The sequence below is a fragment of the Ensifer sp. Root31 genome (genome assembly GCF_001424825.1).
Lineage (GTDB): Bacteria > Pseudomonadota > Alphaproteobacteria > Rhizobiales > Rhizobiaceae > Ensifer > Ensifer canadensis.
Window position 1 is genome coordinate 1 of record NZ_LMCO01000036.1, and the last position, 56,021, is coordinate 56,021.

The 56,021-nt window shown below is 61.7% G+C and carries 49 protein-coding genes, 1 tRNA gene and 9 pseudogenes (1 of these 59 running past the window's edge); 27 read left to right on the plus strand and 32 right to left on the minus strand.

Features of this window, described 5'->3' with window-relative positions:
- Window positions 1-461 precede the first annotated feature (461 nt).
- The gene (locus ASD00_RS26885; protein ID WP_025428210.1) at window positions 462-2,417 is read left to right on the plus strand and encodes a M23 family metallopeptidase; all 1,956 of its coding nucleotides are present in this window, start codon (window positions 462-464) and stop codon (window positions 2,415-2,417) included.
- 131 nt (window positions 2,418-2,548) lie between these two features.
- On the opposite strand, the gene clpB is transcribed toward ASD00_RS26885, so the two are convergent.
- Both clpB and ASD00_RS26895 read right to left on the minus strand, forming a co-directional pair.
- A complete protein-coding gene (gene clpB / locus ASD00_RS26890) occupies window positions 2,549-5,155 on the minus strand; it encodes an ATP-dependent chaperone ClpB (protein ID WP_057210218.1) in 2,607 nt (868 codons plus the stop codon).
- Between the two features lie 302 nt (window positions 5,156-5,457).
- Window positions 5,458-6,465 (minus strand): saccharopine dehydrogenase, encoded by a 1,008-nt coding sequence (locus ASD00_RS26895; protein ID WP_025428212.1) that lies wholly within the window; start codon window positions 6,463-6,465, stop codon window positions 5,458-5,460.
- Between the two features lie 248 nt (window positions 6,466-6,713).
- Between ASD00_RS26895 and ASD00_RS26900 the strand changes: the two genes are divergently transcribed.
- The gene (locus ASD00_RS26900; RefSeq protein WP_057210220.1) at window positions 6,714-7,295 is read left to right on the plus strand and encodes a TetR/AcrR family transcriptional regulator; all 582 of its coding nucleotides are present in this window, start codon (window positions 6,714-6,716) and stop codon (window positions 7,293-7,295) included.
- A 293-nt stretch (window positions 7,296-7,588) separates the two neighbouring features.
- Here the strand turns inward: ASD00_RS26900 and ASD00_RS26905 are convergent, their stop codons facing one another.
- From ASD00_RS26905 to ASD00_RS26925, 5 genes are all read right to left on the minus strand, one after another.
- Window positions 7,589-8,251, minus strand: coding sequence for a DUF4167 domain-containing protein (locus ASD00_RS26905; protein ID WP_057210222.1), 663 nt, complete (start codon window positions 8,249-8,251; stop codon window positions 7,589-7,591).
- A gap of 332 nt (window positions 8,252-8,583) precedes the next feature.
- Window positions 8,584-9,453, minus strand: coding sequence for a peptide chain release factor N(5)-glutamine methyltransferase (prmC, locus tag ASD00_RS26910; protein ID WP_025424537.1), 870 nt, complete (start codon window positions 9,451-9,453; stop codon window positions 8,584-8,586).
- 5 nt (window positions 9,454-9,458) lie between these two features.
- Window positions 9,459-10,541, minus strand: a complete 1,083-nt coding sequence (gene prfA, locus ASD00_RS26915; RefSeq protein ID WP_025424538.1) for a peptide chain release factor 1 — start codon at window positions 10,539-10,541, stop codon at window positions 9,459-9,461.
- A gap of 71 nt (window positions 10,542-10,612) precedes the next feature.
- Complete coding sequence (ptsP, locus tag ASD00_RS26920) at window positions 10,613-12,880, minus strand: phosphoenolpyruvate--protein phosphotransferase (RefSeq protein ID WP_025424539.1); 2,268 nt, start codon at window positions 12,878-12,880, stop codon at window positions 10,613-10,615.
- A gap of 90 nt (window positions 12,881-12,970) precedes the next feature.
- The gene (locus ASD00_RS26925; protein WP_025424540.1) at window positions 12,971-14,245 is read right to left on the minus strand and encodes an aspartate kinase; all 1,275 of its coding nucleotides are present in this window, start codon (window positions 14,243-14,245) and stop codon (window positions 12,971-12,973) included.
- A 704-nt stretch (window positions 14,246-14,949) separates the two neighbouring features.
- On the opposite strand from ASD00_RS26925, the gene ASD00_RS26930 reads away from it, so the two are divergent.
- Both ASD00_RS26930 and ASD00_RS26935 read left to right on the plus strand, forming a co-directional pair.
- The gene (locus tag ASD00_RS26930) at window positions 14,950-16,482 is read left to right on the plus strand and encodes an ABC-F family ATP-binding cassette domain-containing protein (RefSeq protein WP_057210224.1); all 1,533 of its coding nucleotides are present in this window, start codon (window positions 14,950-14,952) and stop codon (window positions 16,480-16,482) included.
- A gap of 91 nt (window positions 16,483-16,573) precedes the next feature.
- Window positions 16,574-16,782, plus strand: a pseudogene (locus ASD00_RS26935) (molybdopterin-binding protein).
- 4 nt (window positions 16,783-16,786) lie between these two features.
- On the opposite strand, the pseudogene tsaA reads toward ASD00_RS26935, so the two are convergent.
- The 4 genes and pseudogenes from tsaA to ASD00_RS26955 all read right to left on the minus strand — a co-directional run bounded on the left by tsaA (window position 16,787) and on the right by ASD00_RS26955 (window position 20,159).
- Window positions 16,787-17,309, minus strand: a pseudogene (tsaA, locus tag ASD00_RS26940) (tRNA (N6-threonylcarbamoyladenosine(37)-N6)-methyltransferase TrmO).
- A 14-nt stretch (window positions 17,310-17,323) separates the two neighbouring features.
- Window positions 17,324-18,100, minus strand: coding sequence for an ABC transporter ATP-binding protein (locus ASD00_RS26945; protein WP_057210226.1), 777 nt, complete (start codon window positions 18,098-18,100; stop codon window positions 17,324-17,326).
- The gene (locus ASD00_RS26950; RefSeq protein WP_025424544.1) at window positions 18,097-19,125 is read right to left on the minus strand and encodes an iron ABC transporter permease; all 1,029 of its coding nucleotides are present in this window, start codon (window positions 19,123-19,125) and stop codon (window positions 18,097-18,099) included. Before ASD00_RS26950 ends, ASD00_RS26945 begins: the two co-directional genes overlap by 4 nt.
- Window positions 19,122-20,159, minus strand: coding sequence for an iron ABC transporter substrate-binding protein (locus tag ASD00_RS26955; RefSeq protein WP_057210228.1), 1,038 nt, complete (start codon window positions 20,157-20,159; stop codon window positions 19,122-19,124). Before ASD00_RS26955 ends, ASD00_RS26950 begins: the two co-directional genes overlap by 4 nt.
- 339 nt (window positions 20,160-20,498) lie before the next feature.
- Here ASD00_RS26955 and ASD00_RS26960 point away from each other — a divergent pair, with 339 nt between their 5' ends.
- Window positions 20,499-21,227: a class I SAM-dependent methyltransferase gene (locus ASD00_RS26960; protein WP_025424546.1), complete on the plus strand. Its 729-nt coding sequence runs from the start codon at window positions 20,499-20,501 to the stop codon at window positions 21,225-21,227.
- 59 nt (window positions 21,228-21,286) lie between these two features.
- Here ASD00_RS26960 and ASD00_RS26965 read toward each other — a convergent pair whose 3' ends face one another.
- Window positions 21,287-21,790 carry a methyltransferase gene (locus tag ASD00_RS26965; RefSeq protein WP_158071745.1) on the minus strand — a complete coding sequence of 168 codons (504 nt, stop codon included), beginning with the start codon at window positions 21,788-21,790 and terminating at the stop codon, window positions 21,287-21,289.
- A 217-nt stretch (window positions 21,791-22,007) separates the two neighbouring features.
- Here ASD00_RS26965 and ASD00_RS26970 point away from each other — a divergent pair, with 217 nt between their 5' ends.
- Both ASD00_RS26970 and ubiG read left to right on the plus strand, forming a co-directional pair.
- Complete coding sequence (locus tag ASD00_RS26970) at window positions 22,008-22,556, plus strand: dihydrofolate reductase family protein (RefSeq protein ID WP_025424548.1); 549 nt, start codon at window positions 22,008-22,010, stop codon at window positions 22,554-22,556.
- Between the two features lie 113 nt (window positions 22,557-22,669).
- Window positions 22,670-23,416, plus strand: coding sequence for a bifunctional 2-polyprenyl-6-hydroxyphenol methylase/3-demethylubiquinol 3-O-methyltransferase UbiG (gene ubiG / locus ASD00_RS26975; RefSeq protein WP_025424549.1), 747 nt, complete (start codon window positions 22,670-22,672; stop codon window positions 23,414-23,416).
- A 196-nt stretch (window positions 23,417-23,612) separates the two neighbouring features.
- Here the strand turns inward: ubiG and ASD00_RS26980 are convergent, their stop codons facing one another.
- The 5 genes from ASD00_RS26980 to ASD00_RS27000 form a co-directional block, all read right to left on the minus strand.
- Window positions 23,613-24,179, minus strand: a complete 567-nt coding sequence (locus ASD00_RS26980; RefSeq protein ID WP_025424550.1) for a GNAT family N-acetyltransferase — start codon at window positions 24,177-24,179, stop codon at window positions 23,613-23,615.
- 129 nt (window positions 24,180-24,308) lie between these two features.
- Window positions 24,309-24,737 carry a DUF1178 family protein gene (locus ASD00_RS26985; RefSeq protein WP_057210230.1) on the minus strand — a complete coding sequence of 143 codons (429 nt, stop codon included), beginning with the start codon at window positions 24,735-24,737 and terminating at the stop codon, window positions 24,309-24,311.
- A complete protein-coding gene (locus tag ASD00_RS26990; RefSeq protein ID WP_025424552.1) occupies window positions 24,734-25,591 on the minus strand; it encodes a carbon-nitrogen hydrolase family protein in 858 nt (285 codons plus the stop codon). Before ASD00_RS26990 ends, ASD00_RS26985 begins: the two co-directional genes overlap by 4 nt.
- 114 nt (window positions 25,592-25,705) lie before the next feature.
- A complete protein-coding gene (gene grxC, locus ASD00_RS26995; RefSeq protein WP_038575627.1) occupies window positions 25,706-25,963 on the minus strand; it encodes a glutaredoxin 3 in 258 nt (85 codons plus the stop codon).
- Window positions 25,964-26,010: 47 nt separating this feature from the next.
- On the minus strand, window positions 26,011-26,787 hold the full coding sequence (locus tag ASD00_RS27000; protein WP_025424554.1) for a ComF family protein: 777 nt from the start codon (window positions 26,785-26,787) through the stop codon (window positions 26,011-26,013).
- A 124-nt stretch (window positions 26,788-26,911) separates the two neighbouring features.
- On the opposite strand from ASD00_RS27000, the gene ASD00_RS27005 reads away from it, so the two are divergent.
- Window positions 26,912-27,790 (plus strand): SAM-dependent methyltransferase, encoded by an 879-nt coding sequence (locus ASD00_RS27005; RefSeq protein ID WP_025424555.1) that lies wholly within the window; start codon window positions 26,912-26,914, stop codon window positions 27,788-27,790.
- A 120-nt stretch (window positions 27,791-27,910) separates the two neighbouring features.
- Here the strand turns inward: ASD00_RS27005 and ASD00_RS38150 are convergent, their stop codons facing one another.
- The 6 genes from ASD00_RS38150 to ASD00_RS27030 all read right to left on the minus strand — a co-directional run bounded on the left by ASD00_RS38150 (window position 27,911) and on the right by ASD00_RS27030 (window position 32,236).
- Complete coding sequence (locus ASD00_RS38150; protein ID WP_063963353.1) at window positions 27,911-28,084, minus strand: Flp family type IVb pilin; 174 nt, start codon at window positions 28,082-28,084, stop codon at window positions 27,911-27,913.
- A 74-nt stretch (window positions 28,085-28,158) separates the two neighbouring features.
- Window positions 28,159-28,479, minus strand: a complete 321-nt coding sequence (locus tag ASD00_RS27010; RefSeq protein ID WP_057210232.1) for a hypothetical protein — start codon at window positions 28,477-28,479, stop codon at window positions 28,159-28,161.
- A 180-nt stretch (window positions 28,480-28,659) separates the two neighbouring features.
- Window positions 28,660-29,073 carry an 8-oxo-dGTP diphosphatase MutT gene (mutT, locus tag ASD00_RS27015; protein ID WP_025424557.1) on the minus strand — a complete coding sequence of 138 codons (414 nt, stop codon included), beginning with the start codon at window positions 29,071-29,073 and terminating at the stop codon, window positions 28,660-28,662.
- 3 nt (window positions 29,074-29,076) lie between these two features.
- Window positions 29,077-29,832: a GNAT family N-acetyltransferase gene (locus ASD00_RS27020; RefSeq protein WP_107028038.1), complete on the minus strand. Its 756-nt coding sequence runs from the start codon at window positions 29,830-29,832 to the stop codon at window positions 29,077-29,079.
- 172 nt (window positions 29,833-30,004) lie between these two features.
- Window positions 30,005-31,246, minus strand: coding sequence for a bifunctional glutamate N-acetyltransferase/amino-acid acetyltransferase ArgJ (argJ, locus tag ASD00_RS27025; protein WP_025424559.1), 1,242 nt, complete (start codon window positions 31,244-31,246; stop codon window positions 30,005-30,007).
- Between the two features lie 132 nt (window positions 31,247-31,378).
- Window positions 31,379-32,236, minus strand: a complete 858-nt coding sequence (locus ASD00_RS27030; RefSeq protein WP_025424560.1) for a peptidylprolyl isomerase — start codon at window positions 32,234-32,236, stop codon at window positions 31,379-31,381.
- Window positions 32,237-32,480: 244 nt separating this feature from the next.
- Between ASD00_RS27030 and secA the strand changes: the two genes are divergently transcribed.
- From secA to ASD00_RS27045, 3 genes are all read left to right on the plus strand, one after another.
- Window positions 32,481-35,195: a preprotein translocase subunit SecA gene (secA, locus tag ASD00_RS27035; protein WP_057210237.1), complete on the plus strand. Its 2,715-nt coding sequence runs from the start codon at window positions 32,481-32,483 to the stop codon at window positions 35,193-35,195.
- A 241-nt stretch (window positions 35,196-35,436) separates the two neighbouring features.
- Window positions 35,437-36,858, plus strand: a complete 1,422-nt coding sequence (locus ASD00_RS27040) for a lipopolysaccharide biosynthesis protein (RefSeq protein ID WP_038575631.1) — start codon at window positions 35,437-35,439, stop codon at window positions 36,856-36,858.
- Window positions 36,855-38,129 (plus strand): GNAT family N-acetyltransferase, encoded by a 1,275-nt coding sequence (locus tag ASD00_RS27045; protein ID WP_025424563.1) that lies wholly within the window; start codon window positions 36,855-36,857, stop codon window positions 38,127-38,129. The genes ASD00_RS27040 and ASD00_RS27045 overlap by 4 nt, the downstream gene beginning before the upstream one ends.
- Window positions 38,130-38,135: 6 nt before the next feature.
- Here ASD00_RS27045 and ASD00_RS27050 read toward each other — a convergent pair whose 3' ends face one another.
- Window positions 38,136-39,785 carry an AMP-binding protein gene (locus tag ASD00_RS27050; RefSeq protein WP_057210239.1) on the minus strand — a complete coding sequence of 550 codons (1,650 nt, stop codon included), beginning with the start codon at window positions 39,783-39,785 and terminating at the stop codon, window positions 38,136-38,138.
- Between the two features lie 254 nt (window positions 39,786-40,039).
- Window positions 40,040-40,124 (minus strand) — tRNA-Leu (locus ASD00_RS27055).
- A 324-nt stretch (window positions 40,125-40,448) separates the two neighbouring features.
- Between ASD00_RS27055 and ASD00_RS27060 the strand changes: the two genes are divergently transcribed.
- Window positions 40,449-40,958: a disulfide bond formation protein B gene (locus ASD00_RS27060; RefSeq protein ID WP_057210240.1), complete on the plus strand. Its 510-nt coding sequence runs from the start codon at window positions 40,449-40,451 to the stop codon at window positions 40,956-40,958.
- Between the two features lie 117 nt (window positions 40,959-41,075).
- Here ASD00_RS27060 and ASD00_RS27065 read toward each other — a convergent pair whose 3' ends face one another.
- Together ASD00_RS27065 and ASD00_RS27070 are read right to left on the minus strand one after the other, a co-directional pair.
- Window positions 41,076-41,633 (minus strand): HNH endonuclease, encoded by a 558-nt coding sequence (locus tag ASD00_RS27065; protein ID WP_025424621.1) that lies wholly within the window; start codon window positions 41,631-41,633, stop codon window positions 41,076-41,078.
- Between the two features lie 107 nt (window positions 41,634-41,740).
- Window positions 41,741-42,388 (minus strand): DNA-3-methyladenine glycosylase, encoded by a 648-nt coding sequence (locus tag ASD00_RS27070; protein ID WP_025424622.1) that lies wholly within the window; start codon window positions 42,386-42,388, stop codon window positions 41,741-41,743.
- Window positions 42,389-42,442: 54 nt separating this feature from the next.
- Between ASD00_RS27070 and gluQRS the strand changes: the two genes are divergently transcribed.
- On the plus strand, window positions 42,443-43,333 hold the full coding sequence (gluQRS, locus tag ASD00_RS27075; protein ID WP_025424623.1) for a tRNA glutamyl-Q(34) synthetase GluQRS: 891 nt from the start codon (window positions 42,443-42,445) through the stop codon (window positions 43,331-43,333).
- Between the two features lie 6 nt (window positions 43,334-43,339).
- Here the strand turns inward: gluQRS and ASD00_RS27080 are convergent, their stop codons facing one another.
- Window positions 43,340-44,221, minus strand: coding sequence for a YihY/virulence factor BrkB family protein (locus tag ASD00_RS27080; protein WP_025424624.1), 882 nt, complete (start codon window positions 44,219-44,221; stop codon window positions 43,340-43,342).
- 183 nt (window positions 44,222-44,404) lie between these two features.
- Here ASD00_RS27080 and ASD00_RS27085 point away from each other — a divergent pair, with 183 nt between their 5' ends.
- From ASD00_RS27085 to ASD00_RS42005, 8 genes and pseudogenes are all read left to right on the plus strand, one after another.
- Window positions 44,405-45,238: an SDR family oxidoreductase gene (locus ASD00_RS27085; RefSeq protein ID WP_025424625.1), complete on the plus strand. Its 834-nt coding sequence runs from the start codon at window positions 44,405-44,407 to the stop codon at window positions 45,236-45,238.
- 23 nt (window positions 45,239-45,261) lie between these two features.
- Window positions 45,262-45,465, plus strand: coding sequence for a twin transmembrane helix small protein (locus ASD00_RS27090; RefSeq protein ID WP_025424626.1), 204 nt, complete (start codon window positions 45,262-45,264; stop codon window positions 45,463-45,465).
- Window positions 45,466-45,481: 16 nt separating this feature from the next.
- The gene (locus ASD00_RS27095) at window positions 45,482-46,060 is read left to right on the plus strand and encodes a cob(I)yrinic acid a,c-diamide adenosyltransferase (RefSeq protein WP_057210242.1); all 579 of its coding nucleotides are present in this window, start codon (window positions 45,482-45,484) and stop codon (window positions 46,058-46,060) included.
- Between the two features lie 137 nt (window positions 46,061-46,197).
- The gene (locus ASD00_RS27100) at window positions 46,198-46,992 is read left to right on the plus strand and encodes a rhomboid family intramembrane serine protease (protein ID WP_025424628.1); all 795 of its coding nucleotides are present in this window, start codon (window positions 46,198-46,200) and stop codon (window positions 46,990-46,992) included.
- Between the two features lie 288 nt (window positions 46,993-47,280).
- A pseudogene (locus tag ASD00_RS27105) lies at window positions 47,281-48,022 on the plus strand (electron transfer flavoprotein subunit beta/FixA family protein).
- Between the two features lie 24 nt (window positions 48,023-48,046).
- Window positions 48,047-48,319: pseudogene (locus ASD00_RS41995) on the plus strand (electron transfer flavoprotein subunit alpha/FixB family protein); the annotation flags it as partial.
- A gap of 18 nt (window positions 48,320-48,337) precedes the next feature.
- Window positions 48,338-48,628: pseudogene (locus ASD00_RS42000) on the plus strand (electron transfer flavoprotein subunit alpha/FixB family protein); the annotation flags it as partial.
- 66 nt (window positions 48,629-48,694) lie between these two features.
- A pseudogene (locus ASD00_RS42005) lies at window positions 48,695-49,074 on the plus strand (FAD-binding protein); the annotation flags it as partial.
- Here the strand turns inward: ASD00_RS42005 and ASD00_RS39285 are convergent.
- Window positions 49,075-49,224 (minus strand): annotated as a pseudogene (locus ASD00_RS39285) (transposase); the annotation flags it as partial.
- A gap of 41 nt (window positions 49,225-49,265) precedes the next feature.
- Between ASD00_RS39285 and ASD00_RS27115 the strand changes: the two are divergent.
- A complete protein-coding gene (locus ASD00_RS27115) occupies window positions 49,266-49,880 on the plus strand; it encodes a GNAT family N-acetyltransferase (RefSeq protein ID WP_244496139.1) in 615 nt (204 codons plus the stop codon).
- Window positions 49,881-50,518: 638 nt separating this feature from the next.
- On the opposite strand, the gene ASD00_RS27120 is transcribed toward ASD00_RS27115, so the two are convergent.
- Window positions 50,519-50,956, minus strand: a complete 438-nt coding sequence (locus ASD00_RS27120; protein WP_057210243.1) for an acetyltransferase — start codon at window positions 50,954-50,956, stop codon at window positions 50,519-50,521.
- Window positions 50,957-51,084: 128 nt separating this feature from the next.
- Here ASD00_RS27120 and ASD00_RS39295 point away from each other — a divergent pair.
- Window positions 51,085-51,226, plus strand: a pseudogene (locus ASD00_RS39295) (transposase); the annotation flags it as partial.
- 18 nt (window positions 51,227-51,244) lie between these two features.
- Here ASD00_RS39295 and ASD00_RS42010 read toward each other — a convergent pair.
- Together ASD00_RS42010 and ASD00_RS27130 are read right to left on the minus strand one after the other, a co-directional pair.
- A pseudogene (locus ASD00_RS42010) lies at window positions 51,245-51,593 on the minus strand (conjugal transfer protein TraG); the annotation flags it as partial.
- A gap of 103 nt (window positions 51,594-51,696) precedes the next feature.
- Window positions 51,697-52,692: a GlxA family transcriptional regulator gene (locus ASD00_RS27130; protein WP_057210264.1), complete on the minus strand. Its 996-nt coding sequence runs from the start codon at window positions 52,690-52,692 to the stop codon at window positions 51,697-51,699.
- A gap of 43 nt (window positions 52,693-52,735) precedes the next feature.
- Between ASD00_RS27130 and ASD00_RS27135 the strand changes: the two genes are divergently transcribed.
- From ASD00_RS27135 to ASD00_RS27150, 4 genes are all read left to right on the plus strand, one after another.
- A complete protein-coding gene (locus ASD00_RS27135) occupies window positions 52,736-53,413 on the plus strand; it encodes a DJ-1/PfpI family protein (RefSeq protein WP_057210247.1) in 678 nt (225 codons plus the stop codon).
- A gap of 229 nt (window positions 53,414-53,642) precedes the next feature.
- Window positions 53,643-54,266 (plus strand): TetR/AcrR family transcriptional regulator, encoded by a 624-nt coding sequence (locus ASD00_RS27140; protein ID WP_244496140.1) that lies wholly within the window; start codon window positions 53,643-53,645, stop codon window positions 54,264-54,266.
- A gap of 268 nt (window positions 54,267-54,534) precedes the next feature.
- Entirely contained in the window at window positions 54,535-55,788 is a 1,254-nt protein-coding gene (locus ASD00_RS27145) for a sarcosine oxidase subunit beta family protein (protein ID WP_057210249.1), read from the plus strand.
- 9 nt (window positions 55,789-55,797) lie between these two features.
- Window positions 55,798-56,021, plus strand: the 5' portion of a protein-coding gene (locus ASD00_RS27150; RefSeq protein WP_057210251.1) for a sarcosine oxidase subunit delta. It continues 61 nt past the right edge of the window; only the first 224 of its 285 coding nucleotides appear in the window; it begins with the start codon at window positions 55,798-55,800; its stop codon lies beyond the right edge, outside the window.

The window sequence follows — 56,021 nt, forward strand, 5'->3', positions numbered from 1 at the left end:
CCCGCCGAAACTCGCGTCCCGACCAATCAGCATCCGCCAATCAAGGAAACCTTAAAACGAAGGACATCGTCGCCAGCAGCGCCGCCGCCCTCGTTCAGTGATCGGGCTTATAGACCCCACACATCGAACACGTCAACAGGCAATTTCAAAATAAATGACAGTTTTCTGACAAAGCCCGGAAATGCGGGCTTTTCACTCCGAAAAAACTTTCGGACGCCTCCGAACGGCCTGTGGAGACACATTTTGGCCCTTACTTCTTCACAATCCACCGATCTAAGCGAAATTATCGGTGCGTCACGCGGGGGCGCCTGGGGAACGCGGATGCACATATTATAGGGTGTGCACCCCCTCACCTGTCCTCCCCTCATGGATTTGACTCCCGTGTGCGAAAGATGCACATCTTCGCGCAACGTATCGCCTGCAAGAATACGGCAAGACAAATCAGGGGCCCCCAGCTCGGAATGATCACCGACAAGAAAATGGTCCGGTCGCTCGGCGACCAACCGCCGATCCTTGCGGACGGCCGGCGCGCACCGGACAGACGCGAGATTTCGTTGCGCTGGCTTTCCGGCACCTTCCTGACCGGCATCACCTCCAGCCTTCTTATGGGCGTCGCGCTTTTTGCAGCGCTTGACGGTCGCCAGCAGCTGGCAATCCCGGCCGAAGCCTACGCAGCACTCGACGCATCGAACGGCGGCAACGCCCCAGTCAATGCCAAGCGCGGCAGCCGCATCCTTTCGCCCAACATCGTTGCCAAGCCGGCTGACAAGACCGTCATGGAAGTCTCGACGATGATCCATGACGGCGAGAAGGAAGTGGTGCGCAAACAGCCCTTCGTTCACGTCAAGATGGCGCTTGCCGCCAACCACCAGGTTTCCGACAGCTATCCGGACTTCGATCCGCTGGCGATCTTCTCCACCGACGACGCCGATGCCGAACCGCAGGTCGCGCGTACCGGCACGCTCTACGGCTCCAACGTCGATTCCGAAGTGGCGCTGAAAACGGTCGATTTTCCGATCAAAGGCTCCAGCCTGACCTTCGACAACTCGATGTCTCTCGACGAGGTCGAGGAGAATGTTCGCACCAACGGTTCGGTCCTGACCGAGGGCAGCACCCAGGTCGCTTCGCTCTTCTATGTTGACCCGCAGCGTTTCGCCTCCGATAGCGACGGTCTCGATCTTCTCCAGGGCCTGACCGCACGCATCGTCGAGCAAAACAAGAGCGATGCGGCTTACGAGAGCATCAACGAACAAAGCACTGAGTATGCCGACGACATCATTCCGGTGCGCCGCAAGACCGACATCGCGACCGCCATGGTCAATGCCGGCTACGCCAAGGCGCAGGCCGAAGATGCTGCCGGCTATATCGGCGAAGCGCTCGGCGCCAAGGAACTCAACGACGGCGACGTCCTGCGCATCGGCATCATCCAGAAGGGCGAAGAAGCCCGCATCGTCCGCGCCACCATCTATTCGCGCAACCGCCATGTGCTGACGATGGCCGTCGACGACAACGGCCGCTTCGTTCCCGGCGCCGAACCGCCCAAGCTCGACGCGGTCGCGACCGCCTTCGACGACAACGGCACGCCGACGATCACCAGCACCCACGATTTGCCGCGCGTCTATGACGGTATCTATCGCGCCGCGCTCTCCTACGGCATGAACGCCGACATGGTCGGGCTCGTCGTCAAGCTGCTCGCCAGCAATGTCGACTTCCAGGCGCAGCTGAAGCCGACGGATTCGCTCGAAGCCTTCTTCTCGGTCACCGACGATCGCGGCTTGGCGACGGCGGATTCCGAACTGCTTTACGTCAAGGCGAAGTTCGGCGATGCCGAGACGACCTTCTACCGTTTCCAGGATCCGGACGACAATTCGATCGACTACTTCAACGGCGAAGGCAAGAGCATCCGCCAGTTCCTGCTGCGCAACCCCGTGCCGAACGGCCACTTCCGCTCCGGCTTCGGCATGCGCCGCCACCCGATCCTCGGCTTCTCGCGTATGCACACCGGCGTCGATTGGGCGGCCCCCCGCGGCACGCCGATCATCGCCGCCGGCAACGGCACGGTGGAGAAGGCTGGCTGGGATTCCGGCGGATACGGCAACCAAACGCTGATCCGCCACGCCAACGGTTACGTCTCCTCCTACAATCACCAGAGCGCGATCGCCAAGACCGTCAAGGCCGGGGCGAAAGTGGTTCAGGGCCAGGTGATCGGCTGGGTCGGCACGACAGGTCTTTCGACCGGTCCGCATCTGCACTACGAGCTGATCGTCAACGGCAACAAGGTCGATCCGCTGCGCATCCGCCTGCCGGGCGGCAAATCACTGGGTGGTGACGCGCTTGCGAAGTTCGAGAAGGAACGCGACCGCATCGACGAGTTGCTGAACAAGGACGGCAACGGCAGCGAAGTGGCCAGCAAGTAGCCAGTGAGATCCCCCCTTCGTCGACGGCTAACGCTTCGAGAGGCGGTCACCGCGATCCCCACAGCAACAGAATTCCTAGGCATGAACGAAAAAGGCCGCCCCGAAGGGCGGCCTTTTCAAGTTTCTGCGGTTTAGGCGGCTTCTCTTTCCGAGCCGGCGCCACGCTTGAAGTTCAGGCGGTCGGAGCCGGCAAGAACCTTGATAGTGGATCCATCCGGGAACTCGCCCTGAAGGATCTTCTCGGCCAGCGGATCCTGAAGATACCTCTGGATCGTCCGCTTCAGGGGCCGAGCGCCATAGGCGGGATCGTAGCCCTTTTCGGCCAGGAACGTCCGGGCGTCATCTTCCAGTTCCAGCGTGATCTTGCGCTCGGCAAGCAGCTTGAGCAGCCGTGCGAGCTGGATATCGACGATCGCGCCCATTTCCGAGCGACGCAGCCTGTGGAACAGGATGATCTCGTCGACGCGGTTCAGGAACTCCGGCCGGAAGGCCGACTTGACGACGTCCATCACCTGGTCGCGAACGACATCGCTGTCCTCGTCTTCGCCAAGGCCGGTCAGATATTCCGCACCCAGGTTCGAGGTCATGATGATCATCGTGTTGCGGAAGTCGACGGTGCGACCCTGACCATCGGTCAGGCGGCCGTCGTCGAGCACCTGCAGCAGCACGTTGAAGACATCCGGATGCGCCTTCTCAATTTCGTCGAACAGCACGACCTGATAGGGCCGGCGGCGGACGGATTCGGTCAGCGCTCCGCCTTCCTCGTAACCGACATAGCCGGGAGGTGCGCCGATCAGCCGGGCAACGGAGTGCTTCTCCATGTATTCCGACATGTCGACACGCAGCAGCGCGCTCTCGTCGTCGAACAGAAAGCGGGCGAGCGCCTTGGTCAGCTCGGTCTTGCCCACCCCGGTCGGGCCGAGGAAGATGAACGAGCCGATCGGCCGGTTCGGATCCTGCAGGCCGGCACGGGCACGGCGAACGGCACGCGATACCGCCTGGACGGCATCGCCCTGGCCGACGACCCATTTCGCCAGTTCGTCTTCCATCCGCAGCAGCTTGTCGCGTTCGCCTTCCAGCATCTTGTCAACCGGGATACCGGTCCAACGCGAAACCACATGGGCGATGTTGTCGGGGGTGACGACCTCCTGCACCATCGGATTGGCGTTGGCGTTCTCCTGGCTTTCGGCGTCGGAAAGCTCTTTCTCGAGCTTGGGGATGACGCCATAGGTCAGCTCTCCGGCGCGCTGGAACTCACCCTTGCGCTGGACGATCGCCAGTTCGTTACGGGCTTCATCGAGCTGCTTCTTAAGGTCGGCGGCGCGGCCAAGCTTCTGCTTTTCCGCCTGCCAACGGGCCGTCAGCGCCGATGCCTGCTCTTCGAGCGAGACCAGATCGAGCTCGAGCTTTTCCAGCCGGTCCTTCGACGAGGTGTCGGTTTCCTTCTTCAGCGCTTCGCGCTCGATCTTCAGCTGCATGATGCGGCGATCGAGTTCGTCGAGCTCTTCAGGCTTGGAATCCACCTGCATGCGCAGACGCGAGGCCGCCTCGTCCATCAGGTCGATCGCCTTGTCCGGCAGATACCGGTCGGTGATGTAGCGGTTGGACAGCGTAGCGGCGGCAACCAGCGCGGAATCGGAAATCCGCACCTTGTGGTGCTGCTCGTATTTTTCCTTCAGGCCACGCAGGATCGAGATCGTGTCCTCGACTGTCGGCTCCTCGACCATCACTGGCTGGAAGCGGCGGGCAAGGGCTGCGTCCTTCTCGACGTGCTTGCGGTATTCGTCGAGCGTGGTCGCGCCGACGCAATGCAGCTCGCCGCGCGCAAGCGCAGGCTTCAGCAAGTTGGAGGCATCCATCGCCCCTTCCGCCTTGCCGGCACCGACCAGCGTGTGCATTTCGTCGATGAACAGGATGATCTCGCCGTTTTCCGCCTGCACTTCGTTGAGCACGGCCTTCAGCCGCTCTTCGAACTCGCCGCGGAACTTCGCGCCTGCGATCAACGCGCCCATGTCGAGCGCCATCAGCCGCTTGTCCTTCAGGCTCTCCGGGACGTCGCCATTGACGATGCGCAGGGCGAGGCCCTCGGCAATCGCCGTCTTGCCGACGCCGGGCTCACCGATCAGGACCGGATTGTTCTTGGTCCGGCGCGACAGCACCTGAATCGTGCGACGGATTTCGTCGTCACGGCCGATCACCGGGTCGAGCTTGCCTTCGCGCGCATCGGCCGTCAGGTCACGGGCATATTTCTTCAGGCTGTCGAACCCCTGCTCGGCATTGGAACTGTCGGCGGTGCGGCCCTTGCGAATATCGTTGATGACTTGGTTGAGCTTGGTCGGCGTCACGCCGGCCTTCTTCAGGACGTCGGCCGTGGCAGCAGAGCTTTCGATCGCCAAGGCCACCAGCAGGCGTTCAACGGTGACGAAGCTGTCGCCGGCTTTCTTGGCCGCTTCTTCCGCACTCGAAAAGACGCGAGCGAGCGGCTGCGACAGATAGACGGAACCGTTGCCGCCGGAAACCTTCGGCAGTTTGGCGAGTGCAGCATCATTGCCGGCGCGCGCTTCGCGCGCGTCGCCGCCAGCCCGCTCGATCAGCGAAGCGGCCATGCCCTGGTCGTCGTCGAGCAGCACTTTCAGCACATGCTCGGGCGTGAACTGCTGATGTCCCTGCGCCAGCGCATAGGTCTGCGCCGATTGCAGGAAACCGCGCACGCGTTCGGAATATTTCTCGATATTCATACTTTACCTCCATAGCCCACCAGGCCCGTCACGCGGCACCCGCTGGTGTTTCAGGATCAGGTTCCCGCATTCGGCGAACCTGTCATCGGGCGTCGATCCACACCTTGCGCGGGATCAACACGTCCGAAGCGAATATGGGGCAGCGAATTTCGAAATTAAAGGGCTGATTGCATGTCGCAATTAGGAAATCTTGCGAAGGACGAAAACGGCCACGCGTCTTTACGATGCGCGGCCGTCGGCTTTTGGATGCAGGGCATTGCCGTGCCGCGTCGGGCGAACGCGCTGCGGCTGCGGCCCTGAGATCAGCGATCGGCAAACGACGTGCCGAACTCCTTCATGCGGGAGACGTAGTAAGCGGGCTCGATCAAAACTTCCGGCAGGTAGAGACCGGCCTTTGGCGCTTCGCCCCCGGACAGACCGAGCATGCGCTCGACCGCAAGCGCGACGCCGAGCGCTGTCAGCGGGGCCTGGCCCTGCGGATGCACGATCTCATGCCGGCGCGAGACCCACTCTCCGTCTTTCGACTGCCCCTCGATCTCGAGCGTGATCTCCGTCGAAAATGGCTCGCCGCGCCGCCGACTGGCAGAGACGCTGTAGGCAAGATCCAGCCGGATCTCCCTGGCGCCGGTACGTGTGGCCAGCGCCATGACGTCGAAGGGCGAATAGGCGGCAGCATCAAGCTCGACACCATCGACACTTTTGTAGCGCGCGCTTGCTTCCTGCCCGCTCGCCCAATGCAGCTTGCCGTCCTTGACCGTCAGCGATGCCGGCGCGTTGCCGGTGATGCGGTTGTAATCGGCAAGTGCCGCTGGCCCGCCCATGTCCTCCTCATCGAGCAGGACGCCGATACGGATCGCGTCAACTGTCTCGTAGGACGAAAGCGCTTCGAGCACCGGGAAGATCGCAGCCCCGGCAAGCCAATGGCTGGCGAGCAGGATCGGCGCCTTGTCCGGTGCATGGATATACTGGGCAACCTCGGGCCCGATCTCGAACGTTCCGCTGGAGAGGCTGATATACGGTATTCCCCTGCCCTGCGCATATCGCATTGAGGTCAGCCTTTCGTCCTTGACGAAGATCACCACGGCGCTGAAGGCGTCCTTGTCGTCAAGACCGAGATCGGCGCGGTCGAGATCAACACGCACACCGGTCGCTCCACCGACCTCGCTCGCGACGGCCTGCGCCCGGGAAAGATCACGACCGCCGATTGCCAGCGGCAGATCGGGATGCAGCCTGCGGATCGCCTTCGCCGCCTGCGACCCGACGACGCCCGAGCCGCCGATGATCAGCACGGGTGAGAACTTGCTCGACATGTTCATATCTCCTAGACGGAAAGAAGGTGGCATTTTGCCAACCTACGATTAGTAAGTTACCATCGGTAGATAAGTAGCAAACGCGCCCCGTCAAGGGATTGGGATATTTTATCGCCTAGAGCGCCGCGCGTCTTATTAGACGCGCAAAGGTCGCTGTAGCACTTTGAACTGCTGCATGTTTTTATCCTTAAATCGAATAGGATTTAAGGAAACATGCGGCAGTGTGGACGACCCGAGGAGAGCAGCCGATGGAGAAAACGGCGATCAGGAAACTAGCCAAGCCCGAACGGCGTGCCCAGCTCATCGAAACCTCCAAGGAAATTTTGCGGGAATGCGGCGCGGACGCCCTCACCCTCGGCCACCTGGCCGAGCGCGCCGGCGTCAGCAAGCCGATCGCCTATGAGCACTTCGGAACCCGCGAGGGGCTGCTGATCGCGCTTTCGCGCGAGATCGAGGAGCGCCATACCGATAAGCTGAAGAAAGCGCTGCTGGACGCCCCGGCCGATCTTGCATCCGTCGCCGGCATCATCAGCGCCGTCTACATCGGATGTGCCGTCGAAAGCGGTTCGGAATGGCAGGCGATGTCAGGCGCCCTGCGTGGCAATGCCGAGATGGACCGCGTGCAGCAGGAACTCGCCGATGACTATGTCGCGCTCATCGGCGCAGCCATCGCACCTTTCTCCACCCTCACCGAAGATGATCTGCGCCTGCGTTGCGCGGGCATTGCCGGTGCTGCGGAGGCGATTGCCCGGGAGTTCGTCCGGGGGCGAACGACCGAGGACGATGCGGCCACCAATCTCGCAGCCTTGATTGTCAAAGCTGTCGGCTGATGGACAACGCCAGAAGCCGGCTATCAATGGAGCGTGCGGCACGGGACGATCGCCAGCCCTAGCGATTATGGTGCGCTTCAGCGTCCGCAGTCTTCCGAGCAAAATTCCGGCAACAAAAAACCCGGCCGCAGAGCGGACCGGGCTTTTGATGTTCGCTTCTGCCGCGCCGCATACGCCGCCCAACTGCATGTTTCCTTAAATCCTATTCGATTTAACGATCAAAACATGCAGCCATTCAAAGTGCTACAGCGACCTTTGCGCATCCAATAAGACGCGCGGCGCTGTAGGAAGACTTACTCGGACTCAGCCAGTGCCGGCGCTTCCGGAGGCGCGTCGCCTGACGCTTCGCCTTCATCGGCTGCAGTGCGGCGCGGACGGCGCGGGCGCGGCGCGCTGCGGCGACGCGAGGCCGCACGGCCGGAAGCCGCTGGCGTTTCTTCTTCCATAGCCACTTCGGCCGGCGTGCCTTCGATGACGGGCTGCGGGCCCGAACCGTCGATCACCGGCTGCTGCTCGATAACGACAGGAGCGGGAGCGGCTACAACGTGGACCGGCGCTTCGTCGGCGTAGCCCTGATCCAGATCGTCCTGATCCTGATCCTGATCGTTGGCGTCCTGCCCGCGGAAATCCTGGCGTTCTTCGCGCTGGAAGCGATCCTGCATCTGCGCCTGTGCGGCTGCAATGATGCGGTTGTAATGCTCGGCATGCTGAAGGTAGTTTTCAGCGATGACACGGTCGCCGGAGCTCTGCGCATCACGAGCAAGTGCCGAGTATTTCTCGGCGATATGCTGCGCGGTACCGCGAATCTTCACGTCCGGACCAGAACTATCATAGGTCCGCGTCAGGGGATTTGATCCCTTGCGGTTATGATTGTTGTTATTTCCACTGTTGTTATTGTTGTTGTTATTGTTGTTATTCCGCCCGCGGCCGCGCTTGTTTTGCTGTCCTGGCCTCATAGTACATTCACCCGAATTCTCTTGATAATGATGATCATGTGGTTTCGTCTTCCGGCCGGATCTGTCCGCGCCCGACAGAGCGTGCGCCGGTGAGCCCGCACATTGGCGGCTTCGGCGCCGACTGGCGTCAAATTAACAGGTACCTGCACAAGGCACTGTTGAACCCTAGCAACTCTTTCTTGAGAGCAATCCCCGTGGCCAGGTCATACCGGAACGAATCTTAGGTCCATGACCATCTGCCCAGTGCGCGGGCAAACTAGCCCGCTTCCTCTGGGATTCCAAGCCCTTTCTTTGCGTCAGCAAGAAAGAAGATGCGCCAGTGCAGCATTTTTTCAACGGTCGAAGCTACGCTCAAAGATCAGAACCCGGTCGTTGCCGCCCAAATCCTTGGCTTCTTCGCGCAAACGGAAGTTCTCGGCACTAAACAATGCCGCAACCGCCTCTTTCTGATCGAAACCGATTTCCAAGCCTATCACGCCGTTTGTCTCAAGATGATGACCGGCCTGAAGGGCGATGGCACGATAGGCATCAAGGCCGTCGTCTCCGCCATCGAGCGCCGCGGCAGGATCGTGCAATCGCACCTCCGGCTCAAGCTCTGCGACGACATTGGACGGTATATAAGGCGGATTTGAGACGATGGCGTCGAAGCGACCCTCCACCTTGTCGAACCAGTTGCTGCGCACAGCCTCGAAACGACCCGAAAGGCCAAGCGCCTCGGCATTTGCGCTCGCCGTCGCCAACGCGTCCTCAGATATATCGGTAGCCGTTCCGCGCGCTTCAAGAACCGTGGCAAGCAACGCCAGGCAGATCGCCCCGGTGCCCGTGCCGAGATCGACGAGCCGGCAGCTGCCCTTCGTTGCAACGGTGCGGCGCAGATACGGGATCATGCGATCGACGAGCGTTTCCGTATCCGGCCTCGGCTCCAGCGTTTCACGCGACAGCTTGAGCGGCAGGCCAAAGAACTCCCGCTCGCCGAGAATGCGGTAGACGGGTTCGCGCGCGCTCCGCCGCTCGACGGCAGCCCTCACCCTGGCAACGTCGGCCTCCGTGACCAGGTCCCTGCCGCGCGTCACGACATCGGTCAACGAAAGCCCGAGCACGCCCGAAACCAGATGACGCGCGTCGAGCGCAGCGTGTTCGATGCCGGCGGCCGTCAGGCGATCCCGGCTTTCCACCACGAGGCGCGCGAGCGTGGCCGTCATCGCCATCAGCCCCGCTGCTCGCCCAGAAGAGCCAACTGGCTCGCCTGGTAATCGGCCAGCAGCGCATCGACCACTTCGTCGATTTCGCCCATCATCATCCGGTCGAGCTTATAGAGCGTCAGGTTGATGCGGTGATCCGTAATGCGCCCCTGCGGAAAATTGTAGGTGCGAATGCGCTCAGAGCGGTCGCCGGAGCCGACCTGGCTCTTGCGATCGGCCGAACGCTCGCTGTCGGCGCGCTGGCGTTCCATGTCATAGAGCCGCGAACGCAGCACCTGCATCGCCTTGGCGCGGTTCTGGTGCTGCGACTTTTCCGAACTTGTGACGACGAGGCCGGTCGGAAGGTGGGTGATGCGCACGGCGGAGTCCGTCGTGTTGACGTGCTGTCCGCCAGCACCTGACGAGCGCATGGTGTCGATGCGGATGTCCTCGGGCCGAACCTCGATGTCGATTTCCTCGGCTTCCGGCAGTACGGCGACGGTTGCCGCCGAGGTGTGGATGCGTCCGCTCGCCTCGGTATCCGGCACGCGCTGAACGCGGTGCACACCCGACTCGAACTTCAGCCGCGCAAACACGCCGCGGCCGGAGACGGTGGCGATGATTTCCTTGAATCCGCCGGCTTCACCCTCGCTCGCCGAAAGCACTTCGACCCGCCAGCCCTTGGCCGCAGCGTAACGCTCGTACATCCGGAAAAGATCGCCGGCAAACAGCGCTGCCTCCGAACCGCCGGTTCCGGCGCGGATTTCGAGGATAGCGCTCTTTTCGTCGGCTGCATCCTTCGGCAAGAGCAGGATCTGGATTTCCTGCTCCAGCTGCTCGATTGCCTCGACGACCTCAGGCTTTTCCATCTCGGCCAGGTCGCGCATGTCCTTGTCAGTCGTCCTGTCGGCCAACATGGCATTGATATCGGCAAGCTCGGCCGTCGCCTTCTCATAGGCGCGGATCTTGGTCACCACCGGCTGCAGTTCGGAATATTCCGACGCCAGCTTCACATAGACGTCGGCCGCTGGCCCCGCCGACATGCGGGCCTCGATCTCGCCGAACCGCCGTTCCAGTTCGCGCATTTTCTCAATGGGAAGCTTTGCCAAGTGTCACTCCAAATGCGCTACGCCTCGCCCGGATCATAGCCCGGACGAGGACAAAAGCGCTTCAAATCTATCTAAACCGGGATGCCGTTTGCCGCGGCGAAGTCGATGAGGATCTGGCGAACAGGCGTCGGGTCGCGGGTGTCGTCGAGCGCCGCGTTCAGTACCTCGCCGAGCTTGTCGGCATCGAGGGCCAGGAGCATCGCCTTGATCGGACCGACCGCCGTCGGCGACATCGACACCGAGCGGTAGCCGAGACCGAGCAGCGCCATGGCGGACAGTGGCTTGCTCGCCATCTCACCGCACAGCGTCACCGGCGTCTGATGTCGCTCGCCGCCGCGCACGATATCGCGCAGGATCCTGAGGAAGGGCCGGCCAAGCACGTCGAAGCGATCGGAAACGCGGGCGTTGCCGCGATCGACTGCCATGGCGAACTGGAACAGATCGTTCGAGCCGACCGAGACGAAGTCCACCTCGCTCATCAGTTCGTCCAGCTGCCACAGCAGCGCCGGCACTTCCAGCATGGCGCCGAACTGCAGCTTGCGCGGCAGCTGTTCGCCGAGCTTCGACTGACGCTCGATTTCCTTTTGCAAAAGCTCGCGCGCTTCCTTCAGCTCCGAGACCTCGGTCACCATCGGCAGCATCAATTTCAGCTCGAGACCGGCAGCCGCACGCAGCATGGCGCGCAGCTGAGTGCGCAGCAGGCCGGGCCGATCCAGCGAAAGGCGGATCGCCCGCCATCCGAGTGCAGGATTTTCCTCTTCCGCCGCGCGGAAATAGGGAACCACCTTGTCGCCGCCAATATCGAGCGTGCGGAAAGTCACCGGCTTGCCGCCGGTCTGCTTCAGAACGCTGCGGTAGAAGGCTTCCTGCTCTTCCGCCTTCGGCATCGTCGAGGCGATCATGAACTGCAGTTCGGTGCGGAAAAGGCCGATGCCCTCGGCACCCGCTTCGTTCAGATGCGGCAGGTCGACCAAAAGGCCAGCGTTCATCTGCAAGGTGATGCGCTTGCCGTCCTTGGTCAGCGGTTCGACATCCTTGAGCGCGCGGAACTGAGCCTGCCGGCGGGCGCGGAACCGTACCTTTTCCTCGTAGGCGCGCTGCAGGTCGGCCAACGGCCGCAGATGCACCTTGGCATCGTCGCCATCGATGATGACGGCATCGCGGTTTTCCGCAAGCGCGACAGCACCCGCCGCCTGTCCGACGACCGGAATGCCCATGGCGCGGGCGACGATGACCACGTGGCTGGTGACGGCCCCTTCCTCAAGGACCAGGCCGCGGACGTTTTCGCGCGGATAGTCGAGAAGTTCGGCGGCACCCATGGCCCGGGCAACGATCACCGCATCGGTCGGGAAGTCGCTCGCCGAAAGCTTGGCGCCATAGCCCGAAAGCTGGCGCAGCAGCCGGTTGGCGAGATCGTCGAAATCATGCATGCGCTCGCGCAAATAGGGATCGGTCAGCCGGATCATCCGCGCCTTGGTCTCGCTCTGCACCCGTTCGACGGCAGCTTCCGCCGTCAGGCCGTTGCGGATCGCCTCTTCCAGCTTCCGCACCCAGCCGCGGTCATGGGCAAACATGCGATAGGTCTCAAGCACCGCTCGGTGCTCGCCCTCCATCGACACTTCGCGACGCGATAGCATGTCGTCGATCGAGATACGCAATGACCCCAGAGCCTCGGCAAGCCGCTGCAATTCCTGGTCAGTATCCTCGTTCAGAAGATTGGTGACGACGATCCTCGGCTCGTGCAGCACGACATAACCGAGGCCGATGCCTTCGCCATAGCTGTTGCCGTCGATCGAGACCGGCCGGGACAGATCGAGTTCGAGGCCGGGCTTGGTGATTTTCTTCAACTCGCCGGTCGCCACCATCTCGGCGAGAACCATGGCGGTGGTTTCCAGCGCCTCGACCTCGTCTTCGCGGTAGTTGCGCATCGCCTTGTTCTGCACGACGAGAACGCCGAGCGCCCGACCCGTGCGCAGGATCGGCACGCCGAGGAACGAGTGATAGATCTCTTCGCCGGTTTCCGGCAGGTAGGTAAAGGCCGGATGCGCCTGGGCGTCGGACAGGTTGAGCGGACGTGCGGACGCGGCAATCGTGCCGACGAGGCCCTGCCCCATCTTCAACTGCGCCAGGTGGACGGCGGTCTTGTTCAGACCTTCGGTCGCGTAGAGTTCGAGCACGCCGTCGGAACGCAGCACATAGACCGAACACACTTCCGCGACCATGTTCTGTGCGATCTGGCGCACGATCCGGTCAAGGCGCTCCTGTGGCTCGAGCGGTTCCGCCATCAGTTCGCGCAACCGCTTGAGGAGAACGCGCGGACCTGCGGAAAGGTCTCTCATCGCGTGGGGTCCCCCGAAAAAGAGTAGACGACGGCGGCGGACGAATTCGCAGCCGAAACGGCCGCGAATCCCAAATCAGTCACCTGTGGGTTAACTCTTATCGAGACCGTAGGCGGAATGCAAAGTGCGAACTGCCAATTCGGCATAGGGTCCGTCGATCAGGATCGAGATCTTGATTTCGGAGGTGGTGATCGCCTTGATGTTGATGCCCTTGTCGGCGAGCGCACGGAATGCCGATGCGGCAACGCCGGCGTGGCTGCGCATGCCGATGCCGATGACAGAGACCTTGACCAGGCCAGCTTCCGACTGGATCACGTCGTAGCCGATCTTTTCCTTGTTGTCGCCGAGCACCCTCAGCGCCTTGTCGACATCGCCGGACGGAACGGTGAAGGTCATGTCGGTCTTCGAACCATCTTCCGAGATGTTCTGGACGATCATGTCGACATTGATATGGGCTTCGGCCAATGGCCCGAAGATCGCGGCGGAAACGCCCGGCCGGTCGGCAAGACGGCGCAGCGAAATCTGGGCTTCATCCTTGGCATAGGCAATGCCGGTTACGACTTCCTGTTCCACGATTTCTTCCTCATCACAAATCAGCGTGCCGGGCGGATTGAGAAGGTCACCCATGCCCGGCGCATCGGGATCCTCGAAAGACGAGCGCACGAAGGTACGGACCTTGTGCACCATGGCGAGCTCGACGGAGCGCACCTGCAGCACCTTGGCGCCGAGCGATGCCATTTCCAGCATTTCCTCGAACGCGATCTTTTTCAGACGCCGCGCCTTCGGCTCGATGCGCGGGTCGGTGGTGTAGACGCCATCGACGTCGGTATAGATATCGCAACGGTCGGCCTTGACGGCGGCGGCAATCGCAACGGCCGACGTGTCGGAGCCGCCGCGACCGAGTGTCGCCAGGCGGTTGTCCGGGCCAAGGCCCTGGAAACCGGCGACCACGGCCACCTGCCCCTCACCCATGCGGCGGATGATGTCGGCGCCCTCGATGTCGAGGATGCGGGCGGCGCCATGGGCGTTGTCGGTGCGGATCGGGATCTGCCAGCCCTGCCAGGAGCGCGCATTGATGCCCATCGACTGCAGCGCGATCGCCAACAGGCCCGAGGTCACCTGCTCGCCGGACGCTACGATGGCGTCATATTCGCGCGCGTCGTAGAACGGCGCATTGCTGCCGGCGACCTTGGGCATGTTCTGTACCCAGCCGACCAGTTCGTTGGTCTTGCCGGACATGGCGGAAACGACGACCGCGACCTCGTGGCCGGCGTCGACTTCACGTTTCACATGGCGGGCAACGTTGTGAATGCGGTCCAAATCAGCGACGGAAGTTCCGCCGAATTTCATCACGATGCGTGCCATTTCGCCTCTACCGGTACCGATGTTTGCGCGCGAGCGCGCGTGACAGGAAAGCGCTCCCGTCGGCGCCCGACGATCAAAAAGCTTGGGAGACTTCTCGGACATCGGCCAATCACCGCTTCGGGGAGCGGAAAGTCGCGGCGTCTCTTAGCGGATCGGGGGGCGAGGCGCAATGGCAAGAAGGTAGGAATAAGGCCTCCGTTCCAGCGAGCTGACCGCACGCCTGGCAACAATATTGCTGAACGACGTCGCCTGGCGCAACGAAGGCCCCACCAAAAGCGTTGCAGCTTTGCATCTAGGGCGGACAGCCGTGTTGGATCGCACTCCGCCGCCGTCACCCCGTTGAAAACTGCTCGCGTCGATGGTAAACACTCCGCGCAACTCGATTGTGAAAGGAGGGCTGCGTTGTGATGACTTTTTTCCGGCACCACCGCCAGCGTGGCCCCGTCAACGCCCTGCAGATGCGTTTGCAGGGCTGACCGGTACAATCGCTTCGCGTCCTCGCGAATCTTACTCCTGGTCTGCCCCAGTGTGGTGCGGCTGAAAACCGTTTCGGTTTGAACGCCCGCGCCGTTTTCCATACCGAGCCGAAGCGGCCCGAACACTGCACGATCGTGCATCGGGTCCGACACTCCGCCCAACCCGGCAGATGTATTGCCGCCCGCGGATGTTTGCCGTCGCTCGCGCAGTCCAGAGAACGAACGAACATGGCCTTGATCAATATCCGCAACCTCGCCGTCACCCTCAGCACGTCGCTGTTTTCCAATCTCAACCTTTCGATCGCGGCCGGCGATCGCCTCGGCATCGTCGCCGCCAACGGGCGCGGCAAGTCCACTCTGCTCCGATCGATCGGCGGCAGCTTCGAGCCGACGGCTGGCGAGATCACCCGCTCACGCGGCCTGACCATCGGCCATGTCGAGCAGAACGTGCCGGCGCAGCTGCTGCCGTTGTCGTTCCATGCGGCGGTTCTTTCGGCATTGTCGAGCGAGCAGGCGGACAGCGAAAGCTGGCGCGTCGATATCGTGCTCGATTCGCTCGAGGTGCCCGAAGCCCTTCGTGAGCGCGCCGTCGCGGACTTGAGCGGCGGCTGGCAGCGGCTGGCCCTCCTTGCCCGCGTCTGGGTCACGGATCCCGACGCGCTGCTCCTCGACGAGCCGACCAACCATCTCGACCTTGCCAAGATCGCCCGGCTCGAATCCTGGTTGAACGCGCTTCCGCGCGACGTGCCGGTGCTGATCGCCAGCCACGACCGCGCCTTTCTCGACGCTACCACCAACCGCACGTTGTTTCTGCGTCCAGACCAATCGCCCGTCTTTACACTCCCCTATTCGCAGGCGCGTGCGGCCGTCGATGAATTCGACGCCTCGGAAGAGCGGCGCTACCAGCGCGACATGAAGGTGGCGCAGCAATTGCGTCGCCAGGCGGCCAAGCTCAACAACATCGGCATCAACTCCGGTAGCGACCTGCTGACGATAAAGACCAAACAGCTGCGTCAGCGCGCCGACCGGCTGGAGGATGCGGCCAAGCCCGCCCACCAGGAGCGTTCGGCCGGTGTAATCCGGCTCGCCAATCGCGGCACCCACGCAAAAATCCTGGTGACGCTCGATGATATCCGGGTGGAAACGCCCGATGGCACTCCGCTGTTTCGCACGGGAAAACGCTGGATCTGCCAGGGCGACCGTATTGTCCTGCTCGGCGAAAACGGCGCCGGCAAGACAAGGCTGGTCAACCTCATCCGCACTGCGATCGAGGAGCCGGAGCGCGGACCCGAAACGCTGAAAGCCACGCCTTCCCTGGTGCTCGGCTACAGCGATCAGGCGCTCGCGGGTCTTTCGGACAAGGAAACGCCGCTTGTCGCCCTCTCCCGCCGGTTCTCGCTCGGCGATCAGAAGGTGCGTTCGCTGCTGGCGGGCGCCGGTGTCGGCATCGACATGCAGGACAAACCGGTCGGCCGGCTCTCCGGCGGCCAGAAGGCGCGTCTGGCGATGCTGCTGCTCCGCCTGCGCGAGCCCAACTTCTACCTGCTCGACGAGCCGACGAACCATCTCGATATCGAGGGCCAGGAAGCGCTGGAAGACGAGTTGATGAAAAACGAGGTCAGCTGCCTGCTGGTGTCCCACGACCGCAGCTTCGTGCGCAACATCGGCAATCGTTTCTGGTTGATCGAGAAGCGGCGGCTCGTCGAAGTGGAAGATCCCGAGGCGTTCTTCGCCGCGGCCGCACAAGGCGATGTGGCCTGATCGACAGGCGACGCGCGACTGCTGTGGCGCGTCGCCGTTTGACGGGCGTGCTTACCCCCTTAATCTCCGTGTCGAACCGGAGGAGCCACCCATGAAAATCAGCGCACGCAACCGCTTCAAGGGCAAGATCGTCGATGTCGTCAAAGGGGCGACGACCGCGCATGTGCGCATCGATCTCGGCGGCGGAGCCATCTGACGGCATCGATCACCAACGAAGCCGTCGACGAACTCGGCCTCAAGGTCGGCGGCGACGCCTACGGGGTCATCAAGGCTTCCGACGTGATGGTTGCGATCGACTGAGCAATCACGCCTTCTTGCAGTAATGGGCCGTGCCGGCATCGCCGGTTTCAAAATCACCAGGCTGCGGCGGTGCAATCGGCTTGAACAGCGTGCGATCGGGCTTCAGGTCGATGAGCGGCGTGCCGTCGAGGCAATCGAGGCCGCGCACCAGAAGCACATTGTCTTCGACCGCCTCGAGCGCCACGATCGATGTGCCGATCGGGTTCGGCCGCACTGGCGAGCGCAAGGCGAAGGTGCCATGCGTCTCGCCATTGTTGGCGGGGCTCTGCAACACGAGGTCGCGGCGCGATCGATCGAGCCAATAGAGGATCTCCAGTCGCTCGAACCGCTCGATGCCCTTCAGCGCCTCGACCCAGGGCGAAAAGATCTCGATCCGGCAGATCGGCCCGTCATGGCGCCCCTCGCGGGCAGCCGAGCCTTGACGCCCAGGGCGTCGAAATGCGCCCGATGAAGGTCAGCCCTGCATCGGTTGCCTCCGGCGGCGTGATCGAGACTTCGTTTTCCCGGATTTCGTTTTCGCGAACCATCTCGTATTCCTTCCTCAGGCGTTGTTTCGTGGTGCGCAGAGGCGGGCGTCGCTGCCCGCAAGCGTGCCGATCACCACATCGATGTCGTAGAGCTGCTTGAGCGCGGTCACGGTCAGCACCGCATCGGGTGTTCCAAGCGCGACGATCCGCGATTGGAACACCAACGCCACGCGGTCAGCCACCCGAAACGCGTGGTCGGGATTGTGGGTAGACAGAACGATCGAAACGCCTTCGCCGGCAAGCTCCCGCACCCGATCGAGCACCCGCATCTGATGACCGTAGTCGAGGCTTGCCGTCGGTTCGTCCATCACCAGGATCGAAGGCTCCTGCGCGAGCGCGCGCGCGATCAGGGCGATCTGGCGCTCACCGCCGCTGATCTCGGTATAGGCACGGTTCGCCAGATGGTCGATGCCGAGCCGCTCCAGCGTGGCGGCGGCCACCTCGCGGTCATGGCGGCCGGGCGTTGCAAACAGGCCCACATGCGGCGCACGGCCCATCAGCACCAGTTCCTCGACCGTGAATGGGAAGAGCGCGGCATGCGCCTGCGGCACATAAGCGATGCGCGAGGCACGGTCGCGGCCGGACCAGGAGCCGATCGGCTGGCCATCCAGCCGGATCGTGCCTGCCCTCAGCGGAACGAGCCCGAGCAACGTCTTGAACAGCGTCGTCTTGCCGGCGCCATTCGGCCCGAACAGCACGAGTACCTCGTTTTCATCAAGCGTGAAGCTGATGTCCTGGCCGACAAGGCGGCTGCCGTAGCCAAAGGCGATCTGGTCGACCTCGAGCCTCATTGCCAGCCCTTTCGCCCTGATGCGAGCAGCCAGAGAAAGAACGGCGCGCCGACGGTCGCCGTCAGGATGCCGAGCGGTACCTCGATCATCGCAATGCTGCGCGCCAGCATATCGGCGACGAGCAGATAGGCGGCGCCGAGCGCCATCGACACCGGCAGCAACCGGACGAAATCCGGTCCGACGAGGAGGCGCGCCACATGCGGGATGACAAGCCCAATCCAGCCGATGATGCCGGTGACCGAGACGGAAGCCGAGGTGATCAGCGTTGCCGCCAGCACCAGCACGACGCGCAGCCGGCCGGTGTCGATGCCGAGCGCACGCGCTTCTTCCTCGCCAAGCGTCATGACGTTCATGCGCCAGCGCAGGAGAAAGAGCGGGATGATGCCGACGACAAGCGCGGGAAGAATGGAGACGACGTCGCCTGATGTCACCGAGGCTAGGCTGCCGAGCAGCCAATAGGTGATCGCCGGCAACTGATCATAGGGATCGGCAAGGATCTTGATCAGCGAGATGCCGGCACCCACGTGCGCACCGACCGCGATGCCTGCCAGAACGAGAACGAGCACCGGATCCCGGTTGCGGATCACTGTTGCAACCGCATAGACAGACAGCACGGCGATCAGCCCGCCGACAAAACTCATCAGCTGGATGACGCCGACCGGCAACGACAGGAAGATGCCGACAACGGCGCCGAAGCTGGCGCCGGCGGAAACCCCGAGAATATCGGGCGAAACCAGCGGGTTGCGGAACAGGCCTTGGTAGGTGGCGCCGGCTGCCGCAAGCGCCGCGCCGACGGCAAGACCGGCCAGCACACGCGGCAAGCGGATGTTCCAGAAGACCGTGGCCACCGTCTCATCACTGGGGGTACCGCCGACCATTGCCCAGATTTGACCGATCAGATCGGACAGGCCCGCGTCGAATTTGCCGACAGTCATCGACAGGGCGGAAAGCGACAGGAGGCCTGCGATCGCAACCAGCGACCGTGCACCGACCCACCCTCGCCTCAGAACGATCTGCTTTGTCATTGCGTTTCCGGCAGGGCACCTTTGACAAGCCTCGTGAGCTGCGCGTCATCAAGATCCACTTGGTAGAAGAGTTTGTAGAATTCCCGCGTCTCGGCTTTCAGGTCACCCTCGTAGAAGCCGCCATAAAGCAGTGCCTCAAGCCAGCGGACCCCGATCAGGCGGTTGATGCCGGGCGGCGAATCGAACCAGCCGAATGGCATCGACGGCGCGATGAACACCTGTCCCTTCTCGACCGCCTGCACCCTGCTCCACGCCGGATCTGTCGCGACCGCTGAGGCGAACTTCGGGCTCGCGGCGATGATCATCTCCGGGTTCCAGGCGAGCAGCTGCTCCGGCGAAACCTGAGTGAGACTGCTCTTGCCGGCAACGGCCGCGACATTGACTGCACCTGCGGCTTCGAGGATCTCAAGATCGATCGAGCCTGCCAGGCCCGTCTCCAGACCATCGGGGCCACGTCCGTAATAGACCCTGGGCCGCTCGTCGGCCGGTACTGCCGCTATCGTCTCGCCGAGTTCCTTCAGCGTTTCGTCGGCATAGTCGGCAAGTTTGCCGGCACGCTCTTCGGCTCCGAGCATCGCGCCGAGGCTGCGCAAGGTCTCGGCACTTTTGCCGAACGAACCGTCGATCAGCACATAGGGAATGCCGGTCTGGCTCTGCACCTTGTCGGCAAGCGAGGCATAGGTCGCGTCCACCGTGCCGACATCGATGATGACGTCAGGCTTGGCCGCAAGCACCGCCTCGATATTCGCCGTCCCGCCCTTGCCGGTCAGGCGGCCATAGGTCGGTAAACCGCGTACGGCCTCCATTAGGTAGGGCTTTTCGTCTTCCTTCGGCTCGCGCACCCAGCCGGCCAGCTTCTCCGGCGCGATGGCATAGACCAGCACCGAGGCCGGCGGACCGGCCGCCAGCACCTTGCCAATATGGTCGGGAAGCTCGACCGTGCGACCGGCCGCATCCGTGAAGGGTTTCGCCTGAACCGCAAGCGGCATCAGGGTAAGAAGGGCGCCGAAGGCACCGGCGATAGATCTGATCATGGTGAAGCCTCGGGATGGAGGTGCGGACGATGGTTCGGCGCGACTATGGCACAGCGTTATATCCGTTGGAATATCTCGATTGATAACCCGTCTCCAGCGCTAAGGTCTTTGCATTGCTTGAGAACCTTGACTAGGCGGCCCGATCGGGCGATATCGGACCCATGTGCGAACATGACGTCCATATCGTTGCGCGTTCGGCCGGCATCCCAATAGGCGGGATGCAGGGTGATAAAGCACGCTAACGAAAGAGCGTTCGCGCACCTGCAGCCTCGCCGGAAACGGACGGGGTTCTTCTTTTGACGGGTGCGCCGTCCATCGGCATTTTTGATGGAGAATGAAATGGCACAGAACATCTACGACAAACCGGAATTTTTCGAAGGCTACAGCCAGCTCGGACGATCGGTCCATGGCCTCGACGGCGCCGCCGAATGGCCGGCAATCCGCGCCGCCTTGCCGGATTTGCAGGGCAAGCGCGTGGTCGATCTCGGCTGCGGCTTCGGCTGGTTCTCGCGTTTCGCGCGCGAGCAGGGTGCGGCCCGCGTGCTCGGGCTCGACCTGTCGGAAAACATGATCGCCCGCGCCCGGCGCGACACGCCCGATCCGGCGATCGAATACGGCATCGCCGATCTCGATCATCTTGCGCTCGAAACCGGCACCTTTGACGTCGCCTACAGCTCGCTCGCGTTTCACTATGTCGAGAATTTCGACCGCCTGGTCCAGGCAATCTACGATGCGCTGGTGCCGGGCGCGCACCTGGTGTTCACCATCGAGCACCCGATCTACATGGCCTCGCTGAACCCTGGCTGGCAGGTCGGGGAAAACGGGCAGAAGCGCTGGCCGGTCGATCACTATTCCATCGAGGGCCAGCGCACGACGGATTGGCTGGCCAAGGGCGTGGTCAAGTACCACCGCACGATCGGCACCACGCTCAACGCCTTGATGCGCGGCGGTTTCGCCATCCGTCACGTCGAGGAGTGGCGCCCGACGCCGGCGCAGATCGACGCCAATCCGGATCTCGCCGAAGAGATGGAACGGCCGATGATTTTGATCGTCGACGCCCAGCGGTAGGGCAGACAGAAGCCCGGGCCGGAACCGCACCCGGGCTTTGCCCATGCCGTCCAGTACTTTCATCCGAGGCGACCGTTTTCGGATTGACCCGGTCGTGCGATCACGCAAACGACGTCGCTGCGGTCGACCCGATGGGTCCTGACGTTTGCCACGCTCCATCGGCTATCGGCAAGGCGGGCTTCGATCCGGCTGGAAATGTCTTCGGCACTGCCCGACGGCTCGTCGTCAAAGATCAGCAACCGCCCGTCCGGCTTGAGAACCTGCGCAAGTACCGCCAGTTCGCGCGATGGATCGCCCCTTGCAAAGACACAGACACGGATGGCGAAAGCAGCATCGAAACGCGCGTCGCCAAAATCCGCTCGCGCCAGCTCAATAGCCTCAAAGTCTGCCCTGCCGGCCGCGACATAGCTGGCGTTTCGTTGTTTCGCCGCCGCGATCATCTTCGCAGAGCGATCGATCGCAACGATCCGCCCATCGGCCAGTTTCTCGCAAACGCCCGTAACTGCGACACCGTGACCGCAGCCGATCTCAAGCAGCCAGTCCGATGGTTGCGGTGCGATCATTTCTACTGCCCAACCGATTCTGCCTTCCGCGTGCATGTCCCCTCCTCACGCAAGCCCGCCGTCGAGTGCGGGACGATACCATGATCGGCTTGATGGTCGTCCGGGACTTTCCGATATCAAAATAAAACCACTTGCAATATAAAATCAGTTTTGCGATGATCCGCTCATCAACGAACCGTGCCGCAAATAGCGGCAAGGGAGAATGGGAGGAACGACTATGCGCAAGGTCATCATGTGGGACATGGTCAGTGTCGACGGCTTCTTCGAAGCACCAGGCCATGACATCAGCTGGTTCGTCTTCGAGGACGAACTCGCAGCCTATATCGGCGAGACCCAGCTTGAGGCCGATACGCTGCTCTTCGGCCGGGTGACCTATGAGATGATGGCGTCTTACTGGCCCGAAGCCGAAGGCGATATCGCCACCTTCATGAACGGCGTCGAGAAATACGTCTTCTCCCGCTCCCTCAAAAGCACCGACTGGCACAACACCACGCTCGTTACCGGCGACGCGGTCGCCGAAGTCGAACACCTGAAGGCGCTTGGGGGTGGTACCATCTTCATTTTCGGCAGCGCCGATTTTGCCGCAGGCCTGGTGGAAAAGGGCCTTGTCGACGAATACCGGCTTGGCATCAATCCGGTACTGCTCGGCGGCGGCGTGCCTCTGTTCAAATCGTTGCCGACGCGCACCACCCTCAAGCTCACCCACACGCGACCGCTCAAGTCCGGCGTCGTCATCCTGCATTACCAGCCGCAGCCGGATGTCTGATCGGGGCGCTCGCCCCGCGGCCGCTCCCGATGCGCTGTTGCGGCCAGGGTCCGCCTCTTGACATCCCTGCCCGATCGTCCGACTTCATCAGGCAGAATGAAGGAGACGGCAGCATGAGCGAGACAGCGCGCACGACGATCGACCAGAGCGAAGTAGACCGCTTTTCGGCCATGGCCGCCGAGTGGTGGGATCCGACGGGAAAGTTCCGGCCGCTGCACAAGTTCAATCCGGTGCGCCTTGCCTATATCCGCGACAGGGTTGCCGAGCATTTCGGCCGCGATCCGAAGAGCCCGCAGCCGCTGAAGGGCCTGCGCCTGCTCGATATCGGTTGCGGTGGCGGGCTGCTGTCGGAGCCGATGGCCCGCATGGGCGCTGACGTCGTCGGCGCGGACGCTTCGGAAAAGAATATCGGCATTGCCAAGACCCATGCGGCCGGCAGCGGCGTTAACGTCGATTATCGGGCCGTGACGGCCGAAGCCCTCACGGAAGCGGGCGAAAGCTTCGACATCGTTCTCAACATGGAAGTGGTCGAGCACGTCGCCGATGTCGATTTCTTCATGACCACCTGCGCCCATATGGTTCGCCCCGGCGGCCTGATGTTCGTCGCCACCATCAACCGCACGATGAAGGCGGCGGCATTGGCCATCTTCGCCGCCGAAAACGTTCTGCGCTGGCTGCCGCGCGGCACGCATCAATATGAAAAGCTCGTGCGCCCCGAGGAATTGGAAAAACCGCTGGTGGCAAGCGGCCTGGAACTGACCGAACGCACCGGCGTATTCTTCAATCCGCTGTCCAACCAGTGGAACCTGTCGAAGGACATGGACGTCAATTACATGATTGTCGCCAAGCGCCCGCTCTAACGCAGCCGGCCCTTCGCATCCGCATCAAATCCTATGCAAAGCCCTCCGCCGACGCCGTTCGCCGGGGGGCTTTGCTTTTAGCGCTACTGCATAGTTCCTTAAATCGGATCCGATTTTAAGGACAAAATTATGCAGCAAGTTTAAAACGCTACAGCGTCCTTTGTGCGTCATATTTGACGCACGGCGCTGTAGCGCCTCAAGCCACCTTCGGCCGCGCCTGCCACTCATGCTGAAGCAGCGCGTAGATGAACTCGTCCCCCCATTGGCCGTTGAACAGGTCGTTCTGGATCAGATGCGCCTCACGGCGCATGCCGAGCCGCTCGACGACCCCGACGGAACCGGCGTTGAGCGGGTCGAGACGGGCAAAGATCCGGTGGAAGTTCAATTGGAAGAAACCCAGGTCGAGCACTGCCCGCATCGCTTCGGTGGCATAGCCCTTGCCCGAAAATGCCGGATTGAAGATGTAGCCGGCTTCAGCCTGCCGCGCCGCCTTGCTGGCGAGCTTCAACAGCACCTCGCCGACAAGCGCGCCATCCTGCCTCCGTTCGACCGCAAAAACCGCGACATCGCCATCCGCATCGAGACGCGGGTCGCTCGCCTTGGCGAATTTTGCGCGCGCGCCGTCCTCGTCAAGCGGATTGGCATAGAGATAGCGGTAAACCTCCGGCAGCCGGTGATAGGCATGGAACCCGTCGAAATCCTCAGGCGCAAAATGCCTGATCGTCAGGCGGTCGGTGGAAATGCGAAGGTCGGAAAGATCCATAGCGCTCAAAATCCCGGATTACAAAGATCCGGAAATGGGAACCAACGATCTGTTTTTAAAGGGTGTTTGCTAGATTTCGCCTGAGAGCGCTGAAAGTCGGTGGCGCGAGCAGGCATTGCGCTCTGCAGGTCAGTTGACCTCGTCGGGCAACACCGGCAGTGGCGCGATCGCGATGCCCTCTTCGAGAAGCGCGACAGCCTCTTCCACGGTCGCCTTGCCGATCAGGCCGCGTTCATCCGTCTCGCCATAGTGGATCTTGCGGGCCTCTTCGGGAAAGCGGTCACCGACATCCTCGGCATTGTCGCGCACCGCCTTGACGAGTTCGCGGATTTTCGCGACGGTTTCCTTCTGCGCCTGGTCCATGACCAATGCCCGCGTCGCTTCCTTCTTGCGGGCGGTCGCGACCGACGGTGCCATCAGTTGCTTGGCAACCGACGTGGAATTGCAGGTGGGACAGGAGACGAGCTTGCGCTCCATCTGGCGGTCGAAATCGTCACTCGACGAGAACCAGCCCTCGAAAGCGTGGCCCTGATCGCAGGAAAGCGTGTAGCGAATCAAGCGGCAACGCCTCCTTTTCCGGTCGGCAGGACATGATCCAGCCCAAAGCTGCGGGCATTCCTGAGGTTCGGGATCTTGGCGCGGGCCACATGCACGGCGGCCACGTCTATTTCAGCCAGCACGATCCCCTCGCCGGCAGCACCCGCTGCGGCGAGCACCTTGCCCCAGGGGTCGACGATCATCGAATGGCCAAAGGTCTCACGCCCGTCCTCATGCACGCCGCCCTGTGCAGCGGCGATGACGAAGAAGCCGTTTTCGATGGCACGGGCGCGCAGCAGGATTTCCCAATGCGCTTCGCCCGTCTGCCGGGTGAAGGCGGCCGGTACCGACATCACCTCTGCGCCTGCAACCGCCTGCTGGCGGAACAGCTCGGGGAAGCGAACATCGTAGCAGATGGCAAAGCCCAATTTGCCGAAATCGAGGTCGGCAAGGCGTGCCGTGCTGCCCGGGGTGTAAGCAGCGCTCTCGCGCCAGCTTTCGCCATTGTCGAGATCGACGTCGAACATGTGGATCTTGTCGTAGTCACAGATTTTCACCCCATCCGGACCGAAGAGGAAACCGCGATTGGCGATCTTGCCGTCGGCAAGGGCAATGGCGGTCGAGCCCACATGCAGATGAATGCCGAGTTCGCCAGCAAGCGCTGCCGCTTCGCGAACGATAATATCGTTTGCCTCGTCCTTGAGTACGGCCCGCAAGCCGGCACGATCGCGCTGGAGCGCACCCGTCATCTCCGGCGTCTGGACATAGATCGCCCCGTGACCAGCCGCCTCGCGCACCAGCCGTGCCATCGTCTCGGCGTTTCGTGCCGGATCGACGCCAGAACACATCTGGATGGCGGCAGCCTTGAATGTCATCGCAGTCTGGCTCCTCAGGGCATTTCCCGGAAAGGCACGAAGCAGCTCTCCGTCGGAAATGCGCAAAGCTTATGAGATGGAGCGCTTCGCCACTCCATCCAAAGCGGCAACGGTCTAGGCGACGAGCATTTCGTCGAGCTTTCCGGCGCGCTCGAGCGCGTGCAGATCGTCGCAGCCGCCGACATGGATATCGTTGATGAAGATCTGCGGAAATGTGGTTCCGCCATGCGATTTCTCGATCATCTTCTGGCGCACCTGCGGATCGTAGGTTGCATCATGCTCGAGGAACGAGACGCCCTTGGTTTCCAGAAGCTTTTTGGCAGCCGAGCAATAGCCGCAGAACTGACGCGTATAAATAACGACCGAAGCCATGTTTCCTAACCGCTCCTTCACCGGCAACGATGCCGGACTTCCATTTGTCATATAAGACCGGACATGGCTCTTGCAAAGGTTAAAACCGTGACGTGGCCGGCCCCCGCCCGCTTCAGCGCGCGGGTCGCGGCCGAAACGGTGGCGCCGGTGGTATAGACATCATCGACGAGAACGATGCGTTTTCCGACGAGACCTTGCTTGCCGCTTTCGGTGACGGCAAAGGCGCCGCGAACATTGTCTTCACGCGCCTTGGCGCCGAGCCCGACCTGCTTGGTCGTGCGCCTGATCCGGCGAAGCGTTGTCGGCAGGTAGGGCCGCCCGGACAGTGCGGCGACGGAACGGGCAAGCTCTGCCGCCTGGTTGTATTTGCGCCCCCAGAGCCTGAAGGCATGCAGCGGCACCGGGATGATCGCATCCGCGGAGGCGACGGCACCATCGCTCGCCCGGACCATCCATTCCGCCATCATCGGAGCAAGATCGGTGCGGTCCCGATATTTCAGCCCATGCACGAGTTCACGCGCGATGCCTTCGTGGATCGCAACGGAGCGCAGGCGGTCGAACACCGGCGGATCGGCGATCGCCTCGGGCGACACCGTTCCCTCGCCGTGATCATGGGCAAACGGCAGGCCGAGGATTTCGCAGTAGGGCCGCTCGAGCAGTTGAAGCGTCGACCAGCAGGGCGCACAGACGGCCCGGTGACGACCCATCAGGCGTCCACAACCGCAGCAGACGGGCGGGTATACGACGTCGATGAGATCAACGCCGATCCGCCGCAGAAAGGCCAGGCAATCCGCCAGGCCAAATTGCCGCTCTTCCCAGTTCATGAGGTTGACTTTGCCGTCGTGTGGGTTTCTTTGCAGGACGCTGTAGCACTTTGAAATTCTGCATGTTTACTCCCTTAATCGGTTTCGATCCGGGGAAGCAATCATGCTGCCGGAGCAGAGTACCGTGGAAATCATCTTTGACCAGAGCCTTGTCGAGGCCCACCGTCGCCGGGCGCTGCGCAATGCCGACCCCAAGGCAGCCTTCCTCCTCGATATCGTCGCACAGGAGCTGGCCGACCGTGTCAGCGTCGTCGAGCGACAGTTCGACAGGGCTATGGAATTGCACGGCTACACTGGCGCAACAGCCCTTCGGCTTCTGGAAACCGGCAAGGTCGGAACGGTCGAGCGGGTGGAAACGGATCCAGGCTTCGGCACGACCGCCATGCCGGTCGCGATTGCGCCACTCGAGCGCATCCCGGCCGAGCCCGAGACACTCAATCTTCTCGTCTCCCCGCTGTCGCTGCATCTCACCAACGACACGCCCGGCGCCTTCATCCAGGCGCGCCGATCGCTGAAGCCGGACGGGTTGTTCCTGGCAGCTATTCCCGGCAATGGAACGCTGAACGAGTTGCGCGAGGCGTTGCTTGCCGCCGAGGCCGAGCTGACCGGGGGCGCAAGCCCGCGCGTCGTTCCCTTCGCCGACGTTCGCGACATGGGCGCATTGCTGCAGCGGGCGGGCTTTGCCCTGCCGGTGGCGGACGCAGAGACCTATACGGTGCGCTACGATTCGCTCTTCGCGCTGATCCGGGATTTGCGGGCGATGGGCATGACCAGCCCGCTTACAGCGCGCAGCCGGACACCCGTGTCCCGGCGCTTTTTCCTGAGGGCTGCGGAAATCTATGCCGAGCGCTTCTCCGACCCGGACGGCCGCATCCGCGCGACCTTCTCCGTCGTCTACCTCTCAGGCTGGGCACCGCACGAAAGCCAGCAGAAACCGCTGAAGCCGGGCTCTGCCAAACAGCGGCTGTCGGAGGCTCTTGGGACGAAGGAAAGACCGGTCTAGGAGCATTTCCAGGAAAAGTGCCAGCGGTTTTCCGCCAGGAAATGCGTAAAAACAAAGAGGTGGCGCGCTCTGCGACCTCGTCCAAAGCGGAAACGCGCTAAGCGTCCGGTCCGATCAACGTCAACTCATTGCGTTCTGGAATGTCGTCGTCAACAGCTCGAAGATGGCCGTAAGCGCTGCCTGTATCTGCTCCATTCCGAGAAGCAGGCTGACAGAAATGATCGCTGCGATGAGACCGTACTCGATCGCTGTGGCCGCGCTTCTATCGCGAATAAGGCGCTTCAACGTGTCCATAGGTCCCCAGCCCGGTTGGAACTCACTTCCCGACCGGCAGACACGCAAGGAACCAGTCCGACGCGCCGCCCGGATCAGCAGCCACTCTTGCTGCCGTCGGCATCGATGATGCAGACCGCACCCGGCATTTCCTGAAGCACGCTGCGGCGCACGGTATAGCGCTTGGTGGTGCCGTTCGAGGGGATAGAGCCGGTCGAAATATTGTCGTAGTCCACCGGCGTGTTCGCCAGCATGCGCTTGTCCGTCTTCGAGGACAGCATCGGTGTCAGGATCAACGTCAGTGCAATCACCGCTGTTCCAAACAGCAGCGACAGATTGAGCACGCCTGTCCGGCGGGACTGGCTCGTCGCCATGTCCTTCTCCTGAACCGTCCTCCAGAAATCGTCGTCTACCATCCAAGCCTCACAAACGCAGAAGGTGCGGCGAACGGGAGCATCCTTCCCAAGCTTCGTTTGCCACATTGTCCGAAACCGATACGCCGCTCGCTGAACGTTACGCACCGAAACTGAATTGAAGTTATCTTTGCGGGAGGGAGATAAACGATCGATTAATAATCGGTCGGTTTTTGGGTAGGTTCAGAGCAAATCCATAAGAAATGGGATGAGCGGCTCATCGGCAGGAGGCATCGGGTAGTCGCGCAGTGCCTTGGAGCGCACCCATTTGATCGCCTGGCCCTCCCGCCCAATCGCCACGCCTTCATAGCGACGGCAGACATAGAGCGGCATCAGCAGGTGAAAATCGTCGTAGGTATGGCTGGCAAAGGTCAGCGGCGCCAGGCAGGCAACCTTGGTCTGGATGCCGAGTTCTTCGTCCAGTTCGCGGATCAGCGTTTCCTCCGGCGTCTCGCCGGGCTCCACCTTGCCGCCGGGAAATTCCCAGAGGCCGGCAAGCGATTTGCCCTCAGGACGCTGCGCCAGCAGGATGCGGCCATCAGAATCCACCAAGGCGCAAGCCGCGACGAGAACGATCTTCTTTCCGATAGCGTCCATCATTCAAGCTTTCGGCGTGCGGTAGAGATAGCTGTAGACATCGCGGAAACCGGCGCTGCGATAAAGCGCCAACGCCGCCTCGCTGGTTGCCTCGACCTGTAGCCATGCCTTCTTGGCGCCGCGCAGGCGCGCCCAGCGCAACGAAACGTCGAGCATGGCTTTGCCCAGCCCCTGTCGACGGAAATGCTCATCAACGGCAAACAGCATGATGCCCGCGAGATCGTTGTCCTGAACGACGAGCGATACCGCCGTCGGCCCGCTTTCCACGTCCTCGAACAGGAACAGCCCGCTCTCCGGCTTGATCGAATTGATGATCTCGGCCAGTGCCGCCTTGGTCTTGGGGTCTTCCTTGCCGATGCGGATGCGTGCGTCGACGAAGCGGCCGACGTCCTTGATCGGCAGATGGTCAATGCCATCACCAAAGTCGCGCTCGGCGATATCAGCCATCATCACGGTGCTATGGGAGAAGGCGGTCCAGCCTTCGGCATCCATGTGGGCGATCAGTTGCGGCGGCGTCAGCGGCGTCTGTCGCACGGTCAGTGGCCGGTCGTAGTCGGCAAAGCGCCTGGCAGCCTTTTCCAATCGAACAGGGATGTCGCGGTAATCGGAGGGATCGAGCGGGTTGACCGAATTGAGACGCTTGGAATCGTGGCCAGCATTCAGCCGGATCAGCCAGCTGCCGTCATAATGGACCGACGCCGCCGGCCAGGCGCGAAAGCCGACGGCCTCAAGCCGCCGTACGCTCGGAAGATCAACCATCCGCTTGTCCTTGCCTTCAGCCGCGGCATCGCCTGCGGACGGCTGGGTCTCGATCGATGTCATCTGCTTACCCCCAACAGGCCAAACCAATTACCGACAATGCGAGCAGCTTTGGGAGCTGCAAGCCCCGGGGGAGCTGCAAGCCCCGGGGAAAAGACTGCGCGCGAAGACGTCAGCTTCTGTAGTCGCCGTTGATCTCGACATATTCCTTGGTGAGGTCGCAGGTAAAGACCGTCGCACGTCCGGCACCAAGCCCGATATCGACGCGGATCGGGATATCCTGCGCCTTCATGACCGCCGTGGCGGCGGCTTCCGAATAGGTAGGATCGCGCTCGCCCTCGACGGCGACCCGCACATCGCCGAACCAGATGGCCAGCCGGTCGCGCTCGGCCATCTCGCCGGACTTGCCGACGGCCATGACAACGCGTCCCCAATTGGCGTCCTCACCCGCAACCGCGGTCTTGACCAGCGGCGAATTGGCGATCGAAAGCGCGATGCGCTTCGCGGCCGCGTCGTTCTCGGCACCCTCCACCGTAACGGCAACCATCTTGCGCGCACCTTCGCCGTCGCGAACGACCTGGAGAGCCAGATCGCGCAACAGATCGTTGAGGGCCGCCCGGAAGGCGTCGAGCTTCGCATCGGAAGCATCCGTCACTTTCCGCTGGCCATCGCCGGCAGCAGCACCGGTCGCAAACAGCATCAGGGTGTCGGACGTCGACGTGTCGCTATCAACGGTAACCGAATTGAACGTCGGGCCGACTCCGGCCGAAAGCAGCGCCTGCAGCGCCGCTGGCGCGATGTCGGCGTCGGTAACGACGAAGGAGAGCATCGTCGCCATGTCAGGCGCAATCATGCCAGCACCCTTGGCGATGCCATTGATCGTCACCTTCACGCCGTCGATCTCTGCGCTGCGGGTGGCGACCTTCGGATAGGTGTCCGTGGTCATGATCGCCTTGGCGGCCTCGAACCAGAAGTCTTCGCGGCCGGCAGCGGCGAGATCGTCGAGCACGCCTGCGAACTTCGTCGCGTCCAGCGGTTCGCCGATGACGCCGGTCGAGGCCAGAAACACCTCACTCTCGGCGCAACCGGCAGCCTTCGCCGCCGATTTCGCGGTCAGTTCCGTCGCGTCGCGGCCCTTCTTGCCGGTGAAGGCATTGGCATTGCCGGAATTGACGACAACCGCACGCGCAACGCCGCCGCCAAGGCTCTGGCGGCAGAAGTCGACAGGCGCTGACGGGCACTTGGAGCGGGTGAACACGCCGGCAACAGCCGCAGGCTTGTCGAAAACCATCATCAGCACGTCGGTACGGTTCTTGTACTTGATGCCGGCGGCGGCAGTTGCCATGCGAACACCGCGCAAGGCGGGCATTTCGGCAAAGGTTTTCGGAGCGAGCGGAGAGACGGAACCGGACATGGGAAACCTGCGTGAAGAACGTGGGGTCAAGGTGGCGTTGCGACAAATGCCCGAGCGGCTTTCGGGCCGTCGGGCATCGACAAGAAGCGTAGATCGGCGAGCCTTGCCTAAAGCACAACCCGCCGGTCGAAATTACTTGGCTTCCTGCGCCTTGTTGGCCTCGTCGTAGGCCTTCTTCAGAGCCGGATCGGAAATCTCGACACCGGCGTCCTTCTTGGCAGCAGTAAGAAGCTCAACGTATTTGTCGCGCATGACAAGCTGACGAACCTGCGGCTCGACCTGCTCCAGCGCCGGCGGGGCCTGCGGACGCTTGTCCTCGACCAGGATGACATGGAAGCCGAATTGCGTCTTCACCGGCGTCTTGGTGTAGGCGCCCTTATCGAGCGTGAACACGACGGCGTCGAATTCAGGAACCATGCGGCCCTTGGTGAAGTAGCCGAGGTCACCGCCGTCATCCTTGTTCGGATCGGAGGACTTGGCCTTGGCCAGCTCGACGAAGCTCTTGCCGGCGTCGAGTTCCTTGATGATTTCCTTGGCCTCTTCCTCGGTCTTGACGAGGATATGACGTGCCTTGATTTCTTCCTGCACCGGAACCGCGGCGATTTCCTTGTCGTAGCGTGCCTTCACCTCTTCCTTGGTGATCGCGTCGACGACGTGCTTCTTGAAGAAGGCGTTGTGCAGTTCGCGCTCGGTCAGGTAGGCCAGACGCTGCTTGAAGGCCGCGTCGTCCTGAAGGCCTTCCTTCTCGGCCGTCTTCGACAGAAGCTTGACGTCGATGACAGCCGAAAGTGCTGCGGCGCGCTTCTGCTCTTCCGGCATCTGCTGCAGCTGCGGGTCGAGACCACCAAGGGCGAGGTTGAGCTCGGACTGGCGCACTTCTTCGCCACCGACCGTGGCGATGACAGGGTCCGCATCTTCGGCGCGCGCGACACCATGAACGGCGATCGCCGCAACCAGGGCCGCAGCGGCCAGGGTCTTAAACTTCGACATGCTCGTAACCTTTCACCTTTGGCCGTCAACGCGATTGCATTGGGCTCGTAGCGGCTGAACACCACCAGAATGTGGCGGTTCTGTAGCCGTCCAGCCACGCAAGTGCGTTGACATAATTCGACCCCCCTCTTATCTGTCACGCAACCTCGCGTCCAGAACAGTTTCCGGGCGTTTCACGGCATTGCGCGGTTTTGACGGTGCGGCCAGTGGAACCCAAGGCAACAAAAAAGAAAGGACCATTCATATGGTCAGTCTCGGCGGCCTAGCCCGCAAGTTGTTTGGCTCCTCCAACGAACGCCGTGTGCGTGGCTACAAGGCCAGAGTGGATGCCATCAACGCTCTTGAAGCCGATATGAAGGCTTTGTCGGATGAGGCACTCGCCGCCAAGACCGTGGAGTTCCGCCAAGAGTTCGCAGACGGCAAAACGCTCGACGATCTGCTGGTACCGGCTTTTGCCGTTGCCCGCGAGGCGGCCCGCCGCGTCCTCGGCCTGCGCCCCTTCGATGTGCAGCTGGTCGGCGGCATGATCCTGCATGAGCGCGCCATTGCCGAAATGAAGACCGGCGAAGGCAAGACACTCGTCGCGACCCTGCCCGTCTATCTCAACGCGCTTGCCAGCAAGGGCGTGCACGTTGTCACCGTCAACGACTACCTGGCCCAGCGCGACGCCGCCACCATGGGCCGCGTCTACAGCTTCCTCGGCCTGTCGACCGGCGTGATCGTCCACGGCCTCACCGACGACCAGCGCCACGCGGCCTACGCCTGCGACATCACCTACGCAACCAATAACGAGCTCGGCTTCGACTATCTGCGCGACAACATGAAGTATGAGCGCGCGCAGATGGTCCAGCGCGGCCACTTCTTCGCCATCGTCGACGAAGTGGACTCGATTCTCGTCGACGAAGCGCGCACGCCGCTGATCATTTCCGGCCCGCTCGACGACCGCTCCGATCTCTACAACACGATCAACGAGTTCATTCCGATGCTCTCGCCGGAAGACTACGAGATCGACGAGAAGCAGCGCTCAGCCAACTTCTCCGAAGAAGGCACCGAGAAGCTTGAAAACCTCTTGAAGCAGGCCGGCCTGCTCAAGGGTGAATCGCTCTACGACATCGAAAACGTTGCGATCGTCCACCACGTCAACAACGCGCTCAAGGCCCACAAGCTGTTCCAGCGCGACAAGGACTACATCGTACGCAACGACGAGATCGTCATCATCGACGAGTTCACCGGCCGCATGATGCCGGGCCGCCGCTATTCCGAAGGCCAGCACCAGGCGCTCGAAGCCAAGGAAAAGGTGCAGATCCAGCCCGAGAACCAGACGCTCGCCTCGATCACCTTCCAGAACTATTTCCGCATGTATTCCAAGCTCGGCGGCATGACCGGTACGGCCTCCACCGAAGCAGAAGAATTCGGCAACATCTACGGCCTGGAAGTCATTGAAGTTCCGACCAACCTGCCGATCAAGCGTATCGACGAGGACGACGAAGTCTATCGTACGCAGGGCGAGAAGCTCAAGGCGATCATCGACGAGATCAAGTCGGCGCACGAGCGCGGCCAGCCGATGCTGGTCGGCACCACGTCGATCGAGAAGTCCGAACAGCTTGCCGATCTGCTCAAGAAGTCCGGGTTCGACAACTTCCAGGTGCTGAACGCGCGCTATCACGAGCAGGAAGCCTTCATCGTGGCCCAGGCCGGTGTACCGGGTGCGGTGACGATCGCCACCAACATGGCCGGTCGCGGTACCGACATCCAGCTCGGCGGCAACGTCGACATGCGCATCCAGCAGGAACTCGCAGAGGTCGAGCCCGGCCCCGAGCGCAACGACCGCGAACAGGCGATCCGCGCCGAGGTGCAGCAGCTGAAGGAAAAGGCGCTGGCAGCCGGCGGACTTTATGTTCTCGCCACCGAACGCCACGAAAGCCGCCGTATCGACAATCAGCTGCGCGGCCGTTCCGGCCGTCAGGGCGACCCCGGCCGGTCCAAGTTCTACCTGTCGCTTCAGGACGACCTGATGCGCATCTTCGGCTCCGACCGCATGGACGGCATGCTACAGAAGCTCGGCCTCAAGGAAGGCGAGTCGATCGTCCACCCCTGGATCAACAAGGCGCTCGAGCGTGCGCAGAAGAAGGTCGAAGCCCGCAACTTCGACATCCGCAAAAACCTTCTGAAGTACGACGACGTGCTCAACGACCAGCGCAAGGTGATCTTCGAGCAGCGCATCGAGCTGATGGATGCCGAGAGCGTCACCGAAACCGTCACCGACATGCGCACCGAAGTCATTGAGGACATCGTTTCCAAGCGCATCCCCGAGCGGGCCTATGCCGAGCAGTGGGACGTCGAAGGCCTCAAGGCCGACGCGCAGCAGTACCTCAACCTCGACCTGCCGATCGCCGAATGGGCAGCCGAAGAAGGCATCGACGAGGCGGACATCCTCGAGCGTGTGACGGCGGCCACCGACAAGGCGGTTGCCGACCGTGCCGAGCGTTTCGGTCCCGAGATCATGCAATATGTCGAGCGCTCGGTCATCCTGCAGACACTCGACCACCTCTGGCGCGAACACATCGTCAATCTCGACCATCTGCGTTCGGTCATCGGTTTCCGCGGCTATGCCCAGCGCGACCCGCTGCAGGAATACAAGTCCGAGGCCTTCGAACTGTTCCAGGCCCTGCTCGGCAACCTGCGCCAGGCCGTGACGGCCCAGCTCATGCGCGTCGAATTGGTCCGCGAAGCGGCCGAGGCGCCGCAGCCGGCGCCGCCGCTGATGGAAGGTCACCATATCGACCCTCTGACCGGCGAAGACGATTTCGGTCGCGGCTCCGACTCGCTGCTGGCGGTCGCACCGGCAAACCGCAACCCGGCCGATCCGTCGACCTGGGGCAAGGTCTCGCGCAACGAAGCCTGCCCGTGCGGTTCCGGCAAGAAGTACAAGCATTGCCACGGAATTTACGAAGCCTGATCTGAAGATGCCGCCTCCGGGCGGCATTTTTGTTTGTGGGGCCGCAAAGCGCGCAGACCGCCCTGTCGCCAGGCACAGAGTTGCCCGCTTTGCCGTTCGACCATCGTGCTCACGGCCGGCGATCCAGCAGCATCCGATCGGCCCCTTTCCCTGAGGCAAGGACCCCGACTGAACCGTTTGTTAACGCTGATCTGGCACAACCAAACCCTGTATTGCGTAATCTCAGGGTGTTCTCGTGTTCATGGCGGTATGTCAAACAGCCGGACGAATGCTGCCGTCGGCGCTGCGACACCGCCTGTCTCCGCTCATCGGCGTGCTGGTCGCCGCCCTGACCGAACAGGACCCGAAGAATACGGCGCGACGTATGGCGCTTGTCGCCTTCGTCATCCGCATCCTCAGCGCCGCAATCGCATTCCTCTCCCAGATCATTCTTGCACGCCTGATGGGCGAGTTCGAATACGGCATCTTCGTCTTCGTCTGGGTGTTGGTGATCCTGTTCGGCAACCTGTCCTGCGTCGGCTTCCATTCCGCCGTCATCCGCTTCCTGCCTGAGTATCAGGCAACCTCCGCGCTCGCTGAAATTCGCGGGCTGACGACCACCGCCCGGATCTTTGCGCTGATGTCGGCAAGCACACTGGCCATCGTCGGCTTCCTGGGGTTGTGGCTCTTCGCCGACCGGATCGAGGACTACTATCTCGTTCCGCTCTATCTCGGCCTGTTCACATTGCCGATGATCGCGCTTGGCGATGTGATGGACGGCACCGCCCGCGCCCATGGCTGGCCGCTTTCGGCAATGAGCCCGACATTCATCATTCGCCCGCTGCTTGTGCTCGGTTTCATGGTGCTGGCAACAACGATGGGCGAGCCGCATACGGCGCCGACCGCCATCGCGGCAGCCATGGCCGCCGCCTATGTCACGACCGTCAGCCAATTCCTCGCCCTCACCTGGCGCCTGCGTTCGCGCTATGTCAGCGGCCCGCTTCGCATCGAAATGGGACGATGGCTCAAGGTCGCGGTGCCGATCTTCCTGATCGACGGCTTTGGCTTCCTGCTCACCAATTCCGACGTCGTCATCGTCGGCGTCTATCTCAAGCCCGACGATGTCGCGGTCTATTTCGCCGCCGCCAAGACGATGGCGCTGGTGCACTTCGTCATGTTCGCAGTCAAGGCGGCCGCCGGCCCACGGATTGCAGGCGCCATGGCCGCACGCGACCGCAGGCAATTGGCAGGCATCGCCGTCGAAAGCGCGCGCTGGGCATTCTGGCCGTCGCTCATGGTCGGCGCAGCGGTCCTGCTTGCCGGCCCCTTCCTGCTCTCGCTCTTCGGTCCCGCTTTCCTCGGCGGGCTGCCGCTGATGGCCATCCTCTTTGCCGGCATCATGGCCAAGGCCTTCATCGGACCTGCCGAAATCCTGCTGACGATGGCCGGCCAGCAGATGCTCTGCGTGATCCTTTACGCCGGCGCACTGGTGGCCAACATCACGCTAAACTTGTGCCTCATTCCACTTTTCGGACTAACCGGTGCTGCATTTGCAACCGCCGGTGCTATGTTCGTCGAGGCTATGCTGCTTCATTTCGCCGTAAGGCGCACCTTTGGCTTCGCACTCTTCGCTTTCGCAAGCGGGCGTTCGAGCCATGACAACAACGGGGCGATCCATCCATGATCGGCAATACCAATCTTCCCGCTGACGCAGACGATAGGGCTGCTCGCATTCTTGGCGGGCTGGCACCGATGGGCCACTCCCATCCGCAGGCCGAGCACATGCTCGAGGTCGGGCGCCCCGGACGGCATCTTTCGATCTACCCGGCCAAGGCCGGCTACGAATTGCAGCGTGAGCTCGACTTCCTGTCGAACCGGGCGCTTGAGCCGAACGTGTTCTTCACCGGCCATTTCCTGGCGCCGGCGATGCCCAGGCTCGAGGAACGCGTGATCCGGCTGGCCATCATAAGGGACAATGACGAGCGCCGCAGCCGCATGCGCTTCCTGATGCCGTATTCGATCGAGAAGCCCGGTTTTTCGATTGGCGCCTCGATCATCCGCGCCTGGTCCAATCCCTTCGGTCCGCTTGGCGTGCCGCTGCTCGATGCCGAAGACGCCGCCGAAACCATCGACAACCTGTTCGAGGCCCTGACCAATCCGTCGGCAAGCCTCCCCCCGGTTCTCGTGCTGCCGGATCTACGCCTCAAGGGCAAGTTCGCGCAGCTGGCGCGCGCCGTCGCCATCGGCCGGAACCTGCCGCTGACGGTAACCGACACGTTCAGCCGGCCGATGCTCGAAAGCCTGCTCGACGGTCCGACTTATCTGAAGAAATCGATCAGCCCGGCACATTTCCGCGAATTGCGACGCCAATGGAATCAGCTGGAAAAACGCGGGCAGCTTGCCTATTCGGTCGCGCGCCAGCCGAGCGAGATCCGCATTCGCATGGAGGAGTTCCTTGCGCTGGAAGCGTCCGGCTGGAAGGGTCGCGAGCGGAGCGCCATGGTGCTGGACCGGTTCCGCGCAGCCTTTGCCCGCGAGGCAATCACCAACCTCGCCGAAGCAGACAGCGTCCGCATCCACACGCTCGATCTCGACGGCAAGGCGATCGCCTCGATGGTGGTGTTCCTGATGTCGGGCGAGGCCTATACATGGAAGACGGCCTACGACGAACGTTACGCGAAGTTTTCGCCCGGCAAGCTGCTGCTGGCGGAGCTGACCGAATGGCACCTCGATGACGCCAACATCGCCCGCTCGGATTCCTGCGCCGTTCCCGACCACCCGATCATGAGCCGCTTCTGGCAGGAACGCGAAGAGATGGGAACACTCGTCATCGGCCTGCAGCAGACGCGCGACCGCGACGTCCGCCAGGTCGCTGCCCAGCTGCACCTCTACCGCAACACCCGCAACATGGCGCGGATGCTGCGCGAAAAGATCAAGGCGCTCGCCGGGCGGTGACCTCGTTCAGGCCGAGGGTGAGTGCGGCGGCTCCGCCGCTGCCCGCTCGCGCAGGAACCGGCGAATGACCTTGCCCGATGTCGTCAGCGGCAGGCTGTCTACGAAGGCGATCTCGCGCGGATATTCGTGCATCGACAGCCGCGTCTTCACCCAGTCGCGGACGGACTGGGCCGTCTTTTCGTCGCCAGCCACACCCGGTCTCAGAACGACATAGGCCTTGACGATTTCCGTGCGCAGCGCGTCGGGCTTTCCGACGGCCGCGGCCAGCTGCACATCCGGATGGCCGGCAAGGCAGTCCTCGATCTCTCCAGGACCGATGCGATAGCCCGAAGAGGTGATCACGTCGTCATCGCGCCCGAAGAAGGTGAAATAACCTTCGCCGTCCATCACGCCCTGGTCGCCGGTTGTCATCCAGTCGCCGATGAACTTTGCTTCGGTGGCCTTGTCGTTCTTCCAGTAGCCGAGAAACATCACCGGATCCGGCCGTCGGATCGCCACCTGGCCGACGGCTCCCGCCGGCAACTCCCGGCCGTCGGCATCGATGATCGCCACGCGATGCCCCGGCGCCGCCTTGCCCATCGAGCCAGGCTTTACCACACCGAGATCAGCGGCGGACGAAATGACGATGTTGCACTCCGTCTGGCCATAGAACTCGCTGACATCGAGGCCGAGCGCGGCCCTGGCCCATTCGAAGGTTTCGCGCCCGAGCGCCTCGCCGGCCGAGCCGATGGTTCTGAGGTTGAGACGATATCGCTCGCGTGGCATTTCGATCGCCTTCATCAGCCGCAGCGCCGTCGGCGGAATGAAGGCGTTGCGGACATCCATCTCTTCCAGAATGCGAAAGGCGGTGTCCGGATCGAACTTCTGCGCCGGTGACGAGACGACGGGGACGCCGAGCAGCAGCGAAGGCAAGAGCGCGTTCAGCAATCCGCCCGCCCAGGCCCAGTCCGCAGGCGTCCACATCCGATCACCCGGTTGCGGCAGGAAATGATGGTGAAACTGAAACCCCGGCAGATGGCCGAGCAGTACCCGGTGGCCATGCAGCGCGCCCTTGGGCGGCCCTGTCGTCCCTGAGGTGTAGATCATCAATGCCGCATCGTCGGGCGTGGTATCGGCGGCAACAAAACCATCGGCATCGCCTGAGGCAAGGTCGGTGAAGTCGAGCGTGCCGGGAACGCGTTCGGCGCCGGCCAGCACGACCAGCCGTAGATCCGGCAGCCGGTCACGGATGGCCGCGACCCGCTCATGACCGAAAGCATTGGTGACGATTGCCGCAGCACCTGCGTCCAGCAGGCGGTACTCCAACGCCTCTACTCCAAACAGCAGGGCCAGCGGCAGGGCGATCGCGCCGAGCTTGTAGATGGCGGCGTGCGCGATGGCAGCCTCGAACCCTTGTGGCAGCAATATCGCCACCCGGTCCCCCGGCCTGATCCCCTGGCGTTCAAGCCCGCGCGCGAAGGCCGAGGATTGCTGGGAGAAGGCGCCGTAAGTCAGCGTTCGATGGCCGCCATCCGGGTTGAAATGCTGAAGGCAGATGCGCTCCGGCTCTTTTGCCGCCCAGGCATCGCTCACCGCAACGCCGATGTTGAACTTCTCGGGGATCTGCCACTGGAAAGCGCCGTAGAGTTCGTCGTAATTCTCGATTGTCGGTAACATGGCCCCGCCGCAACAGACTTCTGCTGCACTGCACCTAACATCTTCGCCCGCCTCTGTTCAATGACCCGGCATGACGAGGGCGACCTCACTGTCTATGTCAGCGCCACGATTGCAGGCCCGAGGATGGTCAGCAGGATGTTGCCGATGGCGCCCCTGTTGCAGTGGCTCGCATCAAGCGGGCAGTAGACAGATTCGCCACTCACGGACGTCAAAGATGGGATGCGGGATCGACCGGTGCGGGAAAAACTGAGTGATGGTGCCCCATGCCGGGGTCGAACCAGCACTCCTTTCGGAACTCGATTTTGAGTCGAGCGCGTCTACCAATTCCGCCAATGGGGCTCAGGGATATAAGATATCAGCGGCTGGGATTTACACGAAGGTTTTTGCCGTGGTCAACCATCAATTTCAACGAAAGCACGTCGCCCAAAAGTGTGCACCGGTTTTGCGACTACGGCATGCACAAAAGCAGGAACGCAAACGTGCGGCAAGCGATCCCAAGAGATCGCGACACGGCTTGGCGGAGCGACAATCACGAAAGCGTGCAAACATGACGCAGAGGACGCGATTTACAGCACGCGCCGTCGCACCTAAGAAGGCCTTATTCAGTTGCAATGCAGCATATGCCGGATACTGATCCGTTATGCTTTCCAGCATGAGGTACGCATGATCGACGCTTCCACCGCTACCCGCCACCACCTGTTCATCGCCGTTCTCCTGACGCTCGGCATGGCGACGACCGTCGGCGGTGCGCTCGGTTTCGAGCATATCGGCGGATATATCCCCTGTGCGCTCTGCCTGCTGCAGCGCGATCCCTACTACTACGGCATTCCGCTCGGCATTCTGGCTGTTATCACCAGCGCCTTGAAGCTGCCGACCTGGACGACGCGCACCCTGCTTCTGGCGATCGGCATCCTGATGCTCGTCGGCGCCGGCATGGGCGTCTATCACTCGGGCGCCGAATGGGGCTTCTGGGAAGGTCCGTCGACCTGCGCCACGACAGCGCAGGGCGTATCGTCCAATGTCGGCGATCTCCTGGGCGACCTCGATTCCAAGCACGGCCCGTCCTGCACCGAGGCGGCGCTTCGGGTGCTCGGCTTGTCCTTTGCCGGTTGGAACGTGATTGCCAGCCTGATCTTTGCAGCGATCGCCTTGCGCGGCGCCGCAAAGGCCTGATCTGCGAGGCCGGAACGGCCGACCCAAAAGTAACGCCGCATGATGAAGGATCACGCGGCGTGCTCCATGCCCCAGCTCAGGGCCGGACTTCGTCCAGAAAGCAATGGTCCAAATGCCTCAGGGCTGCAGTTCGACATCCCAGTAGAGATAGTCCATCCAGCTTTCATGCAGGTGGTTCGGCGGGAAAAGCCGGCCATTGTTGTGCAGGTCCTGCACCGTTGGCTGGTAGGGCCTCTGGTGCGGGAACATGCCGGCCTGCTTCGGCAGCTTGCTGCCCTTGCGCAAATTGCAGGGCGAGCAGGCCGCAACGACGTTTTCCCAGGTCGTCTGGCCACCATGGGCGCGGGGCACCACGTGGTCGAAGGTCAGGTCGTCGGGCGTGCCGCAATACTGGCATTCGAACTTGTCGCGCAGGAAGACGTTGAACCGGGTGAACGCCGGATGACGCGACGGCTGCACGTAGCTCTTGAGGCAAACCACGCTCGGCAACCGCATCGAGAAGCTGGGCGAGGAGACCGAATGCTCGTATTCCGCAAGGATAATCACACGGTCAAGGAAGACGGCCTTGATCGCGTCCTGCCAGGACCAGAGCGACAAGGGGTAATAACTCAGCGGCCGATAGTCAGCGTTCAAGACGAGCGCTGGTAAGGCCTGCGGTGAGACTGCAATCGTCAAGCGTATTCTCCTGATCGATTCGGCATCTGCACCTTCTATATTAGGCCCGTTGCAACAGGATTGTGAAGCCGGAAAGAAAAAAGCGAACAACGGATTCGCTTTTTCCTTCAAGGTGTCACAGGAACAGCATCCCGCCGCATTTCTTGGGCGTAATAGGCCCAGAACAGACGTGCCGCGACGCTGCGCCAAGGCGCCCAGGACGCGGCCAGCGAATCAATCTCGCGGGCGGTCGGGCGCAGTTCGAGACCGAGCCCGTGGCCGATCGCGTTCTGAAGCGCGACATCGCCGGATGGAAAGACATCCGGATGCCCGGCACAAAACAAGAGATAGACCTCCGCCGTCCAGCGGCCGACGCCCTTGATGGTCGTCAGCTCGCGGATCGCCTCCGGGGCTTCGACATTGCAGATCGCGTCGAGGTCGATTTCGCCGGCAACGACCACCTGCGCAACCCGCCTCAGCGCATCGGCCTTGGCGCGGGAAAGCCCGATCGCCCGGCAATCCTCGTCGCTGAGCGTCAGGGCGGCAGGTGCGGTAATCTCGCCGAGCGAGGCTTCCATGCGTTTCCAGATCGCCGCAGCGCTTGCCTTCGATACCATCTGCGACACGATGATGCTGGCGATACCACGATAGCCTGGGTCGGTTCGCCTGAGCGGCACCGGCCCGGCCCTGGCCACGACATGTTCGAGACGGGCGTCGAGCATCATCAGGCCGGCAAGCCCCGCCTCGATGTCCTCATGTGTTCGGATGATCCGCATGGCGCCTCCAAAAAGCGGATGATTTTTATACCGCTTCCATGCCAAAGGGAAACGATGGCAGACACGTCATCCACGCAACCCGTTTTCCGTTTCGCACCGAGCCCGAACGGCCTTTTGCATCTGGGCCACGCGCTGTCGGCAATCCTCAACCACGATATGGCAAAAGCGTCGGGCGGACGGTTCCTGTTGCGCATCGAGGATATCGACCGGACGCGCTGCCATCCGCAATTCGAGGCCGCGATCTCTAGCGATCTCGCCTGGCTCGGGCTTGAATGGGAACAGCCGGTGCGCCGGCAATCGGACCACCTCGACCTATATGCGTCCGCACTCCAGCGGCTGAACGACATGGGCCTCGTCTATCCCTCGGTCCTGTCGCGCGGCGAGATCAAGGCGGCGGTTGCCGATGCCGAAGCCCGCGGCAATGCCTGGCCGCGCGATCCGGACGGCGCGCCGCTCTACCCAGAGCGCGAGCGCGATCTGGGGGCCGATGCGCGCAATGCCATCGTTGCCGGCGACAAGCCCCATGCCTGGCGGCTGGACATGAAAAAGGCGGTGCTTGCGGCGGGCGCACCGCCGCTGACCTGGCAGGAAACCGGCAGCGGGCCAGATGGAGAGACGGGCCTCATAACGGCGGATCCGGCGGCCTGGGGCGACATCATCCTGTCGCGCTCCGATGCGCCGTCGAGCTACCATCTGTCTGTTATCGTCGACGATGCACTGCAAGGCATAACGCACGTGGTGCGCGGCCGCGACCTTTATCATGCAACCGCGGTGCACCGCCTGCTGCAGCGGCTGCTGGACCTGCCGGAGCCGGTCTACCACCATCACCGCCTACTGCTCGGCGCCGACGGCCGCAAGCTTTCCAAGAGCAATCGTGACACTGGCATCTCGGCCTTCCGCGAGGCCGGCCGCTCGCCGGCCGACATCCGTGCTTTGGTCCTCTGATGGAATTCAGTCCTCGGTAGTGCGGGGGCTCTGGAAGCTGCGCCGCACCATGCGCTTGACCCGGTATTTGAGGATCGCCGCATTGATCTCTGCGCCGATGATGAAGATCGCCGCGACCATATAGAGGAACACCAGTACGATCATGATCGAAGCGAGACCGGCATAGGTCGAGACATAGGTCGCAAAGGTCGAAAGATAATAGGCGAAGGTGTAGCCGCCGATCGTCCAGCAGAGCAGCGTCAAGAAAATACCGGGCAGCACGTCAATCACTTTGCGGTGACCGTCCGGTAGCCAGAGATGCGACACCAGGAGCCCGCCCGTCACCACGACCAGGGCCAGTGGCAGACTCCAGTTGTCGACGGTTGCCAGCACGCCGTCGAGCCAGGGCAGCCATTCGCCGGCATAACGAAGCGCCAGCGGCACGGCGACGAGCAGGATGCTCAGCGCCGCCAGGATCAGCACCCCGGCAATCACAAACCCGAGGCTGGCAAGGCGCGTCACATACCAGTAGCGGCTTTCCGTCACCCGGTAGGCGCGGTTGAGCGAGACCCGCAAGGCCTCGACCCCATTCGAGGCGAAATAGGCGGCCGCGAGCACCGAAACGGTCAACAGGCCGCCACGCGGAATGGTCAACACCTGGACGATCTCGTTGGCGATCGGGGTCGCGATCGATTCCGGCCAGGCGTCGAAAATGAGATGGACCGCAGTCTCGGCAAACTGATCGGCACCAAGGAAGCTGCCGAGCGCCGTGCCGAAAATCAGGAAGGGGAAGACAGCAAGCAGGGACGAAAGCGCCACATGGCTCGCCATGGCCCAGCCGTCGTCCAGACTGAAGTGCCATAGCGCATCGAACACGACTTTCCAGGTGATGCGAATAAACGCTGGCATTTCCACTCCGGCCCAGTGGCGCCGCGGTCGCGTGCCTTCGCATGCGGATCCTGCGGCGCCGTTCCATGGCATTGACGCTCGTCCGACCGCGACAGCGTACACGGGTTTCGGCTCGCGCAATTCAATTGTATCCCGCCGATGAATATGGGAAACGGGGGCAGGATTGCTACAGGAATCGACAGGATGTCCGATCGTCCCACAATCATTGTCACCGGTTGTTCATCCGGGATCGGCGCCCATTGCGCCCACGCGCTGCATGCGGACGGCTGGCGGGTGTTTGCGACCGTGCGCCGTGACGAAGATCGAGGCGCCCTTGAAAGCCAAGGCATCGAGACCTTCCTGATGGACTATACCAAGCCGGAAACGATCGCCGCCCTGGTCGAAGCGGTGATGGCGCGCTCGGGCGGGCGCATCGATGCGCTGTTCAACAACGGCGCCTACGGCCAAGCCGGCGCGGTCGAGGACCTGCCGACCGAGGCGCTCCGGCTGCAGCTCGAAACCAATGTCATCGGCTGGCACGACCTGACGCGCCGGGTGATCCCCGCCATGCGGGCGCGCGGAAGCGGCCGCATCGTGCAATGCTCCTCCATCCTCGGCATTGTGCCCTACCGCTGGCGCGGCGCCTATAACGCATCGAAGTTTGCGATCGAGGCGCTGTCGCTGACCCTGAGAATGGAACTCGCCGGAAGTGGCATCAAGGTCAGCCTGATCGAGCCGGGGCCGATCGCCTCGAAATTCACCGCCAATGCCGTGACCTATATCGAGCGCTTCATCGACCTGAAGAATTCGGTCCACCGCGCCGAGTACGAGCGGCAGATGCGTCGCCTGAAAGGCGAGAGCAAACCGGTCGCGGGCAAGCTTGGACCGGATGCCGTATATGCAGTCCTAAAGCACGCGCTGGCGGCAAAGAGACCGAAACCGCACTATATTGTAACAAGGCCCGCCAAGCAGGGCGCGTTCCTGAAGAAGCTCCTGCCGGCAGCATTGTTTTACCGCATTATCGGCCGACTCGGCTGAGTGAAAACGCAAGGGAGCATTCGATGTCCAGTTTCGTCACCGGCCTGACCCTGTTCGTCATGGGGCTGGTCGTCATCGTTCTGATCCGCGGCCTCTTGAACATGATGAGGGGTGGCAGCAGCAGCAAATCCAACAAGCTGATGCAGGCCCGTGTACTGCTGCAGGCAGTCGCGATCGTATTGATCATGCTGACGCTATGGATCACCGGCGGCGGCCGCCCCGCCTAAGGAACGTGACGACACCATGGTCAAGCTCAACAAGATCTACACCCGGACGGGCGACAACGGCACCACCGGGCTCGTCTCCGGTCCGCGCCGCCTGAAGAGCGATCTCAGGGTCGATGCCTATGGCGCAGTCGACGAGACCAACGCCTTTGTCGGGCTTGCCCGGCAACACACCGCCGATGTCGCCGATCTCGATGCCACCTTGATGCGGATCCAGAACGATCTCTTCGATCTCGGCGCCGATCTCGCGACACCCGACACCGGCGAGAAGCCGGAATACGAGCCGCTTCGCATCGTCGCAAGCCAAGTCACCTGGCTCGAAACCGAAATCGATCGGCTGAACGCCGATCTCGAACCCCTGCGCTCCTTCGTTCTGCCGGCCGGCAGCGCCGCATCGGCCGCACTGCATGTGGCGCGAACCGTCGCCCGGCGTGCCGAACGGCAGATGGTGGCACTTGCCCAGCTCGAAGCCGAAATCGTCAGCCGCGAGGCGATCGCATATATCAACCGGCTGTCGGATTTCCTGTTCGTCGCCGCCCGTTGGACAAACGACAAGGGCCATGCCGACGTCCTTTGGATTCCCGGCAAAAACAGATAACGTTTCCCCACTGCACAATCTCACCCTTAAGTCGGGCTCGATTAAAAGGTGAGACTGTGCAGTAAAACAAAGTGTTACGGCGACCATTGCGCGTCTGGACAGGCGCGGCGCCGTAGAATCACGCTTCGGGAGACCGCATGTTCATACCGCTTCACGATAAGAACACCCTGAAGCACATCAAGGTTCAGTATGTGACGATCAGCCTGATTGTCATCAACATCGTTGTTTGGCTGATAACCGGGCCGATCGCCACGGAAGAGTTCGCCAACGCGACGCTTCTGGGCTTCGGCTATATCCCGGCGCTCATCTTCGATTATGCCCAGCTCGATCCGTCGCTGATCATCGTGCCCGACGGTTTCACCTTCATCACCTATTCCTTCCTGCATGGCGGCTTCATGCATCTGGCGATGAACATGCTGTTTCTCTGGGTGTTCGGCGACAATGTCGAAGATGCGCTCGGGCACTTTCGCTTTCTGCTGTTCTACCTTGCCTGTGCCGCTGCCGGGGCCTTGGCCCATGGCCTGTTCGACCCGGCATCGGAAGCGCCTCTGATCGGCGCATCGGGTGCGATCTCCGGCGTGGTCGCCGCCTATTTCCTGTTGCATCCGAAGGTGCGCGTCTGGGTGCTGGTGTTTTTCCGCATCCCCCTGCCCCTGCCGGCGGCCATTCCGCTCGCCTTCTGGATCGGGCAGCAATTCTTCATGCTGGTGGTCGATCCGGGCAGCGGCGTCTCGTGGAGCGCCCATGTCGGCGGCATCGTTGCCGGGCTTGTCCTCGTGGTCATTTTGCGACGCCGCGGCGTGCCGCTCTTCGACCGGACGATCGTCACGCCGCGCGCCGTCGAGCATAAGGTGGAGTCCGTCGTCGTCACGCCGCAACCCACGCCGGAAACGCGGAAGCCGCCGACACCCTGGGGTCGACCAACCGTTTGAAACCGCCGGCTTGGCATTTCCAGCGCCCCGGTTTCGTCACCATTTCAAAGGCTTGATCGTCGCCGCATGATCGCGAAAGAACCGGCATGCCGCATCTGCGAAGAGGTCTTGTCAGCTCACTTTCTTACGTGTACGTAAACGTTATTCCAATTCTCGGGATTATATCGATTTAGCGTCATGCACAGTGATTGTAATTGGAGAAAAAACGCGTATCGATGTCGCCAACCGACAATCAGGCGGCTCCGTTAAGGCGCATTTTCCTGCGAAAGCTCTTGGAGGGAAGAATCCATGAAAATACTTGTGACGGTYAAGCGGGTGGTTGACTACAACGTCAAGATCCGGGTGAAGGCTGACGGCTCGGGTGTCGAGCTTGCCAACGTGAAGATGTCGATGAACCCGTTCGACGAGGCTGAAGGAAGCCGGCAAGGCCGACGAGGTCGTGGTCGTCTCGGTCGGTCCGGCCAAGGCCGAGGAAACGCTCAGGACGGCGCTCGCCATGGGCGCCGAYCGGGCGATCCTGGTCGAGACCGACGACCAGGTCGAGCCGCTCACTGTTGCCAAGATCGTCAAGGGTGTGGCCGAGGCCGAACAGCCGGGGCTGATCATCGTCGGCAAGCAGGCGATCGATGATGACTCGAACCAGACCGGCCAGATGCTGTCGGCGCTCTTGGGCTGGGCCCAGGGCACCTTTGCCTCCAAGGTCGAGATCGGTGACGGCAAGGCACCAGAGGGCAYAGCAAGGGTGACGCGCGAGGTCGACGGCGGCCTGCAGACGATYGACATCAAGCTGCCGGCGGTGGTGACCACCGACCTGCGCCTGAACGAGCCGCGTTATGCCTCGCTTCCCAACATCATGAAGGCGAAGAARAAGCCGCTCRACAAAAAGACCCCTGCCGACTTCGGCGTCGACACCACGGCGCGGCTGAAGGTGCTGAAGACCGAGGAGCCGGAAGGCCGCAAGGCCGGCATCAAGGTCAAGTCGGTGGCCGAGCTRGTCGAGAAGCTCAAGACCGAAGCCGGCGTACTCTGAGCACTGGAAAGGGAGAACAAAACCATGGCTATTCTGCTTCTGGCTGATCACGACGGCAGCCACCTTTCCGCCCAGACCGAAAAGGCGCTGACGGCGGCCGCCAAAATCGGCGGAGACGTGCATGTGCTGGTGGCCGGTGCCGGYGCCAAGGCGGCWGCCGACCAGGCCGCCAAGCTTTCCGGCGTTGCCAAGGTGCTGGTGGCCGAGGATGCAAGCCTTGCCAACAATCTGGCCGAACCCTTGGCGGCGCTGATCGTTTCGCTGTCGGGCAATTACGACACCATCCTTGCTGCTGCTNGACCGAAGTAGCAGCAGGCTGCTGCTACTTCGGTCGGCAAGAACGTCCTGCCGCGGGTTGCAGCGCTTCTCGATGTCGCCCAGGTTTCGGAAATCACCGAGGTGGTTTCCGCCGATACCTTCAAGCGTCCGATCTATGCCGGCAACGCCATCCAGACGGTGCAGACGACCGAGGCCAAGAAGGTCATCACCGTGCGCACCGCGTCCTTTTCCCCGGCCTCCCAAGGCCCGCTTGCTGCCGTCGAGGAACTCTCGACGGCAGCTCTTTTGAACAACCTGTCGAGCTTCGTTGCCGACGCGCTGTCGTCGTCGGATCGTCCGGAGCTGACCTCGGCCAAGATCATCATCTCGGGCGGCCGTGCACTCGGCTCGTCNCGTCGGATCGTCCGGAGCTGACCTCGGCCAAGATCATCATCTCGGGCGGCCGTGCACTCGGCTCGTCGGAAAAATTCAAGGAAGTGATCCTGCCGGTTACCGACAAGCTCGGCGCAGCCGTCGGTGCATCGCGTGCGGCAGTCGACGCCGGATATGCCCCGAACGACTGGCAGGTCGGCCAGACCGGCAAGGTGGTTGCCCCCGATCTCTACATTGCCTGCGGCATCTCCGGTGCGATCCAGCATCTGGCCGGCATGAAGGACTCGAAGGTGATCGTCGCCATCAACAAGGACGAGGAGGCACCGATCTTCCAGGTTGCCGACTACGGCCTCGTCGCCGACCTGTTCGAAGCCCTGCCGGAGCTGACAAAAGCGGTTTGAAGCTCTTATCCATTTCCAAACGAGGTTCGCGTTGACCCCGTGTTGGAGCGCAAGTTTCGATACTGATGCGCCAGGTTCAAGGCAGGCCGCGATAAGACGGTCTTTCGATGCCGGATCGAACCGGCGTCGTCCATTCCGACCATTGACCTTCTTCCATCATTTGGTGTCCACCTCTTTTAGGTGGACACCTCATGCCAAAGCTCACTCAATCACAGAAGGTGCGGGGAAATTCGCGCTTACTATCGACAAGCGAAAGAGAGATCATGCTAACCACTGAACGCCTCATCATGCGGCCCTGGCAGGCCAACGATGCGCCAAGTCTTTATCAGCATGCGAGCGACGAGCGCGTCGGCCCCATTGCAGGCTGGCCGGCCCATGCCAGTGTTGCGCACAGTCTCGAAGTTATTCAGACCGTCTTCTCACAAGCCGAGGTGTATGCGGTGGCACTGAAGGAAGACGATATCGCCATAGGCATGGTGGGGCTGCTGATTGGAAAGGACAGTAATTTTGACATAGCCGAAAGTGAGGCTGAAGTTGCCTATTGGATCGGTGTGCCCTTCTGGGGACAAGGCTTCATTCCGGAAGCCGTGAAGGAGCTCATGCGCCATGCCTTTGAAGACTTGAACATCGACGCGTTGTGGTGTGGATACTCTGCCGAAAATGAAAAATCATTCAAGGCGCAGGCCAAGTGCGGCTTCAAACATCAATACACGGACGACAAAAAGTTCAACCAGCTCATGAACGACTACCGGACCGAGCATATCAGCCGTATCCGTAAGGACGAATGGTTGTTGTTGGATAAATGATCCTACTAGCCTCGGCAAACGGTGGGTTATTGCCACTGCAACGGCACACATCGCAGCGGCGGGAAAGTGAGTTTGAGGGGCGGCTCCGCCGGAGATAGCAAGGCTCCAAGTTGCTAGCACGGACGAAACTGGGCGCCAAACAACCTCAGCGCCCGTCTGCCAAGCTACCCGTCAGCGGATAATCTGACGGTTCTGTCCTGGTTTGGTTTTCGGCGTTTCATTGATACCTGAACGAGCGCAACTCGAGAGAGTTGGCCCTCTACGACCAAAGATGTCTCAACCTTGGATGCTGGCGAATGTCTCGCACCGATCGGAATGTCGTCGCGTCCCACCTGGCTCGATCGGCAAGTTCGACAATCTGGGGCTGGTCGCCGGCGAAGTTAGGTCAACGCGCGCATACTCATCGACACAAGGGCGAAGACTGCGCATTATCTGAGGTGACCCTGGCGGCCACGCCTGCCTAATGATCACTCCTATTCTGAGGGGTAGAAGCAAAAGAGGCCGTCGCCTAGAGATGATCAAGGCCGGCTCTTGCCGCCGTTGTGTAAGTCCTTAAATAACGCCGATCTTTTGCTTGGGTCGTGAACCCATTAAATTCGGCGTTATGCGATCGAGATTGATGGTTAGCGGGCGAACAATTAGCTTATATGTTCCAAGTGGATAAGCGGATAAGGCCTGCCTTGCCCGTCGAGTGGCGAACGGCCTGTACGCCTGAACCCCATTTTTTCATAGAAGCAAATTGCTTGACCGTTCTGTTCATTGACGTCAGTCGTCATTTTTGGATGAAGCGCAAGGCCGTGACGCACGAGCGCAGCGCCAATACCAGTTCCGCGACAAGCTGGATCGACGAACAGTGCCTCCATGTGTCCGTTGTCAATGAGCATGAAGGCGAGCGGGTAATCATTAGCATCCACGGCAAGCCAGAGCGGTGCTTGGGGCAGAAAGTCGCACACCATCTCGTCGATGGCATGGCGATCCTGCGACGACAGAAAGTCATGCGTCGCATCAACTGCGCCCCGCCAAATTTCGACTGCTCGCTCACCATCGCTGGGGCGGGAAGATCTAATTGTAATCATTATCGTCTCATCTTTAATTTCAATTAAGTTAAGCGAGGCGCGTCCTATTTGGTTTCCATCAAGATGGCAAGTCGGCCTTTGTCGGAAGGGACTTACCCAACCGCCCAGGATTCTGATTCAGGCTGCGTATGAGCCGATATGATCTGACCGACGTCGAATGGCGCGTAATCGAGCCTTTGGCTGCCCAAAAAACCACGATGCATGCCGCGTGTTGATGATCGCCGCGTGCTGAACGGCATCTTCCGGGCGCCGATCTCTGGCGCTCCATTTCAGTACAGCACTATGAACGAAGCACAGCACATGCTCCGTCCCGTCATGGCGCAGATAGTTTTGGCAGTAGCGGCTAAGCACGACGCCATCGGGCAGGCCGGCGGGTCGGATTTTGCGCCCATCGCACCGAGCCGTAGGTGGCGACATTGCTGGCCTTTCGCGCCCGAATGATCGACATCATGATGGCGACGACGATAGCGAGGAAGCCGCCGGAGCCGGCGGTGATGCCGCCCTCGGTGAAGATCGCGGGCGCGTAGGCGTCGAAGACGAACCACCACCAGAAGAAGGCCGGAGGACCGTAGCCTCGCCAGCTTTCGAACCACGGATTGCGGAGTTGCGCCTGAAAACCGAGCCGCCATGCGGTCCACTACATCGCCGTGTCAGAGGCGGCAGATCGGAGCAAGAAGCGCTTGGCGCGGCTCCTAGCTAGCTAAACTGAGCTCGGGAGCCGTGCCAGGTGCTGCCGTTCTCTAACCGGCAAAACGCTCCCGATAGGCCTGAGGGCTAGTGCCGAAATGGCGCAAGAAAGCTCTTCTCATGGTTTCCTGCGATCCGAAACCACAACGCGTGGAGACGCGCGCAACCGACAGACCCTCATCCAGCAATCGCCGGGCGGCTTCGAGCCGGATGTCTTCAACCGCACGTGCTGGCGTCCGCCCTGTAACCTGCCGATAATGCCGTGAGAAACTGCGTGCGCTCATGTTGACCCGCTCGGCAAGAGCCGTGAGCGGCAATGTACCATTCAGGTTTTCCATGATCCAAGCGTGAAGTTGGTCGAAACGTCCGTTGTTTTCCTGGAGGGAAAGGGCAGTGCTGAATTGCGACTGTCCACCCGGCCGCTTCAGAAAAACCACCAACTGCCTTCCAACATCAAGTGCTGCCTTCCGACCTAGGTCAATCTCGATTAGCGCCAAAGCGAGGTCAATTCCCGCAGTTACGCCAGCCGATGTCCACACGTCGCCATCACGGATGAAGATGGGGTCAGGATCGAGGCGCACCAGCGGAAATCGTTTCGTGAATTCAGCGCACCGCTGCCAGTGGGTGACGACACGCCGTCCGTCAAGGACTCCAGCCGTCGCAAGCAAGAATGCACCGCTGCAAACCGAAGCGGTGCGCCGCGCAGCCTTGGAGCGGCCTGTGACCCATTCAACCAGATCCCGGTCTTCGCAAGCCACATTGACACCCCAACCTCCCGCGACGACGAGGGTGTCCAATGGTGCAGTTGGTGACGACAGAGGAGACACCGCTAACGGGAGGCCCGACGATGTTGTCACCTGAGCGCTCTGCGCGACCACGACAATCTCATAGGGTCTTGCATTGCCAGCGAGCACAGCCAGATCGTTTGCCGTTGCAAAGACCTGCAATGGGCCTGCCACATCGAGGAGCTGGCTGTCTGGGAAGGTCAGAATCTCAATTCGGCGAGGAGTGTTTGGCATGAACCGAGGGATGATTGGCGAATACGCCATGAATTGATCCGCTAGGATTGCCAAAGTCAATCAGGAGTCTTTCATGCCTTTCCATTTCGGAATCCTCGCATTTCCCGATGTTCAGTTACTTGATCTGACGGGACCCTATGAGGTGTTCGCCTCCGCAAATGAAACAGAGGTTCATTTGGTCTGGAAAGATCTACAGCCCGTCCTGGCTTCAACTCGATTACCTTTGACGCCAACCACGACCTTTGCTGACTGCCCGCCACTCGACGTACTCTGCATTCCAGGCGGAAGCGGTATCAATGCGCTGTTGCTCGACAACATGGTGCTTGAGTTTGTTCGGGAGCGGGCGGCACAGGCGCGCTACGTCACGTCCGTCTGCACTGGCGCACTGGTGCTGGGGGCGGCTGGGCTGCTTGAGGGTAAACGCGCCACGACCCACTGGAATGCACTCGATTTCCTTCCTTGCTTGGGCGCCACGCCTGTCGAAGAGCGTGTGGTACGCGATGGCAATCTGATCACAGCGGGCGGCGTTACCTCGGGCATCGATTTCGGATTATCCGTAATTGGTGAGCTCCTGGGGCGTACAGAAGCCGAAATAGTCCAACTCGCACTGGAATATGCTCCCGCACCGCCATTTTCGTCCGGCACTCCGAAGGAAGCATCGCCGAAAGTGCTTGAGCAAACGAGGCAACGTCTTGTCGCACTACGTACGGAGCGCGAGAAAATACTGCATCGATCTTCGCGAGATATTTGAATCGGAATTTATCGGCTGGCTCCGAAAATGCTCGCGTCGCTCAAGGGGTGCACGTAATCAAGCTGATGTCGCCAAAGGATGGGTGGCTCGGCGGGCACTTCCACCGATGCATTCGATTACCGAATTTGATATTGCTTGTACTTTAGATTCAGATCCGTACGTGGCAAGCAATTCGGCTGAAGGAGAACCGGTGAGCGCAAAGAGGCTCCGGCGGGCAAAGGAAGAGACAGTGCAGCAGACCGTTGGCCGTATGACGCGAGAGGCCTGGATCCATGCCGGCATCGATGCGCTGATCGAGGAGGGTATTGCCAGCGTAAAAATCCAGGTCATGGCCAAAAGGCTCGGTGTTTCGCGATCGAGCTTCTACTGGTTCTTCGCCGATCTACAGGCATTGCACGGGGAGTTGCTGGAACACTGGCTGACCAAGAACACCAGTCCAATCATCGAGCGGGCGCTACGCCCGGCGGCGACTGTAACCAAGGCTGTCTGCCATATCTTTGAGTGCTGGGTCGACCCAGCCCTCTTTGATCCACGCCTCGATGCGGCAGTCAGGTCTTGGGGCCAGGTGGAAGCTGTGATTCGCGACGTGGTCGATCAGGCAGATGATCAACGCGTCGATGCGATCACTCGCATGTTTGTGCGCTACTCCTATCCCGAGGAAGAGGCCTTTATCCGGGCACGGGTCCTCTATTTTACTCAAGTCGGCCACTTCACGCTCGGCATACGCGACGATCTCGAAATGCGGTTGCGGTTGGTTCGGCCGTACCTCCTCAGCTTCACGGGCCGTCTTCCAGCCGATGATGAAGTCGAGGCCTTTGCCGCAATGATGCGACGCCGCCAGCCTCCGAATTGAACTTTTTCTAGACGCATCTGTACACACCGTCCTACTGCCTTAGCCCCTGCGTATATTGAAGGTCCCGAAGACGCATGGCCGGGAAATGGTGTCAGAGCCAGAGTATCTAGACATATGTGTCTAGAGTCGCTACTGATACGTCAGTGGATCGCGCACTCGGATCTCTGATGGCCCGGTTCCTCCATCTGTAGGGCATCTCAATGCAGCAGCAGTCAACCTTGTCAGCCGACCGCTCGCGCGCCGCGGGCTCGAACACCGGTGCATCCAGATGACGCGGCGCTATTCCGCTTTCTCGTTGTTCAAGGAGGGCCTCAACGCCCAAAGAGGTTGGCAGAAGGCTTGGCGCTCACCCGAACCCAGGTCGCGCTACGACATCCTGATCATTGGTGGGGGCGGCCAAGGGCTTGCGACCGCCTACTACCTCGCCAAGAACCACAACATCCACAACATTGCGGTCATCGAGAAGGGATGGCTTGGCGGCGGCAATACCGGGCGCAACACAACGGTCGTGCGGTCGAACTACTTCTTCCCCGAGAGCACTGCGCTCTATGATCTGGCACTCCGTCTCTATGAGACACTGGGGCGCGACCTCAACTACAACATCATGCTCTCCCAGCGTGGGATTATCACCCTGGCGCATAGCGAGGCCGAGATGGAAATGGCCGCGCGCACGGTCAATGCCATGCAAATCAACGCTACAGACGCTGAGCTCTTTAGCGTCGATGACGTCCGTCGGGTGCTGCCGTTACTCAACGCTTCACCGGAGGCGCGCTATCCGGTCTTCGGCGGTGTCTGGCAGGGAAGGGCGGGTACGGCGCGTCACGACGCAGTCGCATGGGGGTATGCGCGCGCTGCCGACCGAATGGGAGTTGATATTATCCAGTCTTGTGAGGTCGAGGAGTTTCTCGTCGAGAGCGGACGATGCCGCGGCGTAACGACGAACCGTGGCGAAGTCCGGGCTGACCGCGTCGGCATGGTCGTGGCCGGCAACTCCTCTCATCTCGCCGCCAAGGCAGGCTTCCGTTTGCCAATCACTTCCTACGCTTTGCAAGCCTGCGTTTCCGAGCCGATCAAGCCGGCGCTCGACACGGTCGTGCTTTCCCCGGCGACAGGCACCTATGCGAGCCAATCGGACAAGGGGGAACTCGTCATCGGTGGCGGCCTTGACCGGGTCCCATCCTATGGCCAGCGCGGCAATCTACCCGTCCTCGAAGAGGTAATCTCAGGCTTGCTCGAAATGTTCCCGAGCTTCCGGCAGCTCCGGTTGATGCGGCAGTGGGCGGGCATCGTCGATGTCACGCCGGACTCGTCGCCGATCCTTGGAGAGAGCCCACTGCCGGGCCTCTTTCTGAATTGCGGTTGGGGAACGGGCGGCTTCAAGGCGATCCCCGCCGGCGGCACTCTGCTTGCCCATCTGCTGGCCACGGGAAAACACCACGACGTCAGCCGACCCTTCGATCTCGACCGTTTTGCGCGCGGGCGCCTGATCGACGAGGCGGCCGGTTCCGGCATCGCGCACTAGGAGGACGAAATGCAGCTTTTCCCATGCCCCTTCTGTGGCCCAAGAAACGAGAACGAATTCCACTTCGGTGGCGATGCCGGCAATCTCCGCCCGGAAGGTTTCCGCGACCTGACTGACGGCCGATGGGCTACCTACCTGTACGAGCGCAACAATCCGCGCGGGGATGCAAACGAAATCTGGATGCACCTGACCTGCGGCGAGGTATTCCGCATGGAGCGCGACACGGTGCACCA

Bases quoted from the DNA above. Each gene is read 5' to 3' on its own strand.
- ASD00_RS26885 (WP_025428210.1), top strand. From the start codon at position 462: ATGATCACCGACAAGAAAATGGTCCGGTCGCTCGGCGACCAACCGCCG.
- clpB (WP_057210218.1), bottom strand. From the start codon at position 5,155: ATGAATATCGAGAAATATTCCGAACGCGTGCGCGGTTTCCTGCAATCG.
- ASD00_RS26895 (WP_025428212.1), bottom strand. From the start codon at position 6,465: ATGTCGAGCAAGTTCTCACCCGTGCTGATCATCGGCGGCTCGGGCGTC.
- ASD00_RS26900 (WP_057210220.1), top strand. From the start codon at position 6,714: ATGGAGAAAACGGCGATCAGGAAACTAGCCAAGCCCGAACGGCGTGCC.
- ASD00_RS26905 (WP_057210222.1), bottom strand. From the start codon at position 8,251: ATGAGGCCAGGACAGCAAAACAAGCGCGGCCGCGGGCGGAATAACAAC.
- prmC (WP_025424537.1), bottom strand. From the start codon at position 9,453: ATGACGGCCACGCTCGCGCGCCTCGTGGTGGAAAGCCGGGATCGCCTG.
- ptsP (WP_025424539.1), bottom strand. From the start codon at position 12,880: ATGAGAGACCTTTCCGCAGGTCCGCGCGTTCTCCTCAAGCGGTTGCGC.
- ASD00_RS26925 (WP_025424540.1), bottom strand. From the start codon at position 14,245: ATGGCACGCATCGTGATGAAATTCGGCGGAACTTCCGTCGCTGATTTG.
- ASD00_RS26930 (WP_057210224.1), top strand. From the start codon at position 14,950: ATGGCCTTGATCAATATCCGCAACCTCGCCGTCACCCTCAGCACGTCG.
- ASD00_RS26945 (WP_057210226.1), bottom strand. From the start codon at position 18,100: ATGAGGCTCGAGGTCGACCAGATCGCCTTTGGCTACGGCAGCCGCCTT.
- ASD00_RS26950 (WP_025424544.1), bottom strand. From the start codon at position 19,125: ATGACAAAGCAGATCGTTCTGAGGCGAGGGTGGGTCGGTGCACGGTCG.
- ASD00_RS26955 (WP_057210228.1), bottom strand. From the start codon at position 20,159: ATGATCAGATCTATCGCCGGTGCCTTCGGCGCCCTTCTTACCCTGATG.
- ASD00_RS26960 (WP_025424546.1), top strand. From the start codon at position 20,499: ATGGCACAGAACATCTACGACAAACCGGAATTTTTCGAAGGCTACAGC.
- ASD00_RS26965 (WP_158071745.1), bottom strand. From the start codon at position 21,790: ATGATCGCACCGCAACCATCGGACTGGCTGCTTGAGATCGGCTGCGGT.
- ASD00_RS26970 (WP_025424548.1), top strand. From the start codon at position 22,008: ATGCGCAAGGTCATCATGTGGGACATGGTCAGTGTCGACGGCTTCTTC.
- ubiG (WP_025424549.1), top strand. From the start codon at position 22,670: ATGAGCGAGACAGCGCGCACGACGATCGACCAGAGCGAAGTAGACCGC.
- ASD00_RS26980 (WP_025424550.1), bottom strand. From the start codon at position 24,179: ATGGATCTTTCCGACCTTCGCATTTCCACCGACCGCCTGACGATCAGG.
- ASD00_RS26990 (WP_025424552.1), bottom strand. From the start codon at position 25,591: ATGACATTCAAGGCTGCCGCCATCCAGATGTGTTCTGGCGTCGATCCG.
- grxC (WP_038575627.1), bottom strand. From the start codon at position 25,963: ATGGCTTCGGTCGTTATTTATACGCGTCAGTTCTGCGGCTATTGCTCG.
- ASD00_RS27000 (WP_025424554.1), bottom strand. From the start codon at position 26,787: ATGAACTGGGAAGAGCGGCAATTTGGCCTGGCGGATTGCCTGGCCTTT.
- ASD00_RS38150 (WP_063963353.1), bottom strand. From the start codon at position 28,084: ATGGACACGTTGAAGCGCCTTATTCGCGATAGAAGCGCGGCCACAGCG.
- ASD00_RS27010 (WP_057210232.1), bottom strand. From the start codon at position 28,479: ATGGTAGACGACGATTTCTGGAGGACGGTTCAGGAGAAGGACATGGCG.
- mutT (WP_025424557.1), bottom strand. From the start codon at position 29,073: ATGGACGCTATCGGAAAGAAGATCGTTCTCGTCGCGGCTTGCGCCTTG.
- ASD00_RS27020 (WP_107028038.1), bottom strand. From the start codon at position 29,832: ATGGTTGATCTTCCGAGCGTACGGCGGCTTGAGGCCGTCGGCTTTCGC.
- argJ (WP_025424559.1), bottom strand. From the start codon at position 31,246: ATGTCCGGTTCCGTCTCTCCGCTCGCTCCGAAAACCTTTGCCGAAATG.
- ASD00_RS27030 (WP_025424560.1), bottom strand. From the start codon at position 32,236: ATGTCGAAGTTTAAGACCCTGGCCGCTGCGGCCCTGGTTGCGGCGATC.
- secA (WP_057210237.1), top strand. From the start codon at position 32,481: ATGGTCAGTCTCGGCGGCCTAGCCCGCAAGTTGTTTGGCTCCTCCAAC.
- ASD00_RS27040 (WP_038575631.1), top strand. From the start codon at position 35,437: ATGGCGGTATGTCAAACAGCCGGACGAATGCTGCCGTCGGCGCTGCGA.
- ASD00_RS27045 (WP_025424563.1), top strand. From the start codon at position 36,855: ATGATCGGCAATACCAATCTTCCCGCTGACGCAGACGATAGGGCTGCT.
- ASD00_RS27050 (WP_057210239.1), bottom strand. From the start codon at position 39,785: ATGTTACCGACAATCGAGAATTACGACGAACTCTACGGCGCTTTCCAG.
- ASD00_RS27060 (WP_057210240.1), top strand. From the start codon at position 40,449: ATGATCGACGCTTCCACCGCTACCCGCCACCACCTGTTCATCGCCGTT.
- ASD00_RS27070 (WP_025424622.1), bottom strand. From the start codon at position 42,388: ATGCGGATCATCCGAACACATGAGGACATCGAGGCGGGGCTTGCCGGC.
- gluQRS (WP_025424623.1), top strand. From the start codon at position 42,443: ATGGCAGACACGTCATCCACGCAACCCGTTTTCCGTTTCGCACCGAGC.
- ASD00_RS27080 (WP_025424624.1), bottom strand. From the start codon at position 44,221: ATGCCAGCGTTTATTCGCATCACCTGGAAAGTCGTGTTCGATGCGCTA.
- ASD00_RS27085 (WP_025424625.1), top strand. From the start codon at position 44,405: ATGTCCGATCGTCCCACAATCATTGTCACCGGTTGTTCATCCGGGATC.
- ASD00_RS27090 (WP_025424626.1), top strand. From the start codon at position 45,262: ATGTCCAGTTTCGTCACCGGCCTGACCCTGTTCGTCATGGGGCTGGTC.
- ASD00_RS27095 (WP_057210242.1), top strand. From the start codon at position 45,482: ATGGTCAAGCTCAACAAGATCTACACCCGGACGGGCGACAACGGCACC.
- ASD00_RS27100 (WP_025424628.1), top strand. From the start codon at position 46,198: ATGTTCATACCGCTTCACGATAAGAACACCCTGAAGCACATCAAGGTT.
- ASD00_RS27115 (WP_244496139.1), top strand. From the start codon at position 49,266: ATGCCAAAGCTCACTCAATCACAGAAGGTGCGGGGAAATTCGCGCTTA.
- ASD00_RS27120 (WP_057210243.1), bottom strand. From the start codon at position 50,956: ATGATTACAATTAGATCTTCCCGCCCCAGCGATGGTGAGCGAGCAGTC.
- ASD00_RS27130 (WP_057210264.1), bottom strand. From the start codon at position 52,692: ATGGCGTATTCGCCAATCATCCCTCGGTTCATGCCAAACACTCCTCGC.
- ASD00_RS27135 (WP_057210247.1), top strand. From the start codon at position 52,736: ATGCCTTTCCATTTCGGAATCCTCGCATTTCCCGATGTTCAGTTACTT.
- ASD00_RS27145 (WP_057210249.1), top strand. From the start codon at position 54,535: ATGACGCGGCGCTATTCCGCTTTCTCGTTGTTCAAGGAGGGCCTCAAC.